The sequence below is a fragment of the Mesorhizobium sp. WSM4828 genome (assembly GCF_055811175.1).
The window spans coordinates 1-54,400 of the sequence record NZ_JBVVQK010000006.1 but is presented as its reverse complement, the minus strand read 5'-3'; the positions used below and the strand labels follow the sequence as shown (position 1 = coordinate 54,400).

Annotated in this window: 59 protein-coding genes, 1 tRNA gene and 1 pseudogene (1 of these 61 cut by a window edge); 33 read left to right on the top strand and 28 right to left on the bottom strand. The window is 63.5% G+C overall.

Annotation, left to right across the window (positions count from 1 at the left end; genetic code table 11):
- Both AC0L2X_RS09275 and AC0L2X_RS09270 read left to right on the top strand, forming a co-directional pair.
- Positions 1–81: the 3' end of a MarR family winged helix-turn-helix transcriptional regulator gene (locus AC0L2X_RS09275; protein ID WP_473599618.1), read on the top strand. Its footprint begins 411 nt before the window's first position; 81 of the gene's 492 nt are visible here — the last part of the coding sequence; the start codon falls outside the window, past its left edge; the stop codon is at positions 79–81.
- A complete protein-coding gene (locus AC0L2X_RS09270; protein WP_473599617.1) occupies positions 78–758 on the top strand; it encodes a GNAT family N-acetyltransferase in 681 nt (226 codons plus the stop codon). Before AC0L2X_RS09275 ends, AC0L2X_RS09270 begins: the two co-directional genes overlap by 4 nt.
- A 103-nt stretch (positions 759–861) precedes the next feature.
- Here AC0L2X_RS09270 and AC0L2X_RS09265 read toward each other — a convergent pair whose 3' ends face one another.
- Positions 862–2,868, bottom strand: a complete 2,007-nt coding sequence (locus AC0L2X_RS09265; protein ID WP_473599616.1) for a PhoX family protein — start codon at positions 2,866–2,868, stop codon at positions 862–864.
- A 204-nt stretch (positions 2,869–3,072) separates the two neighbouring features.
- Here AC0L2X_RS09265 and AC0L2X_RS09260 point away from each other — a divergent pair, with 204 nt between their 5' ends.
- The gene (locus AC0L2X_RS09260) at positions 3,073–3,411 is read left to right on the top strand and encodes a hypothetical protein (protein ID WP_023679017.1); all 339 of its coding nucleotides are present in this window, start codon (positions 3,073–3,075) and stop codon (positions 3,409–3,411) included.
- A gap of 14 nt (positions 3,412–3,425) precedes the next feature.
- Positions 3,426–4,127, top strand: a complete 702-nt coding sequence (locus AC0L2X_RS09255) for a phosphatase PAP2 family protein (protein WP_352868458.1) — start codon at positions 3,426–3,428, stop codon at positions 4,125–4,127.
- A 413-nt stretch (positions 4,128–4,540) separates the two neighbouring features.
- Here the strand turns inward: AC0L2X_RS09255 and AC0L2X_RS09250 are convergent, their stop codons facing one another.
- The gene (locus tag AC0L2X_RS09250) at positions 4,541–5,401 is read right to left on the bottom strand and encodes an SMP-30/gluconolactonase/LRE family protein (RefSeq protein WP_473599615.1); all 861 of its coding nucleotides are present in this window, start codon (positions 5,399–5,401) and stop codon (positions 4,541–4,543) included.
- Positions 5,402–5,516: 115 nt separating this feature from the next.
- Between AC0L2X_RS09250 and AC0L2X_RS09245 the strand changes: the two genes are divergently transcribed.
- A complete protein-coding gene (locus tag AC0L2X_RS09245; protein ID WP_473599614.1) occupies positions 5,517–6,320 on the top strand; it encodes a helix-turn-helix domain-containing protein in 804 nt (267 codons plus the stop codon).
- Positions 6,321–6,440: 120 nt separating this feature from the next.
- Here the strand turns inward: AC0L2X_RS09245 and AC0L2X_RS09240 are convergent, their stop codons facing one another.
- The 3 genes from AC0L2X_RS09240 to AC0L2X_RS09230 are packed head-to-tail and all read right to left on the bottom strand — an operon-like array spanning position 6,441 to position 8,697.
- Positions 6,441–7,241, bottom strand: a complete 801-nt coding sequence (locus AC0L2X_RS09240) for a C40 family peptidase (protein ID WP_473599613.1) — start codon at positions 7,239–7,241, stop codon at positions 6,441–6,443.
- A 41-nt stretch (positions 7,242–7,282) separates the two neighbouring features.
- Positions 7,283–8,227 carry a CHAD domain-containing protein gene (locus AC0L2X_RS09235; protein ID WP_473599612.1) on the bottom strand — a complete coding sequence of 315 codons (945 nt, stop codon included), beginning with the start codon at positions 8,225–8,227 and terminating at the stop codon, positions 7,283–7,285.
- Positions 8,224–8,697 (bottom strand): CYTH domain-containing protein, encoded by a 474-nt coding sequence (locus tag AC0L2X_RS09230; protein ID WP_352491177.1) that lies wholly within the window; start codon positions 8,695–8,697, stop codon positions 8,224–8,226. The genes AC0L2X_RS09235 and AC0L2X_RS09230 overlap by 4 nt, the downstream gene beginning before the upstream one ends.
- A gap of 88 nt (positions 8,698–8,785) precedes the next feature.
- Here AC0L2X_RS09230 and AC0L2X_RS09225 point away from each other — a divergent pair, with 88 nt between their 5' ends.
- From AC0L2X_RS09225 to AC0L2X_RS09210, 4 genes are read left to right on the top strand one after another with little or no spacing between them, the layout of a single operon-like run.
- A complete protein-coding gene (locus AC0L2X_RS09225; RefSeq protein WP_473599611.1) occupies positions 8,786–9,502 on the top strand; it encodes a CerR family C-terminal domain-containing protein in 717 nt (238 codons plus the stop codon).
- Positions 9,499–10,452, top strand: a complete 954-nt coding sequence (locus AC0L2X_RS09220; protein WP_473599610.1) for an HlyD family secretion protein — start codon at positions 9,499–9,501, stop codon at positions 10,450–10,452. Before AC0L2X_RS09225 ends, AC0L2X_RS09220 begins: the two co-directional genes overlap by 4 nt.
- Positions 10,449–11,369, top strand: a complete 921-nt coding sequence (locus AC0L2X_RS09215; protein WP_473599609.1) for an ABC transporter ATP-binding protein — start codon at positions 10,449–10,451, stop codon at positions 11,367–11,369. Before AC0L2X_RS09220 ends, AC0L2X_RS09215 begins: the two co-directional genes overlap by 4 nt.
- Before the next feature lie 8 nt (positions 11,370–11,377).
- Complete coding sequence (locus AC0L2X_RS09210) at positions 11,378–12,514, top strand: ABC transporter permease (RefSeq protein ID WP_352491266.1); 1,137 nt, start codon at positions 11,378–11,380, stop codon at positions 12,512–12,514.
- A gap of 35 nt (positions 12,515–12,549) precedes the next feature.
- Here AC0L2X_RS09210 and AC0L2X_RS09205 read toward each other — a convergent pair whose 3' ends face one another.
- The 3 genes from AC0L2X_RS09205 to AC0L2X_RS09195 all read right to left on the bottom strand — a co-directional run bounded on the left by AC0L2X_RS09205 (position 12,550) and on the right by AC0L2X_RS09195 (position 14,792).
- Entirely contained in the window at positions 12,550–13,203 is a 654-nt protein-coding gene (locus tag AC0L2X_RS09205; protein ID WP_473554008.1) for a glutathione S-transferase family protein, read from the bottom strand.
- Positions 13,204–13,294: 91 nt separating this feature from the next.
- Positions 13,295–14,272 carry a threonine/serine dehydratase gene (locus tag AC0L2X_RS09200; RefSeq protein ID WP_473599608.1) on the bottom strand — a complete coding sequence of 326 codons (978 nt, stop codon included), beginning with the start codon at positions 14,270–14,272 and terminating at the stop codon, positions 13,295–13,297.
- A gap of 202 nt (positions 14,273–14,474) precedes the next feature.
- On the bottom strand, positions 14,475–14,792 hold the full coding sequence (locus AC0L2X_RS09195; RefSeq protein ID WP_023718860.1) for a hypothetical protein: 318 nt from the start codon (positions 14,790–14,792) through the stop codon (positions 14,475–14,477).
- Between the two features lie 182 nt (positions 14,793–14,974).
- Here AC0L2X_RS09195 and mbfA point away from each other — a divergent pair, with 182 nt between their 5' ends.
- The gene (mbfA, locus tag AC0L2X_RS09190; RefSeq protein WP_473554005.1) at positions 14,975–15,958 is read left to right on the top strand and encodes an iron exporter MbfA; all 984 of its coding nucleotides are present in this window, start codon (positions 14,975–14,977) and stop codon (positions 15,956–15,958) included.
- Positions 15,959–15,964: 6 nt separating this feature from the next.
- On the opposite strand, the gene AC0L2X_RS09185 is transcribed toward mbfA, so the two are convergent.
- The 3 genes from AC0L2X_RS09185 to AC0L2X_RS09175 form a co-directional block, all read right to left on the bottom strand.
- Positions 15,965–16,309: an antibiotic biosynthesis monooxygenase family protein gene (locus tag AC0L2X_RS09185; protein WP_473599607.1), complete on the bottom strand. Its 345-nt coding sequence runs from the start codon at positions 16,307–16,309 to the stop codon at positions 15,965–15,967.
- Positions 16,306–16,638 carry an NIPSNAP family protein gene (locus tag AC0L2X_RS09180; RefSeq protein ID WP_473599606.1) on the bottom strand — a complete coding sequence of 111 codons (333 nt, stop codon included), beginning with the start codon at positions 16,636–16,638 and terminating at the stop codon, positions 16,306–16,308. Before AC0L2X_RS09180 ends, AC0L2X_RS09185 begins: the two co-directional genes overlap by 4 nt.
- Positions 16,639–16,734: 96 nt before the next feature.
- The gene (locus tag AC0L2X_RS09175; RefSeq protein WP_473599605.1) at positions 16,735–16,950 is read right to left on the bottom strand and encodes a DUF1127 domain-containing protein; all 216 of its coding nucleotides are present in this window, start codon (positions 16,948–16,950) and stop codon (positions 16,735–16,737) included.
- Between the two features lie 68 nt (positions 16,951–17,018).
- On the opposite strand from AC0L2X_RS09175, the gene AC0L2X_RS09170 reads away from it, so the two are divergent.
- Positions 17,019–17,693 (top strand): ArsR/SmtB family transcription factor, encoded by a 675-nt coding sequence (locus AC0L2X_RS09170; RefSeq protein WP_473599604.1) that lies wholly within the window; start codon positions 17,019–17,021, stop codon positions 17,691–17,693.
- 120 nt (positions 17,694–17,813) lie between these two features.
- Here the strand turns inward: AC0L2X_RS09170 and ligD are convergent, their stop codons facing one another.
- The 3 genes from ligD to AC0L2X_RS09155 all read right to left on the bottom strand — a co-directional run bounded on the left by ligD (position 17,814) and on the right by AC0L2X_RS09155 (position 21,809).
- Entirely contained in the window at positions 17,814–20,315 is a 2,502-nt protein-coding gene (gene ligD / locus AC0L2X_RS09165; protein WP_473599603.1) for a DNA ligase D, read from the bottom strand.
- A gap of 9 nt (positions 20,316–20,324) precedes the next feature.
- Positions 20,325–21,176, bottom strand: coding sequence for a non-homologous end joining protein Ku (gene ku / locus AC0L2X_RS09160; RefSeq protein WP_473599602.1), 852 nt, complete (start codon positions 21,174–21,176; stop codon positions 20,325–20,327).
- A 126-nt stretch (positions 21,177–21,302) separates the two neighbouring features.
- Positions 21,303–21,809, bottom strand: a complete 507-nt coding sequence (locus tag AC0L2X_RS09155) for a YciE/YciF ferroxidase family protein (protein WP_352469066.1) — start codon at positions 21,807–21,809, stop codon at positions 21,303–21,305.
- Between the two features lie 408 nt (positions 21,810–22,217).
- Between AC0L2X_RS09155 and AC0L2X_RS09150 the strand changes: the two genes are divergently transcribed.
- From AC0L2X_RS09150 to AC0L2X_RS09140, 3 genes are all read left to right on the top strand, one after another.
- Positions 22,218–22,364, top strand: a complete 147-nt coding sequence (locus AC0L2X_RS09150; protein WP_023718851.1) for a hypothetical protein — start codon at positions 22,218–22,220, stop codon at positions 22,362–22,364.
- A 257-nt stretch (positions 22,365–22,621) separates the two neighbouring features.
- Positions 22,622–23,002 (top strand): thiol-disulfide oxidoreductase DCC family protein, encoded by a 381-nt coding sequence (locus AC0L2X_RS09145; protein ID WP_473599739.1) that lies wholly within the window; start codon positions 22,622–22,624, stop codon positions 23,000–23,002.
- A gap of 49 nt (positions 23,003–23,051) precedes the next feature.
- A complete protein-coding gene (locus AC0L2X_RS09140; protein WP_473599601.1) occupies positions 23,052–24,803 on the top strand; it encodes a DUF4166 domain-containing protein in 1,752 nt (583 codons plus the stop codon).
- Here the strand turns inward: AC0L2X_RS09140 and AC0L2X_RS09135 are convergent.
- The 3 genes from AC0L2X_RS09135 to AC0L2X_RS09125 all read right to left on the bottom strand — a co-directional run bounded on the left by AC0L2X_RS09135 (position 24,692) and on the right by AC0L2X_RS09125 (position 28,269).
- Positions 24,692–25,075, bottom strand: a complete 384-nt coding sequence (locus AC0L2X_RS09135) for a DUF1850 domain-containing protein (RefSeq protein WP_352491192.1) — start codon at positions 25,073–25,075, stop codon at positions 24,692–24,694. The genes AC0L2X_RS09140 and AC0L2X_RS09135 overlap by 112 nt on opposite strands.
- Positions 25,072–27,168, bottom strand: a complete 2,097-nt coding sequence (locus tag AC0L2X_RS09130; protein WP_473599600.1) for a TRAP transporter permease — start codon at positions 27,166–27,168, stop codon at positions 25,072–25,074. The genes AC0L2X_RS09135 and AC0L2X_RS09130 overlap by 4 nt, the downstream gene beginning before the upstream one ends.
- Positions 27,169–27,309: 141 nt before the next feature.
- Positions 27,310–28,269 (bottom strand): TAXI family TRAP transporter solute-binding subunit, encoded by a 960-nt coding sequence (locus AC0L2X_RS09125; RefSeq protein ID WP_473599599.1) that lies wholly within the window; start codon positions 28,267–28,269, stop codon positions 27,310–27,312.
- A gap of 257 nt (positions 28,270–28,526) precedes the next feature.
- On the opposite strand from AC0L2X_RS09125, the gene AC0L2X_RS09120 reads away from it, so the two are divergent.
- Both AC0L2X_RS09120 and AC0L2X_RS09115 read left to right on the top strand, forming a co-directional pair.
- A complete protein-coding gene (locus AC0L2X_RS09120) occupies positions 28,527–28,880 on the top strand; it encodes a YciI family protein (RefSeq protein WP_023718846.1) in 354 nt (117 codons plus the stop codon).
- Positions 28,880–30,136: an RNA polymerase sigma factor gene (locus AC0L2X_RS09115; protein WP_473599738.1), complete on the top strand. Its 1,257-nt coding sequence runs from the start codon at positions 28,880–28,882 to the stop codon at positions 30,134–30,136. The genes AC0L2X_RS09120 and AC0L2X_RS09115 overlap by 1 nt, the downstream gene beginning before the upstream one ends.
- A gap of 15 nt (positions 30,137–30,151) precedes the next feature.
- Here AC0L2X_RS09115 and AC0L2X_RS09110 read toward each other — a convergent pair whose 3' ends face one another.
- The 6 genes from AC0L2X_RS09110 to hrcA form a co-directional block, all read right to left on the bottom strand.
- A complete protein-coding gene (locus tag AC0L2X_RS09110) occupies positions 30,152–30,775 on the bottom strand; it encodes a glutathione S-transferase family protein (protein WP_473599598.1) in 624 nt (207 codons plus the stop codon).
- A gap of 176 nt (positions 30,776–30,951) precedes the next feature.
- Positions 30,952–31,932 (bottom strand): cysteine synthase A, encoded by a 981-nt coding sequence (gene cysK, locus AC0L2X_RS09105; RefSeq protein ID WP_023718844.1) that lies wholly within the window; start codon positions 31,930–31,932, stop codon positions 30,952–30,954.
- Between the two features lie 166 nt (positions 31,933–32,098).
- Positions 32,099–32,716 (bottom strand): LysE family translocator, encoded by a 618-nt coding sequence (locus AC0L2X_RS09100; protein ID WP_473553983.1) that lies wholly within the window; start codon positions 32,714–32,716, stop codon positions 32,099–32,101.
- 87 nt (positions 32,717–32,803) lie between these two features.
- The gene (locus AC0L2X_RS09095; RefSeq protein ID WP_352491198.1) at positions 32,804–34,159 is read right to left on the bottom strand and encodes a PQQ-dependent sugar dehydrogenase; all 1,356 of its coding nucleotides are present in this window, start codon (positions 34,157–34,159) and stop codon (positions 32,804–32,806) included.
- Positions 34,160–34,258: 99 nt separating this feature from the next.
- Complete coding sequence (locus tag AC0L2X_RS09090) at positions 34,259–34,456, bottom strand: hypothetical protein (protein WP_023678983.1); 198 nt, start codon at positions 34,454–34,456, stop codon at positions 34,259–34,261.
- A gap of 36 nt (positions 34,457–34,492) precedes the next feature.
- Entirely contained in the window at positions 34,493–35,605 is a 1,113-nt protein-coding gene (gene hrcA / locus AC0L2X_RS09085) for a heat-inducible transcriptional repressor HrcA (RefSeq protein ID WP_473553980.1), read from the bottom strand.
- A gap of 146 nt (positions 35,606–35,751) precedes the next feature.
- Here hrcA and rph point away from each other — a divergent pair, with 146 nt between their 5' ends.
- Genes rph through AC0L2X_RS09060 form a run of 5 tightly spaced genes read left to right on the top strand, consistent with a single transcriptional unit; the run spans position 35,752 to position 39,091 of the window.
- Entirely contained in the window at positions 35,752–36,468 is a 717-nt protein-coding gene (gene rph / locus AC0L2X_RS09080; RefSeq protein ID WP_352491199.1) for a ribonuclease PH, read from the top strand.
- A gap of 32 nt (positions 36,469–36,500) precedes the next feature.
- Positions 36,501–36,911, top strand: coding sequence for a VOC family protein (locus tag AC0L2X_RS09075; RefSeq protein WP_473599597.1), 411 nt, complete (start codon positions 36,501–36,503; stop codon positions 36,909–36,911).
- Positions 36,911–37,603, top strand: a complete 693-nt coding sequence (gene rdgB, locus AC0L2X_RS09070) for an RdgB/HAM1 family non-canonical purine NTP pyrophosphatase (protein ID WP_473553978.1) — start codon at positions 36,911–36,913, stop codon at positions 37,601–37,603. Before AC0L2X_RS09075 ends, rdgB begins: the two co-directional genes overlap by 1 nt.
- The gene (gene hemW / locus AC0L2X_RS09065; protein WP_473599596.1) at positions 37,600–38,763 is read left to right on the top strand and encodes a radical SAM family heme chaperone HemW; all 1,164 of its coding nucleotides are present in this window, start codon (positions 37,600–37,602) and stop codon (positions 38,761–38,763) included. The genes rdgB and hemW overlap by 4 nt, the downstream gene beginning before the upstream one ends.
- Before the next feature lie 4 nt (positions 38,764–38,767).
- Entirely contained in the window at positions 38,768–39,091 is a 324-nt protein-coding gene (locus AC0L2X_RS09060) for a low molecular weight protein tyrosine phosphatase family protein (protein WP_352491203.1), read from the top strand.
- A gap of 265 nt (positions 39,092–39,356) precedes the next feature.
- Here the strand turns inward: AC0L2X_RS09060 and AC0L2X_RS09055 are convergent, their stop codons facing one another.
- Positions 39,357–39,542 carry a hypothetical protein gene (locus AC0L2X_RS09055; protein WP_352491205.1) on the bottom strand — a complete coding sequence of 62 codons (186 nt, stop codon included), beginning with the start codon at positions 39,540–39,542 and terminating at the stop codon, positions 39,357–39,359.
- A 176-nt stretch (positions 39,543–39,718) separates the two neighbouring features.
- Between AC0L2X_RS09055 and rsmI the strand changes: the two genes are divergently transcribed.
- Entirely contained in the window at positions 39,719–40,645 is a 927-nt protein-coding gene (rsmI, locus tag AC0L2X_RS09050; RefSeq protein WP_473599595.1) for a 16S rRNA (cytidine(1402)-2'-O)-methyltransferase, read from the top strand.
- Positions 40,638–41,014 (top strand): annotated as a pseudogene (locus tag AC0L2X_RS09045) (YraN family protein). Before rsmI ends, AC0L2X_RS09045 begins: the two are co-directional and overlap by 8 nt.
- Positions 41,015–41,055: 41 nt before the next feature.
- On the opposite strand, the gene AC0L2X_RS09040 reads toward AC0L2X_RS09045, so the two are convergent.
- Positions 41,056–41,187, bottom strand: a complete 132-nt coding sequence (locus AC0L2X_RS09040; RefSeq protein ID WP_473599594.1) for a hypothetical protein — start codon at positions 41,185–41,187, stop codon at positions 41,056–41,058.
- Here AC0L2X_RS09040 and AC0L2X_RS09035 point away from each other — a divergent pair, their 5' ends adjacent.
- A complete protein-coding gene (locus tag AC0L2X_RS09035; protein ID WP_473599593.1) occupies positions 41,188–42,312 on the top strand; it encodes a complex I NDUFA9 subunit family protein in 1,125 nt (374 codons plus the stop codon).
- A gap of 545 nt (positions 42,313–42,857) precedes the next feature.
- Here the strand turns inward: AC0L2X_RS09035 and AC0L2X_RS09030 are convergent.
- The 3 genes from AC0L2X_RS09030 to AC0L2X_RS09020 all read right to left on the bottom strand — a co-directional run bounded on the left by AC0L2X_RS09030 (position 42,858) and on the right by AC0L2X_RS09020 (position 45,010).
- Positions 42,858–43,274 carry a hypothetical protein gene (locus tag AC0L2X_RS09030; RefSeq protein ID WP_473599592.1) on the bottom strand — a complete coding sequence of 139 codons (417 nt, stop codon included), beginning with the start codon at positions 43,272–43,274 and terminating at the stop codon, positions 42,858–42,860.
- Entirely contained in the window at positions 43,228–44,109 is an 882-nt protein-coding gene (locus AC0L2X_RS09025) for a flavin-containing monooxygenase (RefSeq protein ID WP_473599591.1), read from the bottom strand. The genes AC0L2X_RS09030 and AC0L2X_RS09025 overlap by 47 nt, the downstream gene beginning before the upstream one ends.
- Before the next feature lie 94 nt (positions 44,110–44,203).
- On the bottom strand, positions 44,204–45,010 hold the full coding sequence (locus AC0L2X_RS09020) for an undecaprenyl-diphosphate phosphatase (protein ID WP_473553970.1): 807 nt from the start codon (positions 45,008–45,010) through the stop codon (positions 44,204–44,206).
- A gap of 160 nt (positions 45,011–45,170) precedes the next feature.
- On the opposite strand from AC0L2X_RS09020, the gene AC0L2X_RS09015 reads away from it, so the two are divergent.
- The 9 genes from AC0L2X_RS09015 (at position 45,171) to AC0L2X_RS08975 (ending at position 54,103) form a co-directional block, all read left to right on the top strand.
- On the top strand, positions 45,171–45,863 hold the full coding sequence (locus tag AC0L2X_RS09015) for a glutathione S-transferase family protein (protein WP_023678968.1): 693 nt from the start codon (positions 45,171–45,173) through the stop codon (positions 45,861–45,863).
- Positions 45,844–47,004 (top strand): tRNA epoxyqueuosine(34) reductase QueG, encoded by a 1,161-nt coding sequence (gene queG / locus AC0L2X_RS09010; RefSeq protein ID WP_473599590.1) that lies wholly within the window; start codon positions 45,844–45,846, stop codon positions 47,002–47,004. The genes AC0L2X_RS09015 and queG overlap by 20 nt, the downstream gene beginning before the upstream one ends.
- Complete coding sequence (locus AC0L2X_RS09005) at positions 47,001–47,909, top strand: SDR family oxidoreductase (RefSeq protein WP_473599589.1); 909 nt, start codon at positions 47,001–47,003, stop codon at positions 47,907–47,909. The genes queG and AC0L2X_RS09005 overlap by 4 nt, the downstream gene beginning before the upstream one ends.
- Before the next feature lie 56 nt (positions 47,910–47,965).
- Complete coding sequence (mepA, locus tag AC0L2X_RS09000) at positions 47,966–49,057, top strand: penicillin-insensitive murein endopeptidase (RefSeq protein ID WP_352491214.1); 1,092 nt, start codon at positions 47,966–47,968, stop codon at positions 49,055–49,057.
- 378 nt (positions 49,058–49,435) lie between these two features.
- Positions 49,436–50,461, top strand: coding sequence for a glucokinase (locus AC0L2X_RS08995; RefSeq protein WP_473599588.1), 1,026 nt, complete (start codon positions 49,436–49,438; stop codon positions 50,459–50,461).
- Positions 50,462–50,578: 117 nt separating this feature from the next.
- The gene (locus tag AC0L2X_RS08990; RefSeq protein ID WP_473599587.1) at positions 50,579–52,438 is read left to right on the top strand and encodes an ABC transporter ATP-binding protein; all 1,860 of its coding nucleotides are present in this window, start codon (positions 50,579–50,581) and stop codon (positions 52,436–52,438) included.
- Positions 52,439–52,458: 20 nt separating this feature from the next.
- A complete protein-coding gene (gene dapB / locus AC0L2X_RS08985; protein WP_473599737.1) occupies positions 52,459–53,283 on the top strand; it encodes a 4-hydroxy-tetrahydrodipicolinate reductase in 825 nt (274 codons plus the stop codon).
- A 41-nt stretch (positions 53,284–53,324) separates the two neighbouring features.
- Positions 53,325–53,945 (top strand): 2,3-bisphosphoglycerate-dependent phosphoglycerate mutase, encoded by a 621-nt coding sequence (locus tag AC0L2X_RS08980; protein ID WP_352491217.1) that lies wholly within the window; start codon positions 53,325–53,327, stop codon positions 53,943–53,945.
- 73 nt (positions 53,946–54,018) lie between these two features.
- A tRNA-Leu gene (locus tag AC0L2X_RS08975) sits at positions 54,019–54,103 on the top strand.
- The last annotated feature ends 297 nt before the right edge of the window (positions 54,104–54,400 follow it).

Below are 54,400 nucleotides of genomic sequence, written 5' to 3'. Positions count from 1 at the left end.
CAGCTGGCTGCCATCGAGGACGGCCTCGCCGCGGCCCCTCTCGAACGTCGTGTAAAAAAGCCTGAGGGTGCCGCGCAATGAGACATCTGCTTGACCGCCCTGTCTGGAGCGCGCTTCAGACGCGACATCGGGCGTTCGCGCAAGGTAATGACCTCGCCAGGCGATACCGGCCATCGATTGTTCCTTTCGCCGCCACTGGGGCGGACGACCCGGATAGCCTGCGGGCGCTCGAAAAGCTTGTCTCCTCGGGCGAGAGTGTGATCCTGCTTCAACCGGACGCCATTGCTCTGCCCACGGGGCTTTCCGCGACTTCGGCCGCAGCCGGGGTTCAGATGATTGCAGAGCGGCCATTGCAGATCGTCTCCGACCCGCGCGTGCATCGTCTGACCCGAGACGATGCCGCTGAGATGCTCGCCCTGGCATTGCTCACCAAGCCTGGCCCATTCACGCTTGAAGCCTTGAGCCTGGGCGATTTTTGGGGTGTGAAAATCGAGGGCAGACTTGCGGCGATGGCCGGCGAGCGCATGAAGCAGCCTGGCCATACCGAACTCAGCGGGGTGTGCTCACATCCGGAATTTCGCGGCGGTGGCCTGGGCAAGCTGCTGTCCCTATTCGTGGCAAACCGGATAGTTGCGCGCGGCGAAGTTCCCTATCTCCACGCCTACGCCAGCAACGCCACGGCCATTAGACTATACGAGTCCATTGGCTTCAGGTTGCGAAGCACAATGAATGTGGCCGTGGTTCAGCGCACCGGATGATTAGTCGGCGCATGATGCGCAGCATGGATGCATCCCGTATCAGGAAAGGAAGGATCTCGTATGGCCGAAATCCTTCCTTGAGACTGCAAGACCTTGCTGCGTGTCAGACCGCGATCTTGCCTCCGCCTTGCCTGGTGATGGCAACGACCGCCGGGCGCACCGGCATGTCCGGTTTGAAGTCGGGCCAGCGCGTCGACAAATCCTCATAGTAGGACGGACGGCCGAAAGCCTCCCAGTCCTCGCCGCCGTCGCCCGGATGCTGGACGGCAACGAAGGCGGTCTGGTCGTCCGGCGCGAACAGGGGACCACACATTTCGGCGCCGATCGGCACGCGGAAGAACAGCTTTGAGGTCGCCCGCGCCGGCCCTTCCGTATCGACAGCCCACAGACCGTCGGTACGGCCAGTGGCCTTCGGGCCCTGGCCGTCGGTGGCGACCCAGAGGCGGCCGGCCGAATCGACCGCGCAATTGTCCGGCATGCCGAACCAGCCATTGGCGGTGGTTGCGGTCGAGAAGGTGGCGCCGACAGCGGCAACCGAGGGGTCACCGCATTTCAGCAGGATTTCCCACCTGCCCTTTGTCGCGGTGAAATCACCGCCGTCCTCGACGATCTCGATGATGTGGCCAAAGGCATTTTCGGCACGCGGGTTGACGGCGTCGACCTGATCGGCCTTGCGCTTCGAATTGTTGGTCAGCATGACATAGACCTTGCCGTTGGTGGCATTGGGCTGGATGTCTTCCGGGCGGTCCATCTTGGTGGCGCCGAGCAGGTCGGCGGCGCGGCGCGTTTCGATCAGCACGTCGGCCTGACTGGCAAAGCCGTTCTCCGCCGTCAGCGGCCCTTGGCCGAAGACGATCGGCAGCCATTCGACCGAACCGTCGTCGGCAAACTTGGCGACATGCAAGGTGCCGTCGTCGAGCAAATCCATGTTGGCGGCGCGATCGTCCGGGTTGAACTTGCCTGTGGTGACGAACTTATAGACATAGTCGAAGCGCTCGTCGTCGCCGAGATAGAAGACGACACGGCCGTCCTTGGCGACGATCGATTCGGCGCCCTCATGTTTGAAGCGCCCCATCGCGGTGCGCTTCCTCGGCGCCGAAGTCGGATCCTGGACGTCGACCTCGACGATCCAGCCGAAGCGGTTCGGCTCGTTCGGCTCCTTGCCGATGTCGAAACGGTCGTAATGCGCAGCCCATTCATAGGCACCTTCGGGAATGCCGAGGCGCTTGTAATTGGCGGCTTCCTTATGGCCCTGCGGCAGCTCGCCCGAGAAATAGCCGTGGATGTTCTCCTCGGCCATGACATAGGTGCCCCATGGCGTGACGCCGCCGGCACAATTGTTGACGGTGCCGATGACCTTCGTGCCGGTCGGATCGGCGCTGGTCTTGACGCGGTCGTGGCCGGCGACGGGGCCGGAGAGCGCAATCTCGGTATTGGAGGTGATGCGGCGGTTCAGCTTGCCGTTGCGAAAGACCTGCCATTTGCCTGATACCTTGCGGATCTCGACGATGGTGCCGCCATGCGCGGTCATCTCGACGTCGACTTGTTCCTTGCTGAGGGGCGCCTGCTTGGCTTTGCCATCGACGATGGTGACGAGGCCCGGAAACATCAGGTGCGGATTGGTGTATTCGTGGTTGACCACCAGCAGGCCGTGCTCGGCCGAGCCGTCGATCGGGATATAACCGACATAGTCGTTGTTGTAGCCGAATTGTCTGGCCTGGGCTTCTGCCGACTGTTTTGTCGGATCGAATTCGGGCGAATCGGCGAACAGCGGGTCGCCCCAGCGCAGCAGCACGTCGGCGTCATAGCCGGGTGCGACGTGATGCTTGTCGTCGATGCCGGCCTCGAGCTCGTCGAAAGCGAAGGCGGAGCCTTCGGCGGCGCGGGCGTTGTCGACGGTGATCAGCGCCAGCGGGCTGACGGTAGCGGCTATGGCCGAGACGGCAAGCGAGCCCTTGAGGAAGCCGCGGCGCGAGAACCGCGCGGCGATGATCTCACCCATCGTGCGGTTGTCGGTGGGATTGGCTCCTGGCCCATCGTTTTCCTCGAGCAGGCTGGTGCGGAAATGAGCGTCAGGGATGCGATGTTCGGTCGAGCGCTGTTCAGTCATGGGGGGCCTGCCTCTGGCTGGATAGATTGCTGGAGCGTGTTGCCTGGCCAGTCCGGTATCGCCGGCAGGTCACAGTTTGATGACATGCCGGCTAATTGCCACCTGCGATTTCGTATCCAGCATCAGCCCCGCTTGACCGCGACCGGCGCTTCGGAAACAAGAGCTGCGGCAGGCGCGTAGGGACCGCATCGGGAGGAACAAAAAGTGAGTTTCTGGGGACTTGGGCAGCTCTGCGTTTCGACGGTGATCTTCCTGCTGGCGGCGATGGCTGCAAAACAGTGGGGGCTGGCGCCGAGCCTCGGCAAGATCGTGCTGACGTTGGCGCTCTATTCGCTCGGCAATCTGATCATGCTGAGGCTGATCCGTGAATTCGGCATGTCGGTGTCGTTCAGCCTGTCGGCGGTGATCCAGCTGGTGTCGGTGAATGTGGTGGCGCTGGTCTTCTTCGGCGAGCGCGTCAATGCGTTACAGGCAACCGGCATCGTGCTTGCCATCGCAGCGGTGGCGCTGATCACGCTCGGGCCCTATCTGCAGAGGCTGTAACTGCGATCGGGCCGATGAAGAAGGTTGCAAGCAGACTGCGCAACTGGCTGGAGTTCCCGGTTCTGCTGGCCGGGCTGGTCATTGCCGGCGGGCTGTGGGGGTTCGAGGAGCTGATGGAGATGGCGCGGGCCACCACGCCGCATGCCTTCGATACCGAAATCCTGCTTGCCTTCCGCAAGGCCGGCCAGCCCGACAATCCGATCGGACCGGCGTGGCTGGAAGGAGCGATGCGCGACATCACCAGCCTCGGCAGCGCCAGCGTGCTGGTGCTGATCACGGCAGCAATGATCGTCTATCTGCTCCTTATCCGCAGGCCAGGCGCGGCGCTTCTCATGTTCGTCGCGGTAGCGGGCGGCCAGCTCCTGTCGAGCGTGCTGAAATTCGATATCGACCGGCCGCGCCCTGACCTGGTCTCGCATCTCGCCGATGTGGCATCGCTTTCGTTCCCGAGCGGCCACGCCATGCTGTCGGCGGTGACATATTTGACGCTGGGCAGCATGGCGGCGCGGTTTTTGCCCGGGCGGACAACGAAGATCTATGTGCTCGGGCTGGCGGTGCTGACGACGGTGGTGGTCGGCATCAGCCGCATCTATCTCGGCGTCCACTGGCCGTCCGACGTATTGGCCGGCTGGTGCGCCGGCTTTGCCTGGGCGATGCTATGCTGGCTTGCGGCACGGTTCCTGCAGCGATGGCTTGGGCGGGCCGACGGCACCTGACTCATGTCAGTGCTTTTGCGGTCAAATCAGCCTGTTGATCAGGCCATGGCCGCAGCCTGCCAACAGGCAAACCATCGACAGCAAGGCTGTCGAGGTCGCCATCGCTTTGAATATCTTCACCTGCTTATCCTTTTTGAAGTCGTGCCTGTGAAATCGGTGCCGCAATGGATGTTCCGCCAAACGATGCCGAGGTTTGTAGCATGACAGCGCATCGGCTGGCAAAGAGTGCTGCATGTTTCAAGTATGCAAGATGATTCTTGAACCATCATAATAATCAGGCGCTTCACCGCAGACACGCCGCATGCTGATCAACCACGGCGTCAAGCGGCCGCTGGTGACTTATGCCGCCTCGATCACGGATGCGCGGGCGCAGTTGAAGAAAGCCGCGCCCGCCGCCTGAGCCGATGGCTGGCTTAGTCGAGGCCCAACGCTGCGACTTCGCCCTCATTCATCAGCGGCACGAAGAGGGTCGACCTGCCGTCGGTGCCGATGTCCGCGCTGCCCGGCTTGAACGTCGCAACCACCTGCGGCGTGCCGCCTGCTTTGTAGCGGTAGAGCGTGCCGGTCATATAGGCAGTGGCGTAGATGCTGCCGCCGATGACAACGACGCCATCGAGGTTGGCGAATTTTTCCGCGCCGGGCAGTGGCGCAATTGCCTTGGTGGCGAGATCAACCGAGAGCAGGCCGCCCGGCTCCGCGGTGCTGAAGTCGGGCTTGATGCCCTTGCCCCACGAAGCGACGATCAGCCGGCCGCCATCGGCGAAGATGCCATTCGGCGAAGCAAGCGCCGCATCCCTGACGAACAGTTCCGGCCGGTCGCCGTCGATACGATAGATCGTGTCGGCAAGCATGTCCGTGACGTAGACCTTGCCGGACGCGTCGGCGGTCATGTCGTTGAGGAAGACGGCGTTCGGCACGTCGATCGTCGATGTTAGCTTGCCGCTTGCGAGATCGACGACGCGCACATGGGTGATATCGGCGACGTAGAGTTTGCCGTCGGCAATCGCCATGCCCTTGGGCGCGTCCATGCCGTCGGTCCAATGTTTCGTAACCATCTTGCCGTCCATCGACAGGACCGACAGATATCCATTGCCGTCGGCGTCGCCGGGATTGCCAACGATATTCGAGATGATGATGCGTTGGCCGGCGGCATCGAACAGGGCCGATTCCGGTTGATCGAGGCTGCCGGCGCGCCAGAGTTCAGCGGCCTGAACTGCCGGCGCAGCCGCGATGCCGACGATAGCGAGAAGTATCGGTGTGAAGAGGCTCTTCATGGCTAGTCTCCTGTAATGGACTGGCGGAGAGCTAGGCCTTTCGATACTTTTCGGGAAGATGTATCAGGACTAGTACCGAAGGCTGATACCAAATCGCGCAACAGAGGTGCATCCCATGAACGGCCTGATCTTCGAAGCGCTCAAGCGGACGCTTAAGGCCAAGGGCGTGACCTATCGCGTCCTTGCCGAGCGGATGGGCGTTTCCGAGCCTACGGTGAAACGCATCTTTCATGAGCGCAACTGCAAGCTCGACCGGCTGATGGAGATCTGCACTGCCGCCGGCGTGGAGTTGGAGAACGTGCTCGGCTCAATGAACAGAGGACCGGGACCTGCCAACCAGATCGCGCCGGAGATCGAGCGCAAGCTCGCCGGGCGGCCGGCACTGCTGTTCGTCTTCGTCATGCTTTCCGAGAAATTCACGCCCGAAGGTATCATGCGCTCACAAGGACTGAGCGAGGCTTCGATGTTCCTCTATCTGCGCGACCTCGAGGAACTCGGCCTGGTCGCGCTCGGTCGCGGCCTGTCGGCAAGGCTGCTGGTCGAGGCGCCGATCCAGTGGAATTTCGACGGGCCATTGCGGCCGCTGTTCGAGATGACCAACAAGAATTTTATCGGCTGGGCCATCACCCATCTTGAGCGCGAGTCGACGTTCGTCAGCTTCTCCAGGCGGATGCGGCCGGAAACGGCGGAGATGGTCAGGCGCGAGGCGGAGGAATTGGCGGAGCGCGCCAAATTGCTTGCTCATCACGACCAGCACACGACGCCCGAAGACGGGCTGGTCGGCTACAAATGGACGTTTGCGTTCGGCGCAACGCCGTTCCCGGTGATCATGCCAATCGGGCCGCATCCGCGCGACGCAGGCGCGCGGACGGACGATCGAGTTACGGCCGCCGCAAACGGACGGCGTCTGCCGGCCTAGGTCAAGATGCAGAACGACCGGGCTGTTGGCGGCAGCCAGTCTGACTGAGCTTCTTACTCCTGAGTATCGGCCGCAAACCGGTTGTCAGAGCGTCCCATGCCCAAACACAAGATCGAGCGGCTATTCGGCGGTCTTGTTCGCCGCCACCTTGTCATCCCAGACCATCTGCCGGTAGTCGAAGCCGTATTCCAGCGTCGGCTTGACGATGCGGAAATAGGGCGACAGGTCGAAGTCGCGCGGCGTGTAGAGCGAGTGGTGGCGGATGTGCAGGATTTCCTTGCGCGAATAGCTCGACTGGGCCGAAGCACGGCCGGGCGCCCGGGTAATCTCGGGTAAGATCGGGTAGCGGATCTGGCCGTAAGCCTCCGCGATCAGCGACGAGCAGATGGCGCGCGTCGGATCGCCGGAACCGAAAGCCAGCATGCGGCGGCGCCAACGCACCGGCACCGGCGGCGTCGGCAAGAAGTAGCGCAGCATGTCGAATATGTTCTTGAGATCGTATCTGAGACCGAGCCTGCCGATCATGAAGGCGACGACCGCTTCGCGATCGTCCGGAGCCAGGCCGCTCGCACGGCAGATGCGGGTATTGTAGCTGCGGTAGCGCGACAGCGGCACGGCGATGCAGCCATCGCCGAGCGTGACCTCGATCAGGCGCCGCCGCTCCGATCCGTCTTCCGGCTCCGGCAATGCATCGCCGACATAGAAGGAGGCATGCGACCAGGTCGACTGGGTGAGGTATTTGATTGCCGCCGATATCTTCTGGTTGCCCTCGATGAGCAGGATGTCGCCGGGTTCGAGTGTGCGGCGCAGCGTTTCGGCGTCCGACGGCGTGTAGGGCTTGTAGCCGGACGATTCCTCCTGCAGCCGGCCGGCAAGCCAGCGGCCAAGTCGGTCCAGAAGCGTGTCGCCGGGCTCGGTCATGCCAGACGGCGATTACCACAGGGCGGCAAATTAGACCATGATCAGCCCACGCCAGGGGCGCCGGCGTCTTCGTGCTGCGGTACCGCTGTGAGATCGTCGCGCACCTTGCGGGCAAGCTTCCTCGTCGAGCGCTTCGGACTGTCGCCGAAAAGCCCGGCCGCCTCGGCGAGGCAGATCTTTTTCAGGCTCTTTTCCGAGCGCTTCAGCAGCTTGGCAAGCAACCGCGTCTCCTCAGGGGGGCCAAGCGGCTGGTCCCCGGCATCGAGAAGGGCGCGCATAACGAACACATCGTGCAGTTCGCCAAGCCGCTCGCCCAATTCGTCGACGGCCTTGCGCCGCGTCTTGATCGGCGTTGGCCACAGCCTGCCGAGCAGCGACAGATGCATGGCATGCGTCTTGGCCGCCTTGCGCAGATCGTGAAAGTCATCGGCTTCGCCGCGCGAAGCCGCCTTGTCCAGCGCTTTCCTGGCGCGGCGCAGAGTAGTGCGCGCGCCTTCGGCAAGCACGTCGGCAGCCTGCTCCGGCTGGTCGGGCAGAGCGAGCTTGTCGATCCGGACGACACCTTCCTCGCAAGCGGCGATCGCCGCGCCTATCGCAGCCTCGAGGCCTGCTCCGCCATGCAGTTCATGCTGGCGCGCGACGAGCCTGTCACGCAGTGCATCAAGGCCGCCGGCACTTTGCTCGGGAAAGCTTGCCGCTAGCCGGTCGATTGTTTCGACCAGTGCAGTCGCCTCACGCGGGCCGGCAAGCAGGGCCGCTACCTGGCGGTAGCACTGGTTCTCGGTCACGCAGAATGTTTCGTCTCCGGAACGGACAAGGCGCAGCAAGGCGCGGACGTTCTTCAGCCGTTTGCGGCATTTGTGCAGCCCCTGTTCGGGCCTGTCACGCGCGGCGTCCAGATGGACAAGCGCCTTGCCGATCTCCTCGGTAAGGATGCGCCTGACCTCGCCGGTCAGCGACATGCGCGGATCGATACGAAAGCTCATGCGACGATCTCCGGAATCCCCCCAAGGGCGAGCGACGCGTTGTAAAATCTCGGCTCGCCGGTGACCTCTCGGCCGAGCCAATCTGGCAGCATTTCGTCCGGTACATCCTCCGGCGTCTCGAGCTCGGCGATCACCAACCCCGCAAGCGTCCCGCCGAAGACATCGACTTCGTAGCGATAGCCGCGGTGTCTAACATGGTGGCGTGTCTTCTCGATGACATGTCCGATGGCAAAGGCCTGCATCTCCTGCGCCTCCGCCAAAGGCACCGGATATTCGAATTCATCGCGCTCGCGTGCCTGGCTGCCGAACTTGAGCGTCAGCTTGGCGGCGGCGTCATCGCTGATGCGCATACGCACCGTGCGGCTGGGTTCGGCGACAAGATAGAATTGACGGATATGAATGTCCGCCTCGACCATCGCCCGCCATTCTTCACCTGCGACCAGGAATTTACGCTCGATTTCCTTGCCCATAGCCAGGCACTAAAGCGCCCACAGCCAGAGTTGGCAAGTCGCTTGACCGCACTTGACTTTAATCATTCGATTGATTAAATTATCGGCCATGATCAAATCGTCCAGCGCCAGCGGCCTTCCTCATGAGGCGCCCAAGACCGCCGCAGATATGACGCGGACGGCACTCGTGCACGCGGCGCTAAAGCTGTTCGGACGGCAGGGTTTCGACGGCACATCGACGCGCCAGATCGCGGCTGAGGCCAAGGCCAATATCGGCTCGATCGCCTATCATTTCGGCGGCAAGGAAGGGCTCCGCAACGCGGCGGCCGACTACATCGTCGACACCATCCAGACCGTTGCCGGGCAGGCGATCGGCAATCTGCAAGCGCCGCCTGCGGCATTGGCGGACACCGAGGCCGCGCGGGCACATTTAGCCGTAGCACTGGAGCGGATGGTCGCCTTCATCGCGGCAAGGCCGGAAGCCGGCGAGATTGTACAGTTCGTCTTGCGCGAGCTGTCGCATCCAACCGCCGCGCTCGACCGTATCTATGACGGCGTGTTCGAACCGGCGCATCACCGGCTCTGCCTGATCTGGGAACAGGCGACGGGCGAGCCGGCCGAGAGCGAGCGCACTAAACTCACCGTATTCACGCTGATCGGCCAGGTCGTCTATTTCCGCATCGGCCGCGAGGCGGTCATGCGCCGGATGGGCTGGCGCGAGATCGGCGACGACGAGGCCGGCAGGATCGCGGCAACAGTAACCGACAATCTCAGCGCGATTTTAGCTCGGCGCGATTTGGCTGTCCGGAAGGATCGTGGATCATGAGCCTGCTCTGTTCTTTGCCGCTTGCCGCCCAGCTTTTCAGCGCCTGCGCGCCGGCAGCACCGCTCGCCGTCGGCTACGTCGAGGGCGATTATGTGCTGCTGGCACCGATCGAGGTGGCGCAGGTCGAGACGATTGCGGTCAAGCGCGGCGACCGCGTCGCGCCCGGCACGCCGGTGGTGACGCTGGAAAACGCTGACGCCAAGATCGCCATCGCACAAGCCGAGGCGGCCCTCGCGCAGGCCCAGGCGCAACTCGCCGACCTGCAGGTCGGCAAACGGCCGGAAGAGATCGCGGTGCTCAAGGCGCAGGTCGACATGGCCAAGGCGCAAGCCGCCGACGCCAAACGCCGTTACATCCGCGCCAGTGATCTGTTCAAACGCGGCACCGGCACACAGGCCGACTACGACACGGCTTCCGCGACGCTGGAGACGGCCAACGCGCAGGTCGGCCAGGCGGAGGCCAATCTCGCGGTCGGCGGCCTGCCGGCACGGCCCGAGACGATCAAGGCCGCCGGCAATCAGGTCAGGCAGGCGCGATCGGCGCTGGAACAAGCGCAATGGCGGCTGTCGAAGCGCGTGCTGACGGCGCCCTCGCCCGGCCGGGTCAACGATGTCATCCGCTATCCGGGCGACACGGCCGGGCCGACCGCGCCGGTCATCTCCATACTGCCGGACGGCGCGGTGAAGCTCAGCGTCTATGTGCCGGAAAGCGCGTTCTCCTCGGTCGACGTCGGCACGCTGCTCAACGTCCATTGTGACGGTTGCGGATCGGGCGTGAAGGCACGCGTCAGCTATGTTTCGCCGGATCCGGAATTCACGCCGCCGGTGATCTACTCGCTCGAGACCCGGCAAAAGCTGGTCTATCTGGTCGAAGCGCGGCCGGAGGGCGACGCCAGCGCATTGCAGCCCGGCCAGATCGTCGACGTCGATCTGGCGGTCATCGGAAAATGAACGTCATCGACGTGCACGGCCTGGTCAAACGCTTCGGCGACAAGACCGTCGTCGACCATGTGACGATGACGGTGGCCGAGGGCGAGATCGTCGGCTTCCTCGGGCCGAACGGCTCAGGCAAGACGACGACCATCCGCATCATGTGCGGCTTGCTGACGCCGGATGAGGGTGAAGGCACGGTTCTGGGCTTCGACATCCGTACCGACAGCCTGCGGATCAAGCGCGAAGTCGGCTACATGACGCAGAGATTCTCGTTCTACGAAGACCTGACGATCGGCGAGAATCTCGAATTCGTGGCACGGCTGTACCGGCTGAAGCCGCTCGACGAGCATGTGGCTAAGACACTTGAGGAGCTCGGCCTGACATCGCGCAGGAACCAGTTGGCCGGCACTCTGTCCGGCGGTTGGAAGCAGCGGCTGGCGCTGGCCGCCTGCATCATGCACAAGCCGAAACTGCTGCTGCTCGACGAACCGACGGCTGGCGTCGACCCGAAGGCGCGGCGCGAATTCTGGGACGAGATCCACCGGCTGGCCAGCGGCGGGCTGACCGTGCTGGTCTCCACCCATTACATGGACGAGGCCGAGCGCTGCCATCGCATCAGCTACATCTCCTATGGCAAGATGCTGGCCACCGGCACGGTCGAGGACGTGGTGAGGAACGCTGGCCTGACCACCTTCGTCCTGCAAGGGCCGCAGCTCGATCAGGTCGCTGCCGCACTTCATGGCCGCCGCGGCGTCGATCAAGTGGCGCCGTTCGGCGCGACGCTGCATGTCGTCGGCTCCGACAGGACGGCGCTTCAGGCAGCGCTCGCCGACGTCGAGAAAGACCACAAGGACGTCAGGGTCTCGCCCGGCGAGACCAGCCTGGAGGATGTGTTCATCCAGTTCATGTCCGGTTCGAAGGACAACATGGGATGAAAAACGGGATAAACAGCATCTTTTCCTTCGCCAGGCTGGGCGCGCTGCTGATCAAGGAGTTCATCCAGATGCGGCGCGACCGCATCACCTTCGCCATGATGCTCGGCGTGCCGCTGATGCAGCTGGTGCTGTTCGGCTATGCCATCAACAACGACCCGAAGAGCCTGCCGGCAGCGCTGGTGGTGATGAGCAGCGATCCTTACACGCGAGCCATGGTTTCGGCGCTGCAGACCACCGGCTATTACCGCTTCGACCATGTCGCGCAAAGTGCCGCCGAAGCCGAATTCCTGATGGCGCGCGGCGACGTTGCCTTCGTCGTCACCATTCCCGCCGATTTCGCCCGACGGGTCGAGCGTGGCGACAGCCCGCAGATCCTGATCGAGGCGGATGCGACCGACCCGGCCGTCGCCAGCGGCGCCATCTCGACGCTCGGCACCGTCGCCAACCAGGCGCTGCTCAGGGCACGCGGCATGCAGGAGACGGCGGCCGAAGCCGCCCGGGGCCAGCTCCAGGTGGTGGTGCACCGGCGCTACAATCCGGAAGCCGTATCGCAATACAACATCGTGCCCGGCCTGCTCGGCGTCATCCTGCAGATGACGATGGTGATGATGACCTCGATCGCGCTGACGCGTGAGACCGAGCGCGGCACGATGGAGAACCTTCTGGCGATGCCGTCCAGCCCGCTCGAGATCATGCTGGGCAAGGTGCTGCCCTATCTGGCGGTCGGCGCCGTGCAGGTGCTGGTGGTGCTGGCGGCCTCAAAGCTCCTGTTCGCCATCCCCTTCACCGGATCGATGTCGCTGCTGTTGACCGCCGTCCTGATCTTCGTGCTGGCGCTGGTGCTGCTCGGCTACACGATCTCGACGATCGCCCGCACGCAGATGCAGGCCCTCCAGCTCACCTTCTTCTTCTTCCTGCCGTCGATCATGCTGTCCGGCTTCATGTTCCCCTATCGCGGCATGCCGGACTGGGCGCAGATTTTCGGCGAGGTGCTGCCGCTGACGCATTTCCTGCGCATCATCCGCGCGGTGATGCTGAAGGGCGCCGAGCTGCCGGCGGTGGCAACGGAAATCGGTTGGCTGGTGGTGTTCGTGGCGCTGTTCGCCGGCATTGCGCTGGTGCGGTTCCGCCGGACGCTGGATTAGGGTCAACGCAATCAGCTTGCGCAAATGATCGAGATTCACACGGTCTTGGCCTGGCCCGGGACCGGTGTCAGTTCGGGTGCACTGAGCCCTTCGAAGGGATCGCGCCAGGCGTCGATTTCTTCAAGCTGCCGATACCAGCGGCCGACAGAAGGATAATCATCAAGAGGCAATCGGGCGACGTCGTTGAAGGGCAGAAACGTCGCCATTCGAAAGTCGGCATAGGAAACCGAATTTCCGACCAGCCAGTCTCGCTCGGAAAGCTCGGCATCAAGTATTGCGGCGGCGGTGCTGAAGTCGCTCAGGCCCTCCTCAACCCGCGCCTGATCGATCGGGCCGATCCCATAGCGCTGTTTGGTTCCGCGTTCGAAATGCACGACGTCGCAGGCTCTTGCGAAGTTCTCTTTCCCCCAACTCAGCCATCGGATCATCTCGGGCTCGTCGTCGCCGGTGCGCCAGAAATGCGAATGCGTGTCGCGTGAAAGCCGGCAGGCTATGGCGTCGGCCTCCCAGAGGCTTTTTCCCGAACCTACAAGGATGGGCAATGAAAGATTTGGATTGAGCGGCCGAAAGCGCTCGGCCTGCCCCGGAGCGAAGGGCGAGGCGAATTCGAACTCGACCTTGGCTTTGAGATACCGTGCCACCGCGACCGCGAGGCGAGGATTGGGATTGCGGCTGAAGAACAGTTTCATTGATCTCAGTCTTTGAAGGGTACCAGTTCGACTAACGCAACGGAGGCTGGAGCGCCTCGAACCGGCACATGACCTGGAATTGGTTGCTATCTTAGCCGGCAGCAATGATCTCGGCATAGGTGCTGAGATCGACATTGCCGCCGGAGAGCACCACGGCAATGGATTTCCCGGCAAGGTCGATCTCGCCCGACGACAGCGCGGCCAAGCCGACGCAACCGCCAGGTTCGACCACCAGCTTCAGGCAAGCCATCGCATCGCGCATCGCCTGTGCCACCGCCTTGTCGGAAACGGCGATGGCGCCAGCGAGGTTCTTGCGGTTGACCTCGAAAGTGATCGCGCCCGGCTCGGCGACGAGAAGGGCATCGCAGATCGAAGTGTGGCCGGGCGCGTTCGACACCCTGGCGCCTTTGATCAGCGAGCGGCGTGTGTCGTCGAAATGCTCGGGTTCCACCGCCCAGACTGCGGTGCCCGGCGAGGCGTCCTTGACCGCGATCGAAATGCCGCTGCTCAACCCGCCGCCGCCGCAGGGAACCACTACCGCATCGAGGCTGACGCCAAGCGCTCTTGCCTGGCGCATCAATTCGAGGCCGATCGTGCCCTGGCCGGCGATGATGGCCGGATCGTCGTAGGGCGGCACCAGGACCATGCCCTTTTCCACGTAAGAACGGACGACGGCAGTGCGATCGTCGCGGACCCGGTCGAAGGTGATCACTTCCGCGCCCATCTTCCTGACATTGCCGACTTTCATCGCCGGCGCATCGGTGGGCATGGCGATGACGGCCTTGACGCCGAACATCGCCGCCGCGGCGGCAACGCCTTGCGCGTGATTGCCCGACGAGAAGGCGACGACGCCGCGGGCGCGTTCTTCCGCCGAGAGCGAGGAGAGCTTGTTGTAAGCGCCGCGGAACTTGAACGAGCCGGTGCGCTGCAACGTCTCCGGCTTGAACAGGATCCTGGCGCCGAAGCGCTTGTTCAGCTCCGGCGATTCGATCAGCGGCGTTTCGACGATCAGTCCGGACAACCGCACTGCTGCGCTGTGAATATCGGCGATGCCGGGAGGGGTGGTCATGGCTAGGTCCTGCAAGAGATGAGACCGCCTATGTGCACGGAATGGGAGGCGGCGCACCAATGAAAAAATGTGACCGTTACAATTCGTCTTTGGAGGCGGGGGTGGGGCGGGACTGTCCCATCGCCTCCTCGGCCCTCCGCCATGCATTCGGTCGCTTCAATCGACAAATCGTTGTCGATTGATCGGCATAGCCTGCCGCTCCTCACCCCAACAGCGTCTTTTGCCGTTTGGGGCCGCCCATCTTGCGCCACGTGTTGAAGCGGTGGGTGGCGGCGGCGAATGAGATCTTCATCTGTTGGGCGACCGAATAGCGCGACTTGCCCTCGTCGAACAGCCGGTAGCAGCACTCGACGCCCTCCTCGGTCAACTTGCCGTCGGGAGCCTTGTTGTGCGGATTGGCGGGATCGAATTTTTCGACCTGCTGCTCGACCAGGCCTTTCAGGCGCTGCAGATCCGCCTCAATGTTAGCGATCAGGTCGAGAACCGGTTTGGGATCAAACGGCTGCTGTTTTTCCGGCATCTGCGGCGTTCCTTTCTCTTGGTTGAGATTCGGTTATATACGTGAACGTTTGCCGATAGCAACAGGCGACGTGTTCGGGATTTTAAAGCCTGTACCTTTTGAGCATGAGCGGAGCGCACACGATTGACCGGCGACGCGCGAGGTCATAGTTTAGAACTATTCTAAACTAGGGTGAATTTCTCATGCTTTCCCGCGTTTTCGGCATCGGCCGCCGTCCCTTTGAGTCGCTCTCGGAACAGGAGATCCTGGCGCTCGCCATCTCCTCCGAGGAGGATGACGGGCGCATCTATCGCGCCTATGCCGACGGGCTGGCGGAGAGCTTTCCGCAATCGGCCAAGGTGTTCGAGGAGATGGCGGAGGAGGAGGACGGCCATCGCGATTCGCTGATCGAGCTTTACCGCAAGCGTTTCGGCGAGCGCATACCGCTGATCCGGCGCGAACATGTGAAGGGCTATTACGAGCGCAAGCCGGACTGGCTGGTGAGGCCGCTCGGCATCGATCATGTGCGCAGCCAAGCCGAGGCCATGGAGCGGCAGGCCTACCTGTTCTACGTCGAGGCGGCCAAACGCACAGGCGATGCGTCGACGCGAAAGCTGCTCGACGACCTGGCGATCGCAGAACAGGGCCACGAGACACTGGCGCAGCGGCTGGAGCAAAAGCATGTGCCGGGCGCGGTCAAGGACGAAGAGGCGGCAGCCGAGCAGCGCCAGTTCATCCTGACCTACGTGCAACCGGGGCTGGCCGGGCTGATGGATGGGTCGGTCTCGACGCTGGCGCCGATCTTTGCCGCCGCCTTTGCCACGCATGACACGTTCCAGACCTTTCTGGTCGGGCTTGCCGCCTCGATCGGCGCTGGCATCTCGATGGGTTTCACCGAGGTGGCTTCCGACGACGGCAAATTATCTGGCCGCGGCTCGCCGGCAAAACGCGGGCTGACCGTCGGCGTCATGACGACGCTGGGCGGGCTCGGCCATGCGCTGCCCTATCTCATCCCGCTTTTTTGGACGGCGACCATTGTCGCCGCCGTGGTGGTTTTCTTCGAGCTGTGGGCGATCGCCTTCGTGCAGAACCGCTATATGCAGACGCCATTCTGGCGCGCCGCCTTCCAGGTGGTGCTGGGTGGCGCGCTGGTGTTTGCGGCAGGGGTGCTGATCGGGAATGCATAGCGGTCCCTATCCGTTCACCACCCGGCTATCTGCTGGCGCCTCGGCGCGTTCGGTCAGGCCGTAGTCGCGCACGACATGAGCGATGCGCAAACGATAGTCCGCAAAGATACCGCCGCGCCCGGCCTTCTGCGCCTGCCGATGTTCCGGCGTGTTGCGCCAGGCCTTCACCGCGTCCTCGTCTCGCCAGAAGGACAGCGACAGGATGCGGTTCGGATCGGCAAGGCTCTGGAAGCGCTCGATCGACAGGAAGCCGTCGATGCCGTCGAGCAGTGGGCGCAGGTCGGCGGCGATGCCGAGATAGGCATCGCGCTTGCCCGCCGCCGGCTCGACCTCGAAGATGACGGCGATCATGGCTTCACCAAAGGAGCATGCGGCCCGGAGGCCAGCTTGAGGAAGATGCGGTCCTCCTTCAGGATGAATTTTTCCCGCCGGGCGAACTCGTAATTCGCCTTGCCGGCGGGATCGGCGGCGAGCCGGGCGCGGTAGGCTTCGTAGGCCGCAAGACTGTCGATGTTGTAGGCGGCATAAGCCGTGGTGGCCGAGCCATCGTGCGGCGCGAAATAGCCGATCAGATCCGCGCCGCAGCGCGGGATCGCCTGCCCCCAATTGCGTGCATATTCCTCGAACGCCGCCTTGCCGAACGGATCGATCTCGTAGCGGACGAAGCAGGTGATGGTCATTTTCGCCTCCTTGGCGGTGGATGTTTTCTTGCGGTCACAGTTCGAGCCGGATCGAAACGTTCCGAAGATCGATATGCTAGGCAAATCCCTCGCTGATCATGCCTGCCAGAACGATTTCGCGCATTCGCGGCGGACGTCTTCAGGTGTCAGGCCAAGGTCACGCAGCAGATGATCGTCGATCTCGGCAAGGTCGAGACGCTGCAAATGACGGTCGTACCACCGCTTCAGGAGCCGCAGCCGCAGGCGGCGCAAGACAACGAACGGGAACGGCCGGCGAGCAGGCGCGGCGCTGAGAATGGTCCTTGCAGGCATTGTCGTCTCCTTGATCTGCATCGAGATTAATGCTTGTCTGACGAGGATGCTTCGATGAGGAACGAACTATGCGCGAAGGACCTGACATAGCCCGCATTGCCAGCTTGGTGGGCGATCCGGCGCGGGCAAACATGCTGTCCGCACTGATGGGCGGCACGGCACTGACGGCGAGCGAACTGGCACTCGAAGCCGGCGTGTCGCTGCCGACGGCGAGTTCCCATCTGTCGAAGCTGATAGAAGGCGGGCTGCTGACGCTGGCGAGCCAGGGACGGCACCGCTATTACGGCCTCGCCGGCCCGCAGGTGGCAGGAATGATCGAAGCCATCACCGGCGTTGCCGCCGCGGTCGGGCCGCAGAGGGTACGACCCGGCCCTCGCGACGCGGCCATGCGCGTGGCGCGGGTCTGCTACGACCACCTCGCCGGCGAGCAGGCGGTGGCGATGCTGGACCGTCTTGTCGCTCGACAAGTGCTCCTGCGCGATGATGAGGAGATTCAGCTTGGGCCGTCGGCCGCCTCGCATTTCGCCGCGATCGGCATCGACATCCATACCAAAGCGCGGCGACCGGTGTGCCGGGCCTGCCTCGACTGGAGCGTGCGGCGTTCGCACCTTGCCGGCACGCTGGGCGCCGCCATTCTCGACAAGATCCTCGCCGAAAAATGGGCGCGGCGCGAGAAGGACAGCCGTGCCGTGATCTTTTCACCGGTAGGCAAGCAGGTCTTCGAGAAGACGTTTCTCGCCTGACAGATCGCTTCGACGCGCTAGAACGCGTTCGTCGTTTCACAAACGCTGAACCGCTCTAGCTTTTTTGTTTTGACGCATGTCGTTATCGCAAAACCGCTGCACACTTTTGCGCAACATGCATTAGCCGCGCTTGAGCGGCTTGGCTTGCTTGAAAAAATCCGCCCAGGGATCGGCGTGCCCGAGCCGCTTCAGCGTCGTCTTGTCGCCGATCGGAAAGGCGTTCGGCGGCAATCCGGCCTCGATTTCCGCCCAGGTCACCGGCATCGATACCGTGGCGCCTTTTTTGGCGCGCGACGAATAGGGGGCGACGGTGGTGGCGCCGCGGCCATTGCGCAGATAATCGACGAAAATCTTGCCCGTGCGCGCCTTCTTCGACAGCGTCGCCGTGTAGCGGTCGGGTGCCGCCTGTTCGAGCGCTCGGGCGAACTCGTGGGCGAAGCCTTTGACCTCGTCCCAGTCCGCCGACGGCTTCAGCGGCACGAGGACATGATAGCCCTTGCCGCCCGAGGTCTTGACGAAATTCGGCAGGGACAGTTCGTCGAGCCGGCTGCGGATATCGAGCGCCGCGGCACGCACCGCCTTCACGTCGACACCCTCGTCGGGATCGAGATCGAAGATGATCTGGTCGGGTTTTTCCAGCTCGTCCGTGGTCGAGCCCCAGATGTGGATCTCGACGACGCCGAGCTGCACCAGGGCCACGACACCGTCGAAATCGCGGATGAACAATATCTCCTCGCCGTCGGTGGGATCCTTCATCACGGCGATCTTGTCGTGCATGCCGGCCGAGGCATGTTTTTGGAAGAACCGTTGGCCGCCAACGCCGTCCGGCGCCCGCACGAGGCTGAGCGGCCGGTTGATGACGAATTGCTTCATGCGCGGCCAGACCAGCGCGTAGTGATCGACCAGATCCTGCTTCGATACGTTCTCCTCGGGCCACAGAAGCTTGTCGGGGCGGGACAGCGTAACCGAGGTTTTCGCCGCGCCTGCGGCTTTGGCGGGCTTTGGCTTCGGCTCTGCCGTGGCTGAGCGTGCTTTCGGTTTCTCCTGCACGACTTCCTCCGCCGGCTTGTCCTCGCGCAATCCCTGGAACGACGCGTGGCGTATTATACGGTCCGACGTCCAACTGCGAAACTCCACTTCGCCGACAAGTTCGGGCTTGACCCAGACCAGCCCCTTGCCCCTTGGCACCGGCATGTCGAAAGGCGAGGTTGTCGTCTTCAGCACATCAAGCCTCTTCTTCAGCTCGTTGGTGCTTTTGGCGGTGAAGCCGGTGCCGACGCGGCCGGCATAGCGCAGCTTGCCGCCCTCGTGATAGCCGACCAGCAGCGAGCGCAGGCCCCGCCCGGTCTTGTCCGACGGCATGTAGCCGCCGATGACGAATTCCTGGCGCGCCGTGCATTTCGACTTCACCCACGAGGGAACACGGCCGCTGCGGTAGGGCGCTTCGGCGCGCTTGGAGACGACGCCTTCGAGGCCCAGGCGGCAAGCGTGCTCCAGCATGATCTTGCCGGGCTCGGCAAAGTGGTCGCTGAAGCGCACGGCCTGATCCTCGGCCTGTCCGGCGAGCAAAGTGCGCAGCCTTTCCTTGCGCTCGACCAGCGGCTCGGAACGGATATCCTCACCGTTGAGACGCAACAGGTCGAAGACATAGTAGATGAAACGGTCCGTACGGCCGGCCGACAGATCTTGCTGAAGCAGCGAGAAGGACGACACGCCATTATCCGCCAGCACGACGATTTCGCCGTCGATGATCGCATCGGTGCATTTCAGGCCGCCAAGTGCCGCGACAATTGCGCCACCGAATTTGTCGGTCCAGTCGAGGCCGGCACGTGTCAAAAGCCGCACCTCGGTGCCGGCAAGCTGCGCCTGCATGCGATAGCCGTCGAACTTCACCTCATGCAGCCAGTCCTTGCCGGGCGGCGCGTCTCGCTCCAGCGTTGCGAGCGCCGGTTCGATGAATTCGAGCCGCCTTGCCGCGACAGCCTTCGCTTTGCTGGCGGCCGGCCTGTCGGACTGCCAGACGCTTGGCTTCTTGCCGTCGGCGGTCTTGCCTTCGCCGACCTCCTCGATGGTCAGACCGGATTTCACCGATTGCGGCGCCTCCTGCAAAATGTCCTCGCCCGGACGCGCGGCGGCATCGTCGGATTTGATCAGCAACCAGTTGTCACGCTTTTCGCCCGGACGCGGCTTCAGCCGCACCAGATGCCAGGCGCCATGCAATTTGTGGCCATGCAGTTCGAAACTGATATGGCCTTTCTTCATCGCCTTTGCCGGGTCGCCATCGGGAACCCAAGTTCCCTCGTCCCAGACAATGACCGAGCCGCCGCCATATTGGTCCTTCGGGATAGTGCCTTCAAACGGCGCATAGTCGATCGGGTGGTCCTCGACATGCACGGCGAGCCGCTTTTCGTGCGGGTCGAGGCTCGGGCCTCGCGTCACCGCCCAGCTCCACAGCACACCGCCATGCTCGAGGCGAAGGTCGTAGTGAAGCCTGGTGGCGGCATGCTTGTGGATGACGAAAATGCCACCCGGCTCGGCTTTCTTGCCGCGCGAAACCTTGCCGGCCGGTTCGGCCGTCTTCTTGAAATTGCGCTTGGCGTGATACTGCTCGAGGCTGGCCATGGTCTGATCCTAAGCAGATTTGCGCCGAGCAGCTTTGGACTTGGCGCCCTTTGCCGGGCGTCCGGTCTTTGCCGGCGCACCGGCTTCCGACGAAAGGCTCTTCCTCAGTGCATCGAAGAGATTGACGACGTTGGAGGGCCGTGGTTCCGCCTTTGTCTTCGGTGCCTTCTTGCCGGCCTTCTTGGCGCGGACCAGCTCGATCAGGGCGTTTTCGTATTTGTCCTCGAATTCGGAAGGATCGAACTTCGCCTGTTTCTCATCGACGATGTGTTCGGCCAGTCTGATCATCTCGGCGTCGGTCTTCACCGGCTTGATGTCGCCGAACACCATCTCGGGCCTGCGAACCGTATCGCCATAGCGCAGCGTCGTCAGCAGCAGACCCTTGCCCAATGGCTCGATGACCACCGGACGTTCGCGGCGATAGAGCACAATGCGGGCTAGCCCCGCCGTCTTCTTGGCGGCCATGGCGTCGCGGATGACGGCGAAGGCCTCTTCCGAGACCTCGTCAGCAGGCGTCACATAGTAGGGCGTATCGAGATAGATCTGCTGGATCGAGGATTTTTCGATGAACCCATCGAGGCTCATCGTATGCGAGGATTCGATCTGCACGGCTTCGATCTCCTCCTCCTCGATTTGAACGAAGTCGCCGTCGCCGATCTCGTAGCCCTTGATCTCGTCGCCTTCATCGAGCGGCTTGCCGCTTGCCGAATCGACATAGACGCGTTTGACGGTATTGCCGGTCTTGCGGTTGAGCACGCGGAACGAGACTTTCTCGGCCTGGGTGACGACATTGGTCAGTTCGACGGCGCAAGTGACCAGCGAAAGCTTGAGATACCCTCTCCAGGCGGGGCGCGGCGCCATGACAAACTCCCTGCGCGACAACGTTCAACCCAGAACGGGCAAAGTCCGTTCCGGTTCCGGCGGCGCAAAAGGCAAGTCCGGGGTTTAGGCCCAGCCTTGCCTTGAACTCAATTCTCTATCGCTGCCCTACTCGGCGGCTTGCAGGTTGATCTTGCTTTCCGCCATCTCGGTAAGCTTGCGGTCGGTCGCCTGTTCCTCCTTGAGATTGTTGGCCAGCACATTGGCGCAGTCGCTGCGGCCCAGTTGCTTGGCCCAGGCAATCAAGGTGCCGTAACGGGTCATTTCATAATGCTCGACCGCCTGGGCCGAGGCGATCAGCGCAGCGTCGAGGACCTCCTTGTCGGCGATGTCGCCGCTGACGTCGTCGGCCTCTTCGAGAATGCCGTCGATGGCCGGGCAGTCGACCTGCTTGGCCTTCACACCGTGCAGTTCGAACACCTGCTCGACACGCTGGATATGACCCTTGGTCTGGGCGAGATGTTTCTCAAAGCCGGCTTTCAGCTGCGGATCACTCGCCTTGTCGATCATCTTCGGCAGCGATTTCTCGATCTGTTTTTCAGCGTAATAGATGTCGCGCAGCGTGTGCACGAACAGGTCGTCGAGTGTTTTGATATCCTTCGAAAAGAAGCCCATGGCCTTTGCCTTTCCATTGCTCTTGCAGTTTCGGATTTTTGGCTGCGGCCCAACCCGAGCACCACAGCCTGCGGAACCGGTTCGTCCCGGCACTGGGAAATCAACGTGCGGCTGACGGGCGGGTTCCTGGTTTTCCGGCCGCGTGCACGGAAATTTCGCGGTCCAGCAAAAACCTGAAACAAAACCGCGCCTCTGCGACATTCAGGCGAAACATATGTGATGCAAAAGTCACACTGGGCGAAATGCCGACGGACTGCATGGAAACACCGCGAATCAGCCGCATTCCAGCCATGAACAAAGGCATTTTCGACCAGAGATTAACATCGCGTTCACCGACTATTCACGCCTGGACGCTATGATCCCCGCAATTCGGAAGGGACATCCGAAACGGGACAGGGACCGAGTAAAATGAGCTTCTGGAATCAAATCGCCGGCTATGCCGCCGCCATCCGCGAATTCGTCGCGCCGACCTATCGACCCGAGCGCTATTACATGCGCGGCCCAGGCCCCGCCTGCGCGCGCCGTGGCAACACGCTTGGGATCAGCGTGCACTGATGATGAGCATGGAGAGCCGTCACGACAGCCGTATCTGCCGGCCCGACGCCGACAATCGGTCGACGACCTATCGCGCCGAGCGCCCTGCGCTGACCGACAGACGGCGTGCGACAACGCCAAACCTCTAGCATTCCGGGCTTTGATCCAGCCGCCGGCAGGCCTAGTGTCGCCTGACACCAGCTGCCGGGCGCCCCGTGATCGTCAAGCCGAACCATTCTCCTGAGCCGCCAGAATTCGAATCGAGTCGCCCGTTGATCGTGTTCGACGGTATTTGCGTGTTGTGCTCGGGCTTTGTGCGCATGGTGGTGAAGCTCGACCGCAAGGGCCGCTTCCATTTCGTAACGGCGCAGTCGCGCTTCGGCGAGATGCTGTTCAAGAAATACGGGCTGCGGACGGATCGCTACGAGACCAATCTCGTCATCGTCGATGGCGCCGCTTTCACCCGCCTGGACAGTTTCGTTGCCATCATGGCCGAACTCGGCTGGCCGTGGCGAGCGGCGCGGATCCTGCTGCTGTTGCCGCGCCCGCTTCGCGACTGGCTCTACGACCGCATCGCAAAGAACCGCTACGCGCTGTTCGGCAAGAAGGACGATTGTGAAATCCCTTCCGCCGAGGTGAGGGCAAGATTGATCGGCTAGGTTCGTTGCCCTGGCCGGGAGCGGGCGGGCCATTTTGGGGGAACTGCGGATGAAGGTTCTTGTCGTCGGCGGCTATGGCACCTTTGGCGGTCGCACCGTCGAGCTTCTGGAGGGCGAGCCGCGTCTGATCCTCGTCGTCGCCGGGCGCTCGTTCGCCAAGGCTGACGCGTATTGCAAGAAGCGTGCCCCGACAGCAGCCCAGCTGGTGCCGGCACTGTTCGACCGTGACGGCGATCTTGCCGCGCAACTCGCTGCATTTGAGCCCGATATCGTAGTCGACGCGAGCGGTCCGTTCCAGGCCTATGGCGAGGGACGCTATCGCCTGATCGAGGCCTGCATCGCCCGGCGCATCAACTATCTCGATCTAGCCGACGGCTCAGATTTCGTCGCCGGTGTCTCTGCGTTCGACGAGGCTGCGCGAAACGCCGGCGTCTTCCTGCTGTCCGGCGTCTCGAGCTTTCCGGTGCTGACGGCGGCGGCGGTGCGCCGCCTGTCTTCGGACCTGACGCGGGTCGACGGCATTCGCGGCGGCATCGCGCCTTCGGCCTTTGCCGGTGTCGGCGGGAACGTCATTCGCGCTATCGCCGGTTATGCCGGTCAGCCGGTGCGGCTTGTTCGCAACGGCCGTGCCGAACAAGGCCGTCCGTTCACCGAACAACTGCGCTACACTATCGCGCCGCCTGGCCGGCTGCCGCTTCGAAACACGCTGTTTTCGCTTGTCGACGTTCCCGACCTGCGCGCCTTGGCCGAACTTTGGCCGGAGGCGAGGACCATCTGGATGGGAGCCGGGCCGGTACCCGAAGTGCTTCACCGCGCCCTGATCGGCCTCGCCTGGCTGGTGCGCGCCGGATTGATCGGTTCGCTTTTGCCGCTGGCGCCGCTGATGCATCAGGCAACGAACCGGCTGCGCTGGGGCGAGCATCGCGGCGGCATGTTCGTCGAGGTGGAGGGATCGGACCAGGCGGGCGCCATCGTCAAGCGCTCGTGGCATCTCTTGGCCGAGGGCAATGACGGGCCGCTGATCCCGTCGATGGCGGTCGAAGCACTGGTCCGCAAAGCGCTGGCCGGACAACAACCGGCGCCGGGCGCACGGGCGGCGGTGCGCGATTTGGAGCTCCGGGATTACGAGGCCCTGTTCGCCGGGCGGACGATCTACACCGGCTTCAGGAACGGGGCCGCGGACGAGGACAAGCGGCTTTATGCCGAGCTGCTCGGTGCCGCCTGGCAAGGTCTTCCCGAGGCAATACGGTCAATGCATGACCGTACGATCACGGCCGCAGGCCGCGCGCGCGTCGATCGCGGGCGCAATGTTCTTGGCCGGCTAATGGCCTGGATGGTCGGCTTCCCCGGGGCAAGCGAGGACATCCCGGTTCATGTCCGCTTCGACACCGACAAGGACGGCGAGACCTGGACGCGGACCTTCGGCAAGCACAGTTTTTCGAGCCTGCAGGTCGCAGGCCGGGGTCGATCGCAGCGCCTGCTGTGCGAACGCTTCGGCCCGCTGACCTTCGCGATGGCACTGGTTGCCGAGGACGGCCGGCTGGCACTGGTCTTGCGCCGCTGGAGCTTTTTCGGCCTGCCGCTGCCGATGTGGCTCGGTCCACGCACGACTTCCTACGAAACGGTGGAGGATGGCCGCTTCCGCTTCCATGTCGATATCTCGCATCCGCTTGCCGGCATGATCGCCCGCTACCGCGGCTGGCTGGATCCCACCGGCCCGCACGGCTCCAGCGAGATCGTGTCGCCTGCCACCTTGCCAAGTTCGCGGCAGTCCTGCGCCGTGCACAGCGTCCAGCCCTGACCCGTGGCGCCCGAGGCGGCGAGCACCAGGCGCCGCTGTGGCCCGACCTTGGGCGAATAGACCCACCAGCCGTCGCGCAGTGCCGAGCCTTGCGGCGGCTCCATCCCGGCGCCCGATCCCTTGATGCGGGCCTCGACGAGCTCCAGGCCGGACGGCAGCACCTTCCAGTCTTCCTGCCACTGGGTCTTCTCCACCGAATGCACCCAGGACAGCGTGAAGGCAGCGACCGCGAGCGTCACCGTCTTGCCGGCCGCCACGATGCAGAGGCTCATGCCGAGTTGGCCAGCGAAGCCTGCCGCGCGCGCCAGCAGTGCCAGCCGATCCAGGCAAGAGACAGCACCCAGCCCGCCTCGTCGGTGAGCGGCAGTGCCGCAACCAGCAGCACGCCGGCGGCGAAGGCGACGAGGCGTTCCCACCAGGCCATGCGCCGGGCGAGAAAGCCGACGGCGGCGGCACCCCACAGGACGATGCCCATGCAGGCCTTGATGACGATATAGGTAACCTCGACGGGATAGCCGAACTGGGCGGCGATCGGGCCGGGGTCCTGCAGCATCAGCGCCGGGGTATAGACCGCCATGAACGGCACCACGAAGCCGGCAATGGCAAGCTTGGTGGCCTGGATGCCGATCTTGAGGCCGCTTTCCTTGGCCATGGGTGCGGCGGCGAAGGCGGCTAGCGCCACAGGCGGGGTGAGATCGGCCATGATGCCGAAATAGAAGACGAACATATGGCTGACCACCAACGGCACGCCGAGCGACAGCAGCGCCGGCCCGGCCAGCGACGAAGTGGTGATGTAGTTGGGAATGGTCGGTATGCCCATGCCGAGCACCAGGCAGGTGAGCATGGTCAAAAGCAGCGACAGGAACAGATTGTTCTCGCCGATCGAGATGATCCAGCCGATGAAGGTCGAGGCGATGCCGGTGAGCGTCAACGTGCCGATGACGATGCCGACAATGGCGCAGGCAATGCCGACCGGCAGCGCGTTCTTTGCTCCCTCGGCAAGGGAATCCACGCATATGCGCAGCGTCTCGCGCCCGCCTTTGAAAGTGAGGCAGGCGACAACCAGCACGGCGATGACCAGGCTGAGGATGTCGACGCCGAATTTCATGAAGGAAGCCGCGGCAAGCCCGAGCGCCAGCCAGAAGACGATGCGGAAGGCGAGCGGCCCGATCGATGCCGCAAGCGGCGTGCCGAGGATGAGCACAATGGTCAGCGCCAGGCCCATGGTGCCGGCGAATACCGGTGTGTAGCCGGCAAACAGCAGGTAGATCAGTGCTGCGAGAGGCAGTACCAGCGGCCAATGTTGTCTCACCGCATCCCACGGATTGGGCAGGTCGGCCTTGGCCATGCCGTGCAGGCCGGCCTTGCCGGCTTCCAGGTGCACCTGCCAGAAACAGGCGCCGAAATAGAGCAGCGCCGGAATGATCGCCGCCTTGACCACCGCGGCATAGGGGATGTTCAGGGTCTCGGCCATGATAAAGGCAACCGCGCCCATCACCGGCGGCATGATCTGGCCGCCCATCGAAGAGGTCGCCTCGACGGCGCCGGCGAACGCCGAGCGGAAGCCGAAGCGCTTCATCAGCGGGATGGTGAACTGGCCGCTGGCCACGACATTGGCGACGCCGGAGCCGGAAATCGTGCCCATCAGCGCCGAGGACAGCACGCAGACCTGCGCCGGGCCGCCGCGCCATGAGCCGACCAGGCCAAGCGCAAAATCGTTGAACAGCGCGATCATGCCGGCGCGTTCAAGAAACGCGGCGAAGACGACGAAGATGAAGATGTAGGCGGCCGAGACATAGATCGGCGTGCCGTAAATGCCTTCGGTGCCAAAAGCGAAGGTGTCGACGAGCTGGGAGAAATCATAGCCGCGATGGATGAAGGGCGGCGGCAAATGATTGCCGACAAAGCAATAGGCAAGGAAGATGAAGGCAATGACCGCGAGCGGCAGCCCCATCAACCGCCGCGCCGCCTCGAAAACCAGCACGACCAGCACCGCGCCGACGATCAGGTCAGGCGTGGTGAGGAAGCCGGAGCGGCGGATGAGGTCGGCATAGAACACCCAATTGTACAGACCGGTGGCGAAGCCAAGCACGCCGAGCGTCCAGAACACTGCTTTCGCCGGGACGCTTTTGGCGCGCAGATTGGCGATTAGGGCAAAGCCGAGCAGCAGCAGGAAGCCGACATGCATGGCGCGTACGACCTGGCTCGGCAGGCTGCCATAGGCGGCGATGTAGATCTGGAAGATGGAGAAGGCGATGGCGATAAAAAAAGCCGCCTTGCCGGCGATGCCTTCGCCGAAGCCCGGCGGCAATCCTTCGACAGGAGCTTCCGCTGTGGGGGAAAGAACGGTCGGGGTTGCGGTCATTAGCGGGTTCCTGGCGGGGCGCGCTCCAGCGAAGCGAGGCGGGTGGGGTCGATGCGGCAGTGCGCGGCCTCAACCGACCGTACCCATCCATCCGCCTGCGGCAGCTGTCCACCTTCTCCTCAAAGGGGGAGGGATGGCTCCTTACTTCACCAATCCCTTTTCCTTGTAATACCTCTCGGCGCCTGGATGCAGCGGCACCGGCATGCCGTCGAGCGCCTTGGCCGGGTCGATCGCCTTGGCGGCGGCGTGGGCAGCGGTGAGCTGGTCGAGATGCTCGAACAGCAATTTGGTCATCTGGTAGGCGGTCTCGTCGGAGACATCGGCGCTGGTGATCAGGAAATTGCCGACGGCGGCGGTCGCGACATCCTCGGTCTGGCCCTCATAGGTGCCCTTGGGGATGACCACGGACAGATAGGGCGAGCCGATCTTGGCGACGTCCTCCGCCGGCACGGCAACGATGTTCACCGGCACCGAGGTGGCGAGATCACGGATCGACGCGACCCCAAGGCCAGCCGATTGCAGCGTGGCGTCGAGCTGGCGGTTCTTGATCAGCTCCACCGATTCGGCGAAGGGCAGATATTCGATCCGCCCGAGGTCTTCGTATTTCAGCCCGGCAGCGGCAAATACCGTGCGGGCGTTGAGCTCGGTGCCTGAGGCCGGCGCGCCGACCGACAAGCTCTTGCCCTTGAGATCGGCGAGCGTCTTGATGCCGGATTCCTTGCTGGCGACGATCTGGATGTAGTTGGGATAGATGGCGGCGATGCCGCGCAGCTTGTCGAGCTTGCCTGGGAAGCCGGCTTCGGTATTGCCTTCGGCGGCCAGCTTGACGGAATCGCCGAGCGCAAAGGCGATCTCGCCCTTGCCCTGCTGCAGCAGGTTGAGGTTTTCGACTGACGCTTTCGTCGCCTGCACCTGGGTGCGCGCGCCTTCGATGCCCTTGCCATAGATTTCCGATAGCGCGACGCCGAGCGGATAGTAGACGCCGGACGTGCCGCCGGTCAGCACGTTGATGAATTCCTGTGCCTTGGCCGATACCGCGCCAAGGCCAAGCGACAGCGACAGCACGCCGGCTGCAACAAATTTCGTCCTGAAATCGAGCATGCGATTTCCTCCCTGAAAATTCGCCGCCGTGCCCTCCTCTGCGGCACGAAGCGAGGCGAGTTTAGACAGCGGGCGGGAAATGCCAACCCGCAATAAGCAGCGATTAGACGAACGGCTAAGCAGTGCCCCAGCACATCGGCGCTTGCGCGAGGTCGCATCGCGGCCGAAAGATTTTTCCAGCGCCTGTCGAAATCGGGCAGGGCCGCGCGACATACGTCCGGCTCGCAACGATGCGGCCTTAGAAACGGGAGAAGACGATGCGATACATGCTTTTGATCTACGGAAACGAAGCGGGGATGGCAGCCGCGCCGGCAGACGCGGTGACACAGATGTCGAGCGCCTATGTCGCCTATACCGAAGCGTTGAAGAAATCTGGCGCCTGGCTCGCAGGCGACCGGCTGAAGCCGACGCAATCCGCTACCTCTGTGCGGATGGCCAATGGCAAGACCAACGTTCTCGACGGCCCCTATGCCGACACCAAGGAGCAGCTTGCCGGCTTCTATATGATCGAAGCGGAGGACGTCGACGCGGCCATTGCCTGGGCGGCGCGCTGCCCGGGCGCCAGCACCGGCACCGTAGAGGTGCGGCCGATCTGGGAACTCACCATGTGATGCCGGAACTGCCCGATACCGCGCGGGCGGCGGCGGAAGCGGCCGCCCGGCAAAGCTACGGCAAGCTGGTCGCATATCTCGCCGCACGCACGCGCGACGTGGCCGCTGCCGAGGACGCCTTGGCCGATGCCTTTGCAGCGGCGCTCGAGCGTTGGCCACAGGCGGGCGTGCCCGACAAGCCGGAAGCCTGGCTGCTGGCAGTGGCACGCAAGCGCCGCGTCGACGCTGTCAGACGGCGACTGACAAGCGAGGCGGCCCGCGACCACCTTAGGCTGATCGCCGAGGAGATGGAGGCACGCGTGGCCGACGAAGATCTGCCGGACGAGCGGCTCAGGTTGATGTTTGCCTGTGCCCATCCGGCAATCGAGGCCGGCGTGCGAGCACCGCTGATCCTGCAGACGGTCCTGGGCTTCGACGCAGCGACCATCGCCTCGGCTTTTCTTGTCTCGCCAGCCACGATGAGCCAGCGCCTGGTGCGCGCCAAAATGCGCATTCGCGAGACAGGCATTCCGTTCCGCGTGCCGGAGCGGGCCGAGCTCGGCGAGCGGCTGGGCACCGTTCTGGAAGCAATCTACGCGGCGTTTGCCGAAGGTTGGTCCGACCCGGCCGGCACCGAAACGCAGCGCCGCAACCTAGCGACCGAAGGCATCTGGCTCGGCCGTCTGCTGGCGACGTTAATGCCGGACGAACCAGAAGCGCTCGGCCTGCTGGCGCTGATGCTGTTCGCCGAGGCGCGGCGTGCAGCCCGGCGCAACGCGGCGGGCGATTATGTGCCGCTGGCCGAGCAGGATCTTGCATTGTGGGACGACACCCTGATCGATGAAGCGGAGGCGCTGCTCGGGCGCGCGGCGACCAAGGGCGTTGTCGGCCGCTATCAGCTCGAGGCCGCCGTGCAGTCCGCCCATACGACGCGGCGGCTGACCGGTTGTACCGACTGGGTCGCGATCAAGGAGCTCTACGACGCGCTGTCGGTGATTGCCGGATCGCCGGTGGTGTCGATCAACCGTGCAGTGGCGATTGCCGAGGCCGAAGGTGCTTCGGCAGGATTGGGCGCGCTTGATCAACTCAGCGGCGACAAGCGGCTGTATGACTATCAACCCTACTGGGCCGCCCGCGCGGGCCTGCTGGCCAGACTCGGCAAAGTTCGGCAAGCGAGCGAGGCCTATGACCGGGCTATCGGCCTCGAACGCGATCCGGCCGTGCGCCGCTTCCTGCAGGAACGACGGGCAGGGCTCGGCCGCGTGGGAAGACACTGAGACAGGGCCGAGTGCTTAGGCCGGCCACATGTCGTGAGAGGCGTTCAGCCGCTTTATTACCGGATGTTCCCGCAACTTGGCCCACAGGCGTTCGATGTTCGGCCAAGCGGTTGGAACTGTCGCGACCTCCGGATGCCAGGCCACCAACATGACGAGATAGATGTCGGCCAGCGAGAGCCGGTCGCCGACCAGCCAGTCACGGCCCCCGAGGGCGGCATCGAGAACGGCGAAGCTGCGATCCAATTCCGAGACCGCCGCCTGTTTGACGGCGTCCACGCCGCCGGCGTCGGCCGTGTAGCGATCAGCGTAGAAGAACCGCAGGCTGGCTGGATAAATGACGGAGGACATGAAAAACATCCAGCGCAGGAAGTCGGCACGGTCAGGTGTGTTCGCGGCCGGCGCTAGAGCTGCGTCCGGGTGGCGTTCGGCCAACAGGACGCAGATCGCCGCTGATTCGGTCATCGAGCGTCCGTCCGGCAAAATCAGGACCGGCACCTGGTTCAATGGGCTGATATCTAAAAAGGCCTGATCGAGTCGGCCCTTCGGAACGTCGATCCGGTCGAAAGGCACGCCCGCCAAAGCGAGGGCCGCCTCGACGACAAAGCCGCCGGTATTGGCACGCGTATAGAGTTTGTACATGAAGTCCTCCGCCAGCCGGGCAGCGACGATTTGATAGGGAAGTGACTCGCCGCTCAAGCGAACGACGCCCGCCACAGGTGGTTTTTCAGCGGTCCACGCCGAAGCGTTGATACAGAACGTTTGATGCCGGAGGGCATCGCGAAGGATCGCTACGAACCGGTCAAAAACGCTCCTGTCTAAGCGCCCAATCCCTCGAACAGGATCGTCGAGAGATAGCGCTCGGCGAAGGAGGGGATGACGACGACGAGGTTCTTGCCCTTGTTCTCGGGCCGCGAGCCGACGACGATCGCCGCTTGCAGGGCGGCACCCGACGAGATGCCGACCGGCACACCTTCGAGCCGAGCGACGAGCCGTGCATTGGCAACCGAATCCTCGTTCGAGACCTTGACGATCTCGTCATAGATCGTCGTGTCGAGGATTTTTGGCGCGAAACCGGCGCCAATGCCCTGGATCTTGTGCGGGCCTGGCTGGCCGCCCGACAGCACCGGCGAAGCTTCCGGTTCGACGGCGACGACATGCACCGAGGGCTTGCGCTTCTTGAGCACCTGGCCGACGCCGGTGATGGTGCCGCCGGTCCCGATGCCGGCAACGAAGATATCGACTTCGCCATGGGTGTCGTTCCAGATTTCCTCGGCCGTGGTGCGGCGATGGATTTCCGGATTGGCCGGGTTTTCGAATTGCTGCGGAATGACAGCGTCGGGCAGCGTTGCCGCCAGCTCGTCCGCCTTGGCGATGGCGCCCTTCATGCCTTTCGGCCCCTCGGTCAGCACCAGTTCGGCACCGAGCAGCGCCAGCATCTTGCGGCGTTCGACGGACATGGTTTCCGGCATGGTCAGGATCAGCTTGTAGCCCTTGGCGGCGGCGGCAAAGGCGAGCGCGATGCCGGTATTGCCCGAGGTCGGCTCGATCAGGGTGGTCTTGCCGGGCGTGATCCTGCCCGAAGCCTCCAATGCCTCGATCATCGAAACGCCGATGCGGTCCTTGACCGAGGCGATCGGGTTGAAGAATTCGAGCTTGGCCAGCAGATTGGCGACGACACCCTTCTCCCTGGCGAATTTATCAAGCCGCACCAGCGGCGTGTCACCGATCGTCTCGGTGATCGAATTGTAGATGCGGCCGCGGCCGGGCACGTGTGTGGGGGTGGCGGGCTTGTTCATTGATTTTCCTCCCAAAGGTCAAGCGGCAAGAGTCGGGGCGGGCATAGGATAGAGCCATCCACCGCGCAAGATAGGCTGTCGATCGAAAATATCCGAGTGAAGTTCGTGCTGAATACCCCCGCCCTTGCAAGGCGTGGCAATCCTTGGGCGGATTGGCGAAAGAGATCTATTGGCGGGCGGCAATTGCCGCCGCCGCACCGACCATGAAGCCGGCGGCGGTGCGGTTGAGTGCCCTCAGCGCCCGCGGCGACTTCAGGAACCATCGCGCCTTGGCCGCCAGCGCCAGATAGGGCACCAGCACCACGAGCAGGACGACGATCGTGATCGCGACGAGGATGCCGTAATCGGCCAGCGTGATCGTCTTCAGATCGACGATGGTCGGGGTGATGGCGAGATAGAAGATCATCGTCTTCGGATTGCCGAGCGTGACCGCGAGGCCGGCTACGAAGCTGGATGCCAAGCCGCCCTTGCCTTTTTTCGCCTCTACCGTCTCCGGCGTGATGCCGCTCGTCCAGAAACGCCAGCCAAGAAAAGCGAGGTAGGCGACGCCCAGCCATTTGATGGCCAGGAAGACCATGCCGAAGGTTTGTGCGACGAAAGCCAGGCCGAGCACCACGGCAGTGAGATAGGTCAGGTCGCCGAGCATCAGCCCGAACGACATGGCCAGCGACGAGCGGAAGCCGGAACCCAGCGCACGCGCAACAAGCGCGGTGACGCCTGGGCCGGGGATGGCTGCGGCGATGCCGAGGGCGGCGCTGTAGGCGAGGAACCCGGTGAGCGTCATGATTCGCGCTTGTCGCACAATGTTGAAGTTGGGTGAATTCCCTCGGGCCGGATTCGATTGCGCCAGCGCAGCAGGCGACACCGCCGTTCAGGAGCGGCCGTCTTCGTAGGTAACGCGCCAGATGGTGCCGTTACCGTCCTCTGTGACGATCAGCGAGCCGTCCTTGGCCATCGCGACACCGACCGGGCGGCCCCAGACGGCGTCGTTCGAGATGACGAAGCCGGTCATGAAGTCCTCATATTCGCCGGTCGGCTTGCCATCCCTGAATTTGAGCCTCACCACCTTGTAGCCGGTCCTGGCGCCACGGTTCCACGAACCATGCATGGTGACGAAAGCGTCACCCTGATAATCCGCCGGAAAGTTCTTGCCGTCGTAGAAGGCCATGTTCATCGGCGCCGAATGCGCCTGCATCAGTACATCGGGGACAGTGGCCTTGCTGGCGAGGTCTGGCCGCTCGCCCTGATGGCGCGGATCCTCGTTATTGCCGATGTAGTACCAAGGCCAACCATAGAATCCGCCGTCCTTGACCGCAGTTGCAAATTCGAACGGCACGTTGTCGCCGAGTTCGTCGCGCTCATTGACGACGCACCACAATGCGCCGGTGGCGGGCTGCACGGTCATGCCCGTACAGTTGCGCAGGCCGGTGGCGACCGTTCGGGGATTTTTCCCATCCGGATCGAAGGCGAGCACGTCGGCACGGCCGTCCTCGGAGCCCCAGGCCGCCCCGAGCGGCTTTGATTTCGCCCAGGCGTCGAGGCCGCTATCCGGCTCCTTGCCTATGTCCTCGGCGACGTTCGAGGCGGAGCCAACCGACAAATAAAGCGTTTTGCCGTCCTGCGAGAAGGCGATGTCGCGGGTCGTATGACCGCCCGACGGGATTTTGGCGACAATGGTTTCTGGTTTGCCGGATGTCTTCAGGTCGCCATCGCGATAGGGGAAGCGGACGATGCTGTCGCTGTTGGCGACATAAACCCATTGCGGTTTGTCTCCTGGCGGATAGAAGGCGATGCCGTAGGGATAATTGAGCCCCTTGGCGAAGATCGCTTTCTCGATGGGCTTGGCGCTGCCCTCGGCGAGACGATAGACGCGTATTTGGTCGGCATGGCTGTTGGCAACAAACAGGTCGCCATTCGGAGCGACGCGCACGACACGTGGATTGACGATGCCGGATGCGATCATTTCGGCCGAAAAGCCCGGCGGCAATTCTGGCTTGGCGCTTTCGGGCCGTTCCGCCACGCCGGCGCCGTTCGAAGCGGATTGGGCGGGGTCGGCTGCCGGCATGTCTTGCGGCCCGATCAGGCGGCGGACGCCAGGCCTGTCGGCGTGCCAATCGCCGAACGCGGCTTCGCCTTTGAGCACATTCTGGTCCGCCTGCTGGGCGGCTGCCGGTGTCGCAACAAGGAGGGCAGCGGCAACGGCCGCAAAGCCGCCAGATCGGATCATCAACGTCCTCCGGGATTCGCCTCGAACAGGGCAAACGGCATCAGGTATTGATCGTTCCAAGCGGTCGTCCAGCACACGAGGATTTGAAGCCGAACCCGTTCAGTTGCCAGAGGCGTAAAAGTCGTCGTCGAGGCGCTTTTCCAGCGCGACCAGATCGGCCGGCAGCGGCAAGCCCATCGCCCGCATCTCTTGCAGCTTCTCGCGCAACTGCTCTTGCACCTCGTGCTGATCCTCCGGCTGGTTGATCATTTCTTCGAGCAGCAGACTGATCTGGGCCTTGAACGATTCCAGCGCCATTCTTTTCTCCTCCTTGCGGCAGGCCCGCGGCGGCTCCTAGCTCAGCATGCGCGAAATCAGCTGCGCGGTATAGTCGACCATCGGTACTATGCGCGCATAATTCAGCCGCGTCGGCCCGATGACGCCGAGCGCACCGACGACGCGCGCGTCCTTGTCGCGATAGGGTGCCACCACCAGCGAGGAGCCAGACAGCGAAAACAGCTTGTTTTCCGAACCGATGAATATGCGCACGCCCGGGCCTTCCTCGGCGAGGTCGAGAAGCTGGATCAGCCCATCCTGCGTCTCCAGATCCTCGAACAGATGCCGCAGCAACTCTATGTCGGCCTGGGCAGTGACGTTTTCCAGGAGATTGGCGCGGCCGCGCACGATAAGCCGCCCAGGCACGCCGCTTTCAGCGCCTGCCCAGACCGCCAGGCCCTTCTCGACCAGATCCTGCGACAGCGTGTCGAGGGCTGCCCTGGTCTCTTCCTTGATGCGGGCGATCTCGACCCGCGCCTCGGCCAGGGTGCGACCGCGGATATGGGCGTTGAGGAAGTTGGAGGCTTCGTGCAATTGCGAGATGGTGATGCCGGCGGGCAGATCGATGACGCGATTTTCGACGTCGCCGTTCTGCGAGACCAGCACGGCCAGCGCCTTGGTCGGCTCGAGCTGGATGAATTCGATGTGCTTAAGCGCCACCTCATTCTTGGCGGCGAGCACGAGGCCGGCGCCGCGCGACATGCCGGACAGCATCTGACTGGCCTCGGTCAGCATATGCTCCAGCGTCGCGCCCGAGCCGGAGGCGCGCACCTGCGCCTCGATGGTGCGGCGCTCCTCGTCGGAGAGGTCACCAAGTTCCATGAAAGCATCGACGAAGAAGCGCAGGCCTGCCTGGGTCGGCAGCCGGCCAGCCGAAATGTGCGGCGCATAGATCAGGCCGAGATGCTCAAGGTCGCTCATCACGTTGCGGATGGTGGCCGGCGACAGCGATGACGGCAGGATGCGTGACAAGCTGCGCGAACCGACCGGCTCGCCATCCCTCAAATAGGAATCGACGATGCGCCGGAAGATGTCGCGCGAACGCATGTCGAGCGATTGAAGCGCGGGCGATTGCAGCGCGTGCGACGGGAGCACGTGCGACTGCAAACCGGGATCGACTGCCTTTGTCATTTCGAGCCAAAAACCTCCGCTCTGAAGATATAGACTTCCGCGGCGGCGGCGCAACCGGTCCATTTTCCTTTGCGCCTCACGCCCCGTGCGGCTACAAGCCGGCCAAGATTCCCCGGCCAAGATTCCGAAGAAAGAAAGAAGCCTGAATGCGCCCTTCCAAACGCCAATTCGACGAAATGCGCCCCATCTCCTTCGAGCGCGGCGTCTCCAAGCATGCGGAAGGCTCGTGCCTGGTGAAGTTCGGCGACACCCATGTGCTGTGTACGGCCAGCCTGGAGGAAAAGGTGCCGGGCTGGATGCGCAACTCAGGCAAGGGCTGGGTGACGGCGGAATACGGCATGCTGCCGCGTTCGACCGGCGAGCGCATGCGCCGCGAGGCTTCGGCCGGCAAACAAGGCGGCCGCACGCTGGAGATCCAGCGGCTGATCGGCCGCTCCCTGCGCGCCGTGGTCGATCTGCAGGCGCTCGGCGAGCAGCAGATCACCGTCGACTGCGACGTAATCCAGGCCGACGGCGGCACGCGCACCGCTTCGATCACCGGCGGCTGGGTGGCGCTCTACGACTGCCTGCGCTGGATGGAAGCCCGCCAAATGGCGAGCTTGGGCAAGGTGCTGAAGGATCACGTCGCGGCGATCTCCTGCGGCATCCATGATGGCCAGCCGGTCATCGATCTCGACTACATCGAGGATTCCTCGGCCGGCACCGACGCCAATTTCGTCATGACCGGCAAGGGCGGCATCGTCGAGATCCAAGGCACGGCCGAGGGCGAGCCGTTCTCGGAAGAGCAGTTCGCGGCGTTGATGGAGCTCGCCAAGAAAGGTATTCAGCGCCTAGTCAGCTTGCAGCAAATGGCGGTGGCTTAGCTGCCTTCAATATTGATGAGATTGGCGATCCTGTGACTCCTTCCGCAATCCTGGAATCAGCACTCTACGTGACGGACCTTGCTGCCGCGGAACGGTTCTATTCGGGCGTGCTCGGGCTCGATCTGCTCGGCAAGGTCGATGGCAGGCATCTCTTCTTCCGCTGCGGCGACGGCGTGCTGCTTATCTTCAATGCCGAGGCGACCAAAGTGCCGCCGCCGGCCGACGCCAAGCTCAAAGTACCGCCGCATGGCGCGGTCGGCGAGGGCCATCTTTGCTTCGCCGCAAGCGCGGATGAAATCCGACGCTGGAAAGCGCATCTCGAGGCGAAAAAAATCGCCATCGAAAGCGAGTTCGAATGGCCGCAGGGCGGCCGCTCGATCTATATTCGCGACCCGTCGGGCAATTCGATCGAATTCGCCGAGCCAAGAATCTGGGGCATCTGATGCATTCGCCGACTGTTCATTCGCCAGCTGTTCATTCGCCAACTGTTCACTCGCTTGACGGGCATAAGATCGTCGTCGCCAGCCATAACGCCGGCAAATTGCGGGAATTCGCCGATCTGATGGCGCCATTCGGCATAGAAGCGAAGTCCGCAAAGGAATACGGCTTGCCGGAGCCGGACGAGACCGGCACCACTTTCGAGCAGAACGCCCTCATAAAAGCCTTGGCTGCCGCCAAGGCCACTGGATTGCCGGCGCTGTCGGACGATTCCGGCCTGTGTGTCGATGCGCTCGACGGCGCACCCGGCGTCTACACCGCCAATTGGGCTGAGACGCCGGACGGCTCCCGCGACTTCGGCATGGCCATGCAGCGCACGGAAGTGGCCTTGCAAGAAGTTGGCGCGATCACGCCTGCCCAGCGCAAGGGCCGCTTTGTCGCGGTCATCTGCCTGGCCTTTCCCGATGGCCAGGCAGAATATTTTCGCGGTGAGGTCGAGGGCACGCTGGTATGGCCGCCACGCGGCGAGCTCGGCTTCGGCTACGATCCGGTGTTCTTGCCCAACGGGTTCGAAAAGACCTTCGGCGAGATGAGCGCGGAGGAAAAGCATGGCTGGAAGCCCGGCCAGCCAACCGCATTGTCGCACCGTGCCCGCGCCTTCCAGAAATTCGCTCAAGCCCGATTGGCCGCCGCATGACCATGCTGCTCGACCGCAGGCCTGGTTTCGGCGTCTACGTCCACTGGCCGTTCTGCGCGGCCAAATGCCCGTATTGCGACTTCAACAGCCATGTCCGCCACCAGCCGGTCGACCAGGAGCGTTTTGCCCGCGCCTTCGAGACCGAGCTGGCGACGATGCGCGGCCGCACCGGGCCGCGCGAGGTGACCAGCATCTTTCTTGGCGGCGGCACGCCGTCGCTGATGAAGCCGCAGACCGTGGCGGCGGTGCTGGATGCCGTGGCGAAGAACTGGGCGGTGCCCGACGGCATCGAGGTGACGCTGGAGGCCAATCCTTCGTCGGTCGAGGCCGAGCGCTTTCGCGGCTATCGCGCGGCGGGCATCAACCGGGTGTCGCTTGGCGTGCAGGCGCTGAACGATAAGGATCTGCGCTTTCTCGGCCGTTTGCACAATGTCGATGAGGCCCTTCATGCGATCGGCCTGGCGCGCGAGATATTCCCACGGCTGTCGTTCGACCTGATCTACGCGCGGCCGGACCAGACGCTTAAAGCGTGGCAGACGGAACTCGAGCAGGCGATCGGCCACGCCGCAGACCATCTGTCGCTCTATCAGCTGACCATCGAGGAAGGCACGCCGTTCCATGCACTGCATGCGGCAAGGAAATTCATCATTCCAGACAATGATGTTGCCGCCGATCTCTACGCGTTAACTCAGGAGATCACCGCCGCGCACGGACTGCCGGCCTACGAGATTTCCAACCACGCCAGGCCCGGCGCCGAAAGCCGGCACAATCTCACCTATTGGCGCTATGGCGAATATGTCGGCGTCGGTCCCGGTGCGCATGGCCGCTTCGTCGAGAGCGGGCGGCGCGTGGTGACGATCGCCGAGAAAATGCCGGAGACCTGGGCCAATCTGGTCGAGGCCAAGGGCCATGGCGTTACCGGCGGCGAGATCCTGACACGGTCGGAAGAGGCCGACGAGTTCCTGCTGATGGGACTGAGGCTGGCCGAAGGCATCGACCTTTCCCGCTATGAGGCATTTTCAGGGCGCGGCCTGTCGACGGCACGGCTGTCGGTGCTGCAGGACGAAGGCCTGGTGGCGCCGATCGGCAATGCCCGCCTGCGCGCCACGCCGGCCGGCATGATCGTGCTCGATGCGGTCGTGGCGGATTTGGCCAGATAGCACGTTGAAGAACGTTCTCTTCATCTGCAGCCAGAATCGCTTGCGCAGCCCGACGGCGGAGCAGGTGTTTTCCAAGCGGCGGGACATCGAGGTCGCTTCGGCCGGCACTAATCACGATGCCGACACTCCGTTGACGCATGAACTCGTCGCCTGGGCCGACATCATCTTCGTGATGGAAAAACCGCACCGCGCCAAACTGCAGCAGAAATTCAAGACAAGCCTGAAAAAGGCTCGAGTAATCTGCCTCGATATTCCCGACGACTATGAATTCATGGACCCGGCTCTGGTGGGCCTGCTGGTGGCGCGTGTCTCGAAGTATCTGGGTTGAATGGTACATCGCGGAGCATTCGCAACCGCGCTTCGAGAACTGTCTCGACCGATCGCCAAGGTCTGCGGGGATCAAGCCCTCGTGCTTGTGGCGGTGTTTGGCGCGATCTTTTTCGCTGGTCTCTCCGGAACGGGCCGGCTTGATCTCGCTTTTGTCACGCGAGGCATGGTGCTGGTCGTCTGTGGGATGTGATGCTGCACCATCGCGGGCGCTTTTTGTTTCGAGGCGGGTGATGAAAATGTCGAAGCGATTGGGCATCGTCCGGTCAGTGCTCCGTCGTGCTGTCGGTTTCGGTTGCGGGCTTGCTCTCGGCCGATCTCTGGCGTGCAAGCGGCTTCTTGGTTCCGCCATCTGCGGCTTCGCCAGGCCGGCCCTTGTCGCATGGCGCGGCGAAGCGCTTGCGGCCGGCATAGTAGGGTTCGAAAACGTCCTGTATCGTCAGGCTGTCCATCCTGCTCCTCCCGAGATCAGGGGTAAAATTCGCCGGCAACGGTTTCGTTCCCTACTATGGCGAAGGCATGGCGGCCGGTTCACATCGGCATCCCTTTTGGAACCCCGGCCGTTGCAACCCAGACTTTTGCAACCAAGCGTGAGCCGTGCCAAACAGGGTCGAACGGAGTTGTGCAGGTGACCGGCGAATTGGCCAAACGCAGTTATGTGGTCGGGCAGACCGAGATTGCCGCCCGGCCGCTCGAGCCGGCGCTCTATCTGGTGGCCACGCCGATCGGCAATCTTGCCGACATCACACTTCGCGCACTGGAAACGCTCGCCGCCGCCGATATCGTCGCCTGCGAGGACACACGTGTTTCGCGCGTGCTGCTCGACCGCTACGGCATCCGCCGCCGCACCACCGCCTACCACGAGCACAATGCCGGCGAGGCCGGGCCGAAGCTGATCGCAGCACTCCTGGCCGGGCAGAGCGTGGCGCTGATCTCGGATGCCGGCACGCCGCTCATCTCCGACCCCGGCTACCGGCTGGTCGGCGAGGCGCTGGAACGCGGCATTCGTGTCGTGCCGATCCCCGGCCCATCAGCAGCACTTGCCGCTTTGACGGCATCCGGCCTGCCTTCGGATGCCTTTCTGTTTGCCGGCTTCCTGCCGGTGAAGACCGGGCAGCGGCTGACGCGGCTGGAAGCGTTGAAGGCGGTGCCTGCAACGTTGATCTTCTTCGAATCCCCGCGCCGGCTGGCAGAGACGCTCAATGCCATGGTCGAGGCACTGGGCGGTGTCCGCAAGGCGGCGATCGGCCGCGAGCTGACCAAGACTTTCGAGGAGATGCGGACCGGCACCCTGCAGTCGCTTGCCAGCCACTACGCCGCAGCAGACACGCCGAAAGGCGAAATCGTTATCTGCGTCGGCCCGGCCGATGCGGTCGCTGATGAGCCTGAAGACATCGACCGGCTTCTGCTTTCGCTCGCCGCCGAGATGCCGGCCTCCAAGGCGGCGGCGGAAGCCGCCAAGATGACGGGTGGCCAGAAGCAGGCGCTCTATCGGCGGCTGCTCGACCTCAAGAATGCCGGAAGAGACGGGGCCGGCGGAGACAGCGATGGCTGAACGGCCGAGCGCCAGCCGGCAAAAAGCCTACCGGCGCGGCCATCACGGTGAATGGCTGGCGGCAGCGGCGCTGATGCTGAAGGGCTATCGGATTTTGGCCCGCCGCCACCGCACCAGGTTCGGCGAGATCGACCTGATCGCGCGGCGCGGCGATCTGGTGCTGATCGTCGAGGTCAAGGCGCGCCGCACGCTGATGGAGGCAATGGAAGCAGTCGGCCGTGAATCGGAGCGCCGCATCGAAGGTGCCGCCGATTTGTGGCTGTCGCGCCAATCCGACTACGGAAAATTATCGGTGCGCTTCGACATGGTGGCGGTACTGCCGTGGCACTGGCCGGTGCATGTCGAGAACGTTTCTACGGGCGGAGCTAGGCTATTCCCGAAGTGGGGGCGGTTCTGCTGCGATCTCCGGTTCAGATTATGTTGCCTGTCGTCTCGTCGATGGGAACAAGGAAGCCGCGCCATTTGCTGACCTTCGATGCGCCGCGCAAAAGCGGACGTCCGGTGGGAGGCATTCGGGGTTTTTCGTCGGCAGCCTCGATCATGTGCCGGCGCTCACCTGCGTTCGCTCAATTGTTCAGTTTGTCTACCTGACTGGAACAAAAGCGTTCCGGCGTTGTTCTCCAATCGTCCTGATGTTCGACAGGCTGGTTCAAATGCCGGCCAGGGCAGTCCTCGTGGCAGCTATGCGAGGACAAGGGATGGCGAGGCAAATGGATCCTGACGATCTCAACCCGGGACGGATCGTCACCGTGTTCGGCGGAACCGGCTTTCTCGGGCGAAGGATCGTGAAGCGGCTCCTGGAAAGGGGTTTCACGGTCCGTGCCGTATCTCGCCATCCGGCTCGCGTGGCGCTGGTCTTTTCCCCGATTACAAGGATGCCCGAAGCAGTCGAGGCGGATATATTGGATGCGTCCTCCATCGGGTCGGCCATTACCGGATCACAGGTGATCGTGAATGCCGTCAGTCTTTACGTCGAGCAGGGCGTCCAGACCTTTGAACGCGTCCATGTGAAAGCCGCGGCCGATCTCGCTACCGCGTCGCGCAACGGCGAGGTCGACCAGTTCGTCCAGATTTCAGGGATCGGCTCCGATCCTCAATCGGATTCGAATTACATAAGGGCACGTGGGCGCGGAGAAGTTGCCGTGGAAAGCGCATTTCCCGGCGCTTTCATTGTGCGTCCCGCCGTCATGACAGGACCTGACGACGCTTTCCTCACGACCATTGTGAGGATGATACGCCTCCTGCCGGTCTATCCGCTGTTCGGCGACGGTGGCACACGGCTTCAGCCGGTCTATGTGGCAGACGTCGCAGAAGCAGTGAGCCGGCTGATAGACGGGCGAAGCCACAAGGGTTCATCCATATTCGAATTCGGTGGCCCGCGTATCTATACCTATAAGGAACTGCTTCGGGAGATCGCCCGACAGCTCGATACGCATGTCAAGCTGATGCCGGTGCCGTTTGCGGTATGGAACGCCTTGGCTGGCGTGGCGGAACTCCTCCCGGCCGCCCCCATAACGCGCAACCAGATCGATCTTATGCGTCAGGACAATGTGGCAGCAATCGACGCGCCGGGCCTGAAGGAACTCGACATCGAGCCGCGGGATATCGACGAGGTGATCCGCGCGATCGAACAGCGCCGTGGCGTAGGCTCGCGCTCGTCTCCATAGGACGGCCCCCTGATCCTGGCGGGAACCTATCGCCGCGCGACAGGTTGGTCGAGCTTGAGCCAATGAAAGAAGGAAAAGAACTATGGCCAGATGCGATCAATGCGGGAATGACTACGATAAGGCTTTCAAGGTGACGATGGCCGAGGAGACCTACACATTCGACAGCTTCGAATGCGCGGTCCAGAAACTTGCTCCGATATGTCCGCACTGCGGATGCCGGATCATCGGACATGGCGTCGAACAGGATGACATCATCTACTGCTGCGCACATTGCGCCGCTGAGGAAGGTGCTAGCGCGCTGACCGATCGCGCGCCTTGACGCACCTCCTTTGGCGTCTGCAGGGCGACCATTCCGAACGACTGCGCCGGCTCATCCCATATGGCCAGTGCTGTCAGCACGACGACGACCAGCCGAGGTCAAGACACGCCGCATGCTGATGGAGGCAATGGATGCAGTCGGCCGCGAATCGGAGCGCCGCATCGCCTTCGCACCAAGATCGGTCATGTTCTTGTGCACGTTCAAGAACCAGCGCCCCACGGATCGGTTAGGCGTCGTTCCGTGGAAGTCGGCTCCCGCCTTGGACAAGCCGCTCCACGACGCCGGCCGCCTCCTCTGGAATGGCCGGTATGGTGCCAGACTTCCGCGTCGATCCGAAATCGAGGCCAGCGAAAAAGAGACCTGGAACAACGCCGACGCCATCCTCATGGACGGGCTGGCCGGCTGCATCGAGCGCGCCGGGAAGCCGGGCCCACGAGAAATCGCCGGTGAAGCCCGTGCACCAGATCACCGACCTGACGCCGCTCGCCGTCCAGTCGAGGGAGCGGATCGGCTGATCGGGCAAGCGCGGTTCAATCATCTCACCCGGATCGTCCTCTGCCGGTGGCGCATCGAGGCCGGTGCGCTCGATGTATTCGTCAACCAGGCGCTTGGCATTCGCCGAAACCTCGTCGGCAAATCGCATATGGTCGTCGAGTTCGTCGCCGAAGACGAGGTTGCCGTTCTCCACGCCCCTGGAAGCGGCCGAGCAGCACCACGCCCTGTGCACTCAGCGATTGCAGGCTGATCGTATGGGTCGCGCCGACCAGCGCGCGGGCCTGCAGCTTGCCGGAGGGGAGGACGAGTTCCTTGCGCGGAACGTCGAGAAAACCGGACAGCGTCAACCATCTAAGTATGTTGCCCCCGCGGTAGCGCCGCACCCAACGGCCGTTGTGGCTGGTCGCCAAAAAGACCACACGTCCGGCCAGCGCCAGATCCTCGGCGATCTGGCCGCCCGACTGGCCGCTGCCGACCACCAGCACCGCGCCATTCTCGAACTCGGCCGGGTTGCGATAAGCCGAGGAATCGACTTGGCGAACTGCGGTTGGCAGGTCAATCGACCCTGGTGGCCGGACCTGCCGGTTCTGGTCGCCAGTAGCGACCACCACATTGCGCGCCAGAAATGCCCCGTCCGTCGTGGTGATGCGAAAGATTCCATCGTCTCTCGTCAGCTCTTGCACCGGAGTCTGGGTGCTTACCGGCAGGCGGTGCCGCTCGGCATAGCCTTCGAGGTATGCGACGAACTCGTGGTGGGTTATCGCGCCCCACGGCTCGGGTCCCTCGTAGGAATCACCGGGTAAGATGGAGCGAATGGTCGGCGAATTCAGACGAAACGAGTTCCACCGCTTTGTTCGCCACGTCTCGCCGATTCGGCCTCGATCGAGCACGCGGTGGTCGCGGCCCTGCCGTTTCAAGAAGTAGCTGACGCCGAGCCCCGCCGGACCGGCGCCAATAACGAGGGCGTCAAGAACTTCGCTCATGCATTTCCCCCTCCAACCATACGTCGACAAGATCGTATGGCTCGGCGTGGGGCAAGAATAGAGTTCCGGCTGGGATTGCGCTATCCGCGCCGGCTCACCCCCAGATGGCCAGCCCCGCCAAGCCGACGATGCCGACGACCAGCCGCCACCAGCCGAACAGCGCGTAGCCATGGCGCGAGACGTAGTCGAGCAGGAAGCGCACGACGATCAATGCCGTGACGAAGGCGGCGACGAAGCCGACGACGATGATGGGCAGGTCGGCGCTGCTCAGTACATTGCGGTTCTTGAACAGGTCGAAGGCGAAGGCGCCGACCATCGTCGGGATGGCAAGGAAGAAGGAGAATTCCGCCGCCGCCCGCTTGTCGACGCCGAGCAGCAGCGCGCCGACGATCGTCGAGCCCGAGCGCGACGTGCCGGGGATCAGCGACAAGCACTGAAACAGCCCGATCTGCAGATAAAGCCTGGTCGGGAACCGCTCGACATCGTGATAATACGGCTTCGGCTTCATGCGATCGACCAGCAGCAGGATGACACCGCCGATGATCAGCATGATACAGATCAGCCGCGGCGATTCGAACAGCACCGTCTTGATGAAATCATGCGCCAGCGCGCCTATGATTGCCGCCGGCAGGAATGCGATGAGGATGCCAAGGACGAAATGCCGCGTCAGCCGGTCGTAGGGCAGCTCGAGCAGCATCTTCCAGAGACGGCGGAAGTAGACGCTGAGGATCGCCAATATGGCGCCGAGCTGGATCAGGATTTCGAAGGCCTTTCCGGTCGAATGAAAGCCGAGGAAATGGCCGGCGAGCAGGATATGACCGGTCGATGACACCGGAATAAACTCGGTCAGGCCCTCGAGCATGCCGAGCAGCAGCGCTTCGACGACGGTCTGGCTTTCCATGACTACCTCGGCGTTGGAGTGAGGGCTTGAGAAACGGCTTGCTTGTCACGGCGCGGAACTCCCCCTATAGGTCGCAGCACCCTGACAGGCCCTGAATCGGGCCGCCAAGACTTACCGGCGCAGCCGGCGATTTGCCAGTGCGCTTTATTATCGCGGGACCATGCTGACGCTTTTCCACCATCCGATGTTCGCCAGCTGCCGCTTCGTTCGCCTCGCCTTTGGCGAGTATGGCGAGGAACTGGCGCTGATCGAAGAGAAGCCGTGGACGCGGCGCAAGGAGTTCCTGGCGCTGAACCCGGCCGGCACGCTGCCGATCCTGCTTGCCGAAGGCGACGTGCCGATCGTCGGCGCAGTGGTCATTGCCGAATATCTCGACGAGACGCGCGGCGTACTCAAGCGCGACAAGCGGCTGTTCGCCGAGGATCCGATGGAGCGCGCCGAAATCCGCCGGCTGACCGACTGGTACCTCAACAAGGCGGAAAGCGAGGTTACCCGGCATCTGGTGCGCGAGCGCGTCCTGAAGCCGGTCATGCCGGAAACGGCAGGCGGCGGCTCGCCCGATTCGGCGGCGATCCGAGCCGCCCGCGCCAATATCCGCCAGCACATGAAATACACCAACTGGCTGGCCGGCACTCGTCACTGGCTGGCCGGCAACAAGGTCACCTATGCCGATCTCGCGGCGGCGGCGGCGCTGTCGGTGCTCGACTATCTCGGCGAGATTGACTGGCGCGAACACAGCGCCGCGCGCGAATGGTATACAAGGGTGAAATCACGGCCTTCGTTCCGGCCGCTTCTGTCCGACCGGGTGCGTGGCCTGTCGCCGGTGTCACATTATGCGGACCTCGATTTCTGATACGGCAAAGCTGCGCGCGCTGATCGACCGCGAGGCGCGGAATGCCGGCTTCGACGCCGTTGCCGTGACAACGCCCGATGCGATTCCGCAGGCGCCGGAACGGCTGGCCGAATTCGTTGCCGACGGCTTTCACGGCTCGATGGGCTGGATTGCCGATACGCTCGAGCGGCGAGGCAAACCGACGGCGCTTTGGCCAGAGGTCCGCTCGATCATCGTGCTGGCGATGAATTACGGCCCCGACCACGACCCACGCGAGGTGCTGGCGAAGCGCGACCGCGGCGCGATCTCGGCCTATGCGCAGAACCGCGATTACCATGACGTGATGAAAGGCCGGCTGAAGGAGATCGCCGGCAAGATCGTGGCGCGCGCCGGCGGGGACGTGAAAGTGTTTGTCGACACCGCGCCGGTGATGGAAAAGCCGCTGGCCGAGGCGGCCGGCCTCGGCTGGCAAGGCAAGCACACCAACCTGGTCAGCCGCGCGCATGGCTCCTGGCTGTTCCTCGGCACCATCTTCACGACGGCCGAACTGGTGCCGGACGCGCCCGAGGACGATTATTGCGGCTCCTGCCGCGCCTGTCTCGATGCCTGCCCGACGGACGCCTTTCCGGCGCCTTACCGGCTCGATGCGCGGCGCTGCATTTCATACCTCACCATCGAGAACAAAGGACCGATCCCACATGAGTTCCGGGAAAAGATCGGCAACCGTATCTATGGCTGCGACGACTGCCTGGCCGCATGCCCGTGGAACAAGTTCGCCCAAGCTGCTTCGGAGGCAAAGCTTGCCGCCCGCGCGGACTTGCGCGAACCGTCGCTCGCCGAGTTGCTGCGCCTGGACGACGCTGCCTTCCGCGCGCTTTTTTTGGGCTCGCCGATCAAGCGCATCGGCCGCGCCCGTTTTATCCGCAACGTGCTGATTGCCGCCGGCAATTCTCAGGATTTGTCGCTTGCGGGCGCCGTCCGCGCGCTGCTCGACGACGCCTCGCCCCTGGTTCGCGGAACTGCGGTATGGGCGTTGTCGCGGCTGGTGCCGGGTCGGGAGTTTGCCGAACGTGCTGCAGCCGCTTTGCAAGCAGAAGATAACGAGGCGGTGAGAGGCGAATGGCTTGTGGCCCTGCCAAAGCCGATCGAGGCGCATACATGACCCAAAAGCAGATTTTCATCTTCGGCGCCGGTTATACGGGCAAGGCCTTTGCCCGCGCCAACAAGGATGAAGGCACAACGATCTTCGGTACAACACGGTCGCTGGAAAAATTCGCGGCGCTGCGGCAAGCCGGTATCGTGCCGCTGCGTTTCGATGGCACGCTGACCTCCGAAATCGGCGATGCACTCGGGAAGACGACCCATCTCGTCGTCTCGGTCGCGCCGGAAGAGGCCGGCGACCCGGTGCTGAGCGCGGCACGCGCGGTGATCGCGGCCAACATGCCGGAGCTCGAATGGATCGCCTATCTCTCCACCGTCGGCGTCTATGGCGACCATGGCGGCAATTGGGTGGACGAGGCCGCCGAATGCCGGCCAGTATCGAAGCGATCGGTGATGCGGGTTGCCGCCGAGCAGGATTGGCTGAAACTGGGCCTCGACATTGGCCGGCCGGTGGCGATCCTGCGGCTTTCCGGCATTTACGGGCCGGGCCGCAACGCCCTGGTCAATCTCGAAAACGGCACCGCCCGCCGGCTGGTCAAGCCGGGCCAGGTGTTCAACCGCATCCATTGCGACGATATTGCCGGCGCTCTCTGGCATCTCGCCGAAGGCAATCGCGGCGGCGTCTTCAACGTCACCGACGACCTGCCGGCGCCGCCGCAGGACGTCGTCGCCTATGCCGCCCGATTGATGGGCATCGAGCCGCCGCCCGAAATTCCGTTCGAGACCGCCCAACTTTCGCCCATGGCGCGGTCCTTCTATGGCGAGAACAAGCGTGTCGCCAACGCGGCGATCAAGGCGGCCGGCTATGGCTTTCGCTTCCCCGACTACCGCTCGGCTCTCGACGCCATGTGGGCGAGTGGCGGCTGGCGCGACGGCGAGGCGCGCAGGCCGATGAAACGGTGGTGATCGATACGTAGCGCGGGCCGTGGTATGGTGCGGTTCAAATCGCGGAGGGGTCCAGCTTGGGGAAGACGTTAACGCGAGCCTTGCGGGGAAAAACACTGCTGCTGACGGCAGCACTGGCCGTCGCCGGCTTGACGCCTGCCGCGCAGACGGCGAGCGCCGAGCAACGGGCAAAAGACCTGTTCGGCGCCAAAAAGCTGCCGGCACTCGCAGCAGCGCAATCGATCGGCTTTTATTCCAAAGGCTGTTTTTCCGGCGGCGTCGCCCTGCCCATGGACGGCCGGCACTGGGAGGTGATGCGACCGTCGCGCAACCGCCGCTGGGGCCATCCGGCAATGATCGCGCTGATCGAGAAACTATCACGCGATGCTGCGGCCGACGGCTGGCCGGGCCTGCTGATCGGCGACATCTCGCAACCGCGCGGCGGGCCGATGCTGACCGGCCATGCCTCGCACCAGATCGGCCTCGACGCCGACATCTGGTTGACGCCGATGCCCGACCGCAAGCTTTCGACCGAAGAGCGCGAAAACATCAGCGCTACCTTGATGGTCGATGAAAAGACCCATCTGGTGAAGGACGGCCTGTGGACGCCGATGCACACGCGGCTGTTGAAGCGCGCCGCGAGCTATCCCGAAGTCGAGCGCATCCTGGTCAATCCAGGGATCAAGAAGAAGCTCTGCGACACGGTCAAAGGCGACCGCAGCTGGTTGCGCAAGGTCAGGCCGTTCTGGGGCCACGATTACCACTTCCACATTCGCATCGGCTGCCAGGCAGGATCACCCGACTGCAAGGCGCAGGAAGCGACGGCGCCGGGCGATGGCTGCGACCAGGCGCTGGCCTGGTGGTTCACCGAGGAGCCGTGGCGCCCCAACAAGAACCCGGACAAGCCGAAGGCACGCGACGTGATGACGATGGCGAACCTGCCCAGGCAATGCCAGTTCGTGCTCGACGCACCGGCGCCGGCCTCGGCGGAAGCAGTCACCTACTATGGCGACGGCGTGCCGATCGCGGCCGCACCTGCTCCCGCGGCAGAGCCTTCGCCGCCGCCGACGGTCGCAGCCGGCGCGGCTGCGCTTCCGGCCTCGGCGAACGCCTTTATGGCGACCCCCGAGATCGGCATTCCGCTGCCGCGGCCACGACCGGGGCACTGATGCTAGGGCAATCGCCTCGGCTCAACTGATGTTTGAGACAACCAAGTGTTGGGGTCGGCGCCGCCCCTCATTACCCTGCCGGGCATTTCTCCCCGTATAGTGACGGGGAGAAAGGGGCTGGCCGCAGCCTCGGCGCTCTTCTTCCAACGCCGGCGATTAGCGAATTCGCCTATGAGAGCGCCCTCTCCCCGTCACTATACGGGGAGAGGATGCCGGCAGGCAGGTGAGGGGCAGCGCGAACGTTGGACAATTCAGGGCGAGGCGGCTTCAGACCTGAAGCGATTGTCCTGGAACGCCGAAGCTGCTTTCCCTTTGCAAGGTCATGCGCTAGTCAACGACGAGGTGGTGAGAGGCCGCCGTAACGGAACGGACGAGAGCATGCCAGGCGTAAGCGACGACGACACTCTGTTGCGGTTTCCGATCCTGATCGGCGACATAGGCGGCACCAATGCGCGCTTCTCGATCGTGCTTGACGCGAATTCCGAAGCCGGCGAGCCGACGATCGTCCAGACCGCCAACTTCAATACGATCGACGAGGCGATCCAGTCGGCCGTGCTCGACCGCTCGTCGGTCCGGCCGAATTCAGCTGTGCTGGCGGTAGCCGGTCCTGTCGAAAGCGACGAGATCCCGCTTACCAATTGCCCATGGATCGTCAAGCCGAGACAGATGTTCGCAAGTCTCGGTCTCAGCGACGTCGTGGTGCTCAACGACTTCGAGGCGCAGGCGCTGGCCGTCGTCGCGCTCGGCGACGAGCATATGGAGAAGATCGGCGGTGACGCGCCGGAACCGAATTCGGGGCGGGTGGTGCTCGGCCCGGGAACCGGGCTCGGCGTCGCCGGGCTAGTCTATGCGCTGCATCACTGGATACCGGTACCCGGCGAGGGCGGCCATATGGATATCGGCCCGCGTTCGCCGCGCGATTTCCAGGTGTTTCCGCATATCGAGAAGCTCGAGGGCCGCATCTCCGGCGAACAGATCCTGTCCGGGCGCGGCCTGGTCAATGCCTACCGGGCGGTGGCCAAGGCGGACAGCAAGCCGTCGCCCTTCACCACGCCTGCCGAGGTTACCGCCGCGGCGCTGGCAAAGAACGATCCGGTGGCCGAAGAGGCGCTGTCGATCTTCGTCACCTGCCTGGGGCGCACCGCCGGCGATCTCGCTCTGGTGTTCATGAGCCGCGGCGGCGTGTTTCTCACCGGCGGCATCGCGCAAAAAATCCTGCCGGCGCTGCGCACCGGCAGTTTCCGCGCCGCCTTCGAGGACAAAGCGCCGCACAGTGCCCTGATGCGCAGCATGCCGGTCTATGTCATCACCCATCCGCTGGCGGCGCTTTTAGGGCTGGCCGCCTATGCCAGAAATCCGTCGCTGTTCGGCGTGCAGACGGCGGGGCGGCGCTGGCGGGTCTAGGACATAAGCTGCGCCGCGACGAAGTTTCGCCGTCCCCGGCCATAGGCAAGCCGCCATTGGAGCGTTAAGAGGTTGCCGCATTGCAGCCGGCAGAACCGAAACCACAAAGCGCTCCACTTGACACTTCCAGCACCAACAAAAGGGAATGTCCGTCCCAGCGAGATTGTGGCGGTGATCCGCCGCATCATCGCCGAGAACAGCCGCGATTATCGTTGGTACTATGCTCTTGCCGTGCTGTGCCTGGTGACGATCGCTGCGACGACCGCCTTCACAGCCTGGATCATGAAGGATGTCATCGATCAGATCTTCTACCAACAGCGCGGCGATCTTATCGCGCTGATCAGCGTGTCGATCCTGGCCGCCTTCATGCTGCGCGGGCTGGCCAGCTACGGCCAGGCAGTGACGCTGGCCAAAATCGGCAACAATCTGGTGGCGCGCTATCAACGCCGCATCTTCGACCATCTGATGAAGCTCGGCGTCAGCTTCTTCAACGACACCCGCTCGGGCCGGCTCGCCGCGCAGATCAACGAGAACGTCAACGGCATCCGCGATCTTCTGTCGATGACGCTGACATCGCTGGCGCGCGATGCCGTATCGCTTGTCGCGCTGGTCGGCGTCATGATCTGGCAGGACCCGATGCTCTCGGCGATGTCGCTGCTGATCGGCCCGCCTTTGATCTACAGTGTCACCTATCTGATGCGCCGGGTGCGTCGCATCACCCGTGAATCGGTGCAGATCAACTCGCGGCTGATTGGCGCGATGCAGGAAGCGACGCAAGGCATCGCTATCGTCAAGGCTTTCACCCTGGAAGACGAGCTGTCGCGCCGCATCGGCGGCCTCGTCGCGGGCGCCGAGCAGCGGGCAAACAAGATCGCCCGCGTCTCGGAGCGGCTGACGCCGATCTCCGAAATGCTGGCCGGCTTCGCCGTCGCCGGCGTCATCGCCTATTCCGGCTACCGGGCCACCGTCGGCGGCCAGCCGCCGGGCGCGGTGTTTGCCTTCATCACCGCCCTGCTGCTTGCCTATGACCCCGCCAGGCGGCTGGCGCGTATGCAGGTTGGCATGGAAAAGTCGCTGGTCAATGCGCGCATGATCTACGAGCTTCTCGACCTCGAGCCGCAGCAGGGTGACGTGCCGGGAGCCGCCGAGGCGAAATTCACCTCTGGCGAAGTGCGCTTCAACAACGTGTCCTTCCGCTATGTCGAAGAAGCGCCGGTCCTGCAGGATCTGAGCTTTGTCGCCGCCGCCGGCAAGGTGACCGCCATCGTCGGTGCCTCGGGTGCCGGCAAGACGACACTGGTTGCGCTGCTGCAGCGCTTCTACGACGTCGAGTCGGGCAGCATCGAAATCGACGGCCAGGACATTTCAAAGATCACCAAGCATTCGCTGCGCGGCTCGATCGCCTATGTTTCGCAGCAGCCCTATCTGTTCGAAGGCACCATCCGCGACAACATCCGCTACGGGCGACTGAGCGCGACCGACTCCGAGATTGAACGCGCCGCGCAACAGGCGGCGGCCGACGATTTCATCCGCCAGCAGCCGCAAGGCTACGACACGCCCGTCGGCGAGAACGGCGTGACGCTGTCGGGTGGCCAGCGCCAGCGCGTATCGATTGCCCGCGCTATCGTTCGGCAGGCGCCGATCCTGCTGCTCGATGAAGCCACCTCGGCGCTCGACAACGAGGCCGAGGCCCGCGTCCAGGAAGCGCTGACCCATGTCATGGAAGGGCGCACCACCGTCGTCATCGCGCACCGGCTGTCGACGGTGGTCAATGCCGACCATATCATCGTGCTGGAGCAGGGCCGGCTGGTCGAACAGGGCACGCATGCCTCGTTGATGGCCGACCCGCACAGCGTCTATGCGCGGTTCCACCGGGTGCAGGGCAGGAAAGGGCTGGGGCTTGTCGATGACGCCAAGCCAATCCAGACTGCGGCGCAACATGTCCGCGCGAAAAAGGCGGCCGGGAGACATTCATGAGTGACACGCCGACCGCCAACATCAATGAAACGGGGGAAATGGGCCTGGTGGTGGTGGGCGCGGCCGGCCGCATGGGCCAGGCGCTGATCCGCGCCATCCACACGATACCGGGCGCCCGCGTCGCCGGCGCGATCGAGCGGGCCGGTTCGCCTCATATCGGCAAGGATGCCGGCGAGCTCGCCGGCGTCGGCAGGCTCGAGGTGGCGATCGGCGACGATCCGCTGCCGGCCTTCGCCAAGGCCGATGGCGTGCTTGATTTCACGAGCCCGGCGGCGACCGTCGAATTCGCCGGCTACGCGGCGCAGGCGCGCATCGTCCACATCATCGGCACCACCGGCTGTTCAGCGGAAGACGATGCGAAAATCGCGGCGGCGGCGCGCCACGCGACGATCGTCAAGTCAGGCAATATGAGCCTCGGCGTCAATCTGCTGGCGGTGCTGGTGGAGCAAGCCGCGCGCGCGCTCGATGCCGACGATTTCGACATCGAGATCCTGGAAATGCACCACCGGCACAAGGTCGATGCGCCGTCGGGCACGGCGCTGCTGCTCGGCGAAGCCGCCGCTGCCGGGCGCGGCGTAGCACTTGCCGGCAACGATGTTCGCGTGCGCGACGGCCATACCGGCGTGCGCAAGGCAGGCTCGATCGGTTTCGCCAGCTTGCGTGGCGGCTCGGTGGTCGGCGACCACAGTGTGGTGCTGGCCGGTACCGGCGAGCGCATCACGCTTGCCCATCATGCCGAGGACCGGGCGATCTTTGCCCGCGGCGCGGTCAAGGCAGCCCTGTGGGCGCGCGGCCGCAAGCCGGGCCTCTATTCGATGCGGGACGTGCTCGGCCTGACAATCTGATCAACAGAATTGGCTGATCCACAAAATTTGAAGGAGCAAATATGTCGAGAACTCTCGTGCTCGTGCGCCACGGCCAGAGCGAATGGAATCTGAAGAACCTTTTTACCGGCTGGCGCGACGTCGACCTGACCGAACTGGGCCATGCCGAGGCCAAGCAAGCCGGCGCCAAGCTCAGGGCGCGCGGCATGAAATTCGATATCGCCTTCACGTCGTCGCTGATCCGGGCGCAGAAGACCTGCCAGCATATTCTTGACGCCGTCGGCCAGAGCGACCTCGAGACCATTCGCGACCAGGCGCTGAACGAGCGCGACTATGGCGATCTCTCCGGCCTCAACAAGGATGATGCGCGCAAGAAATGGGGCGAGGAGCAGGTGCATATATGGCGCCGCTCCTACGACGTGGCGCCGCCCGGCGGGGAAAGCCTGAAGGATACCGGCGCGCGCGTCTGGCCCTATTACCTGCACGATCTGCAGCCGCATGTGCTGCGCGGCGGCACCGTGCTGGTGGCGGCGCACGGCAATTCGCTGCGCGCACTGATCATGGCGCTGGACGGCAAATCGGGCGAGGAGATCGTCAAGCTCGAACTCGGCACCGGTGTGCCGATCATCTACACGCTCAACGCCGATTCCACGGTGGCGTCGAAGGAAGTGCTGGAGCATTGAGCCGGAGAAGCAACGCGGCTTTCAAAAAAGCGCGTTGACACTCATCCTTCGCCCGCTTAATGAGCGCGCACCAGCCCAGATGGCGGAATTGGTAGACGCGCACGGTTCAGGTCCGTGTTCCGCAAGGAGTGGAGGTTCGAGTCCTCTTCTGGGCACCAAGATTCCCGTTTCGAACTTTTTGATAGGGTTCAGAAACCCCAAGAAAAAAGCCCGGTTTTGCCGGGCTTTTTTCTTGTCGCGGCCGTTATGGGGTCCGGCCGGGTGAAGTGCTGCCCTTGCTATTAAGGGTGCCGGCTAGCGGCAACAGAGTAAGCGCTAAGCCGACCCCATCTGGCGCGGCTTGAGGTGATGAGCGAGAGATAGTGACACTGAAGAAGGCGAGGAGCTTACAGTGTCAATTTCTATGTCTGCGCCTATGCCTGATGATAGAAGTTTCCATGTCCTTGAGGCGGTCC

Bases quoted from the DNA above. Each gene is read 5' to 3' on its own strand.
- AC0L2X_RS09270 (WP_473599617.1), top strand. From the start codon at position 78: ATGAGACATCTGCTTGACCGCCCTGTCTGGAGCGCGCTTCAGACGCGA.
- AC0L2X_RS09265 (WP_473599616.1), bottom strand. From the start codon at position 2,868: ATGACTGAACAGCGCTCGACCGAACATCGCATCCCTGACGCTCATTTC.
- AC0L2X_RS09255 (WP_352868458.1), top strand. From the start codon at position 3,426: ATGAAGAAGGTTGCAAGCAGACTGCGCAACTGGCTGGAGTTCCCGGTT.
- AC0L2X_RS09250 (WP_473599615.1), bottom strand. From the start codon at position 5,401: ATGAAGAGCCTCTTCACACCGATACTTCTCGCTATCGTCGGCATCGCG.
- AC0L2X_RS09245 (WP_473599614.1), top strand. From the start codon at position 5,517: ATGAACGGCCTGATCTTCGAAGCGCTCAAGCGGACGCTTAAGGCCAAG.
- AC0L2X_RS09240 (WP_473599613.1), bottom strand. From the start codon at position 7,241: ATGACCGAGCCCGGCGACACGCTTCTGGACCGACTTGGCCGCTGGCTT.
- AC0L2X_RS09235 (WP_473599612.1), bottom strand. From the start codon at position 8,227: ATGAGCTTTCGTATCGATCCGCGCATGTCGCTGACCGGCGAGGTCAGG.
- AC0L2X_RS09230 (WP_352491177.1), bottom strand. From the start codon at position 8,697: ATGGGCAAGGAAATCGAGCGTAAATTCCTGGTCGCAGGTGAAGAATGG.
- AC0L2X_RS09225 (WP_473599611.1), top strand. From the start codon at position 8,786: ATGATCAAATCGTCCAGCGCCAGCGGCCTTCCTCATGAGGCGCCCAAG.
- AC0L2X_RS09220 (WP_473599610.1), top strand. From the start codon at position 9,499: ATGAGCCTGCTCTGTTCTTTGCCGCTTGCCGCCCAGCTTTTCAGCGCC.
- AC0L2X_RS09215 (WP_473599609.1), top strand. From the start codon at position 10,449: ATGAACGTCATCGACGTGCACGGCCTGGTCAAACGCTTCGGCGACAAG.
- AC0L2X_RS09205 (WP_473554008.1), bottom strand. From the start codon at position 13,203: ATGAAACTGTTCTTCAGCCGCAATCCCAATCCTCGCCTCGCGGTCGCG.
- AC0L2X_RS09200 (WP_473599608.1), bottom strand. From the start codon at position 14,272: ATGACCACCCCTCCCGGCATCGCCGATATTCACAGCGCAGCAGTGCGG.
- AC0L2X_RS09195 (WP_023718860.1), bottom strand. From the start codon at position 14,792: ATGCCGGAAAAACAGCAGCCGTTTGATCCCAAACCGGTTCTCGACCTG.
- mbfA (WP_473554005.1), top strand. From the start codon at position 14,975: ATGCTTTCCCGCGTTTTCGGCATCGGCCGCCGTCCCTTTGAGTCGCTC.
- AC0L2X_RS09185 (WP_473599607.1), bottom strand. From the start codon at position 16,309: ATGATCGCCGTCATCTTCGAGGTCGAGCCGGCGGCGGGCAAGCGCGAT.
- AC0L2X_RS09180 (WP_473599606.1), bottom strand. From the start codon at position 16,638: ATGACCATCACCTGCTTCGTCCGCTACGAGATCGATCCGTTCGGCAAG.
- AC0L2X_RS09175 (WP_473599605.1), bottom strand. From the start codon at position 16,950: ATGCCTGCAAGGACCATTCTCAGCGCCGCGCCTGCTCGCCGGCCGTTC.
- AC0L2X_RS09170 (WP_473599604.1), top strand. From the start codon at position 17,019: ATGCGCGAAGGACCTGACATAGCCCGCATTGCCAGCTTGGTGGGCGAT.
- ligD (WP_473599603.1), bottom strand. From the start codon at position 20,315: ATGGCCAGCCTCGAGCAGTATCACGCCAAGCGCAATTTCAAGAAGACG.
- ku (WP_473599602.1), bottom strand. From the start codon at position 21,176: ATGGCGCCGCGCCCCGCCTGGAGAGGGTATCTCAAGCTTTCGCTGGTC.
- AC0L2X_RS09155 (WP_352469066.1), bottom strand. From the start codon at position 21,809: ATGGGCTTCTTTTCGAAGGATATCAAAACACTCGACGACCTGTTCGTG.
- AC0L2X_RS09150 (WP_023718851.1), top strand. From the start codon at position 22,218: ATGAGCTTCTGGAATCAAATCGCCGGCTATGCCGCCGCCATCCGCGAA.
- AC0L2X_RS09140 (WP_473599601.1), top strand. From the start codon at position 23,052: ATGAAGGTTCTTGTCGTCGGCGGCTATGGCACCTTTGGCGGTCGCACC.
- AC0L2X_RS09135 (WP_352491192.1), bottom strand. From the start codon at position 25,075: ATGAGCCTCTGCATCGTGGCGGCCGGCAAGACGGTGACGCTCGCGGTC.
- AC0L2X_RS09130 (WP_473599600.1), bottom strand. From the start codon at position 27,168: ATGACCGCAACCCCGACCGTTCTTTCCCCCACAGCGGAAGCTCCTGTC.
- AC0L2X_RS09125 (WP_473599599.1), bottom strand. From the start codon at position 28,269: ATGCTCGATTTCAGGACGAAATTTGTTGCAGCCGGCGTGCTGTCGCTG.
- AC0L2X_RS09120 (WP_023718846.1), top strand. From the start codon at position 28,527: ATGCGATACATGCTTTTGATCTACGGAAACGAAGCGGGGATGGCAGCC.
- AC0L2X_RS09115 (WP_473599738.1), top strand. From the start codon at position 28,880: ATGCCGGAACTGCCCGATACCGCGCGGGCGGCGGCGGAAGCGGCCGCC.
- AC0L2X_RS09110 (WP_473599598.1), bottom strand. From the start codon at position 30,775: ATGTACAAACTCTATACGCGTGCCAATACCGGCGGCTTTGTCGTCGAG.
- cysK (WP_023718844.1), bottom strand. From the start codon at position 31,932: ATGAACAAGCCCGCCACCCCCACACACGTGCCCGGCCGCGGCCGCATC.
- AC0L2X_RS09100 (WP_473553983.1), bottom strand. From the start codon at position 32,716: ATGACGCTCACCGGGTTCCTCGCCTACAGCGCCGCCCTCGGCATCGCC.
- AC0L2X_RS09095 (WP_352491198.1), bottom strand. From the start codon at position 34,159: ATGATCCGATCTGGCGGCTTTGCGGCCGTTGCCGCTGCCCTCCTTGTT.
- AC0L2X_RS09090 (WP_023678983.1), bottom strand. From the start codon at position 34,456: ATGGCGCTGGAATCGTTCAAGGCCCAGATCAGTCTGCTGCTCGAAGAA.
- hrcA (WP_473553980.1), bottom strand. From the start codon at position 35,605: ATGACAAAGGCAGTCGATCCCGGTTTGCAGTCGCACGTGCTCCCGTCG.
- rph (WP_352491199.1), top strand. From the start codon at position 35,752: ATGCGCCCTTCCAAACGCCAATTCGACGAAATGCGCCCCATCTCCTTC.
- rdgB (WP_473553978.1), top strand. From the start codon at position 36,911: ATGCATTCGCCGACTGTTCATTCGCCAGCTGTTCATTCGCCAACTGTT.
- hemW (WP_473599596.1), top strand. From the start codon at position 37,600: ATGACCATGCTGCTCGACCGCAGGCCTGGTTTCGGCGTCTACGTCCAC.
- AC0L2X_RS09055 (WP_352491205.1), bottom strand. From the start codon at position 39,542: ATGGACAGCCTGACGATACAGGACGTTTTCGAACCCTACTATGCCGGC.
- AC0L2X_RS09040 (WP_473599594.1), bottom strand. From the start codon at position 41,187: ATGATCGAGGCTGCCGACGAAAAACCCCGAATGCCTCCCACCGGACGT.
- AC0L2X_RS09030 (WP_473599592.1), bottom strand. From the start codon at position 43,274: ATGCGATTTGCCGACGAGGTTTCGGCGAATGCCAAGCGCCTGGTTGAC.
- AC0L2X_RS09025 (WP_473599591.1), bottom strand. From the start codon at position 44,109: ATGAGCGAAGTTCTTGACGCCCTCGTTATTGGCGCCGGTCCGGCGGGG.
- AC0L2X_RS09020 (WP_473553970.1), bottom strand. From the start codon at position 45,010: ATGGAAAGCCAGACCGTCGTCGAAGCGCTGCTGCTCGGCATGCTCGAG.
- AC0L2X_RS09015 (WP_023678968.1), top strand. From the start codon at position 45,171: ATGCTGACGCTTTTCCACCATCCGATGTTCGCCAGCTGCCGCTTCGTT.
- queG (WP_473599590.1), top strand. From the start codon at position 45,844: ATGCGGACCTCGATTTCTGATACGGCAAAGCTGCGCGCGCTGATCGAC.
- AC0L2X_RS09005 (WP_473599589.1), top strand. From the start codon at position 47,001: ATGACCCAAAAGCAGATTTTCATCTTCGGCGCCGGTTATACGGGCAAG.
- AC0L2X_RS08995 (WP_473599588.1), top strand. From the start codon at position 49,436: ATGCCAGGCGTAAGCGACGACGACACTCTGTTGCGGTTTCCGATCCTG.
- AC0L2X_RS08980 (WP_352491217.1), top strand. From the start codon at position 53,325: ATGTCGAGAACTCTCGTGCTCGTGCGCCACGGCCAGAGCGAATGGAAT.